At 70.3% G+C, this 56,581-nt stretch carries 50 protein-coding genes, 2 tRNA genes and 1 other RNA gene (1 of these 53 cut by a window edge); 17 read left to right on the top strand and 36 right to left on the bottom strand.

Annotation, left to right across the window (positions count from 1 at the left end):
* A protein-coding gene (locus tag AC1RTC_RS15570; protein ID WP_493157255.1) for an oxygenase MpaB family protein crosses the window boundary here: on the top strand, nt 1–247 show its end. 500 nt of this gene lie to the left of the window's left edge; 247 of the gene's 747 nt are visible here — the last part of the coding sequence; the start codon falls outside the window, past its left edge; its stop codon occupies nt 245–247.
* Here the strand turns inward: AC1RTC_RS15570 and AC1RTC_RS15565 are convergent.
* The 3 genes from AC1RTC_RS15565 to AC1RTC_RS15555 all read right to left on the bottom strand — a co-directional run bounded on the left by AC1RTC_RS15565 (nt 228) and on the right by AC1RTC_RS15555 (nt 5,192).
* The gene (locus tag AC1RTC_RS15565; protein ID WP_493157253.1) at nt 228–1,661 is read right to left on the bottom strand and encodes an RNB domain-containing ribonuclease; all 1,434 of its coding nucleotides are present in this window, start codon (nt 1,659–1,661) and stop codon (nt 228–230) included. The two genes, AC1RTC_RS15570 and AC1RTC_RS15565, sit on opposite strands and share 20 nt — an antisense overlap.
* Nucleotides 1,648–4,002, bottom strand: coding sequence for an ATP-dependent helicase (locus AC1RTC_RS15560; RefSeq protein WP_493157251.1), 2,355 nt, complete (start codon nt 4,000–4,002; stop codon nt 1,648–1,650). The genes AC1RTC_RS15565 and AC1RTC_RS15560 overlap by 14 nt, the downstream gene beginning before the upstream one ends.
* A 188-nt stretch (nt 4,003–4,190) precedes the next feature.
* A complete protein-coding gene (locus AC1RTC_RS15555; protein WP_493157249.1) occupies nt 4,191–5,192 on the bottom strand; it encodes a glycerophosphodiester phosphodiesterase family protein in 1,002 nt (333 codons plus the stop codon).
* Between the two features lie 41 nt (nt 5,193–5,233).
* Between AC1RTC_RS15555 and AC1RTC_RS15550 the strand changes: the two genes are divergently transcribed.
* From AC1RTC_RS15550 to AC1RTC_RS15540, 3 genes are read left to right on the top strand one after another with little or no spacing between them, the layout of a single operon-like run.
* On the top strand, nt 5,234–5,554 hold the full coding sequence (locus AC1RTC_RS15550) for a DUF4190 domain-containing protein (RefSeq protein ID WP_493157247.1): 321 nt from the start codon (nt 5,234–5,236) through the stop codon (nt 5,552–5,554).
* Nucleotides 5,544–6,050 (top strand): hypothetical protein, encoded by a 507-nt coding sequence (locus AC1RTC_RS15545; RefSeq protein ID WP_493157245.1) that lies wholly within the window; start codon nt 5,544–5,546, stop codon nt 6,048–6,050. The genes AC1RTC_RS15550 and AC1RTC_RS15545 overlap by 11 nt, the downstream gene beginning before the upstream one ends.
* 24 nt (nt 6,051–6,074) lie before the next feature.
* Nucleotides 6,075–6,878 (top strand): Bax inhibitor-1/YccA family protein, encoded by an 804-nt coding sequence (locus tag AC1RTC_RS15540; protein WP_493157243.1) that lies wholly within the window; start codon nt 6,075–6,077, stop codon nt 6,876–6,878.
* Nucleotides 6,879–6,972: 94 nt separating this feature from the next.
* Here the strand turns inward: AC1RTC_RS15540 and AC1RTC_RS15535 are convergent, their stop codons facing one another.
* The 7 genes from AC1RTC_RS15535 to AC1RTC_RS15505 all read right to left on the bottom strand — a co-directional run bounded on the left by AC1RTC_RS15535 (nt 6,973) and on the right by AC1RTC_RS15505 (nt 15,022).
* A complete protein-coding gene (locus tag AC1RTC_RS15535; RefSeq protein ID WP_493157241.1) occupies nt 6,973–8,553 on the bottom strand; it encodes a GTPase in 1,581 nt (526 codons plus the stop codon).
* The gene (locus AC1RTC_RS15530) at nt 8,550–10,178 is read right to left on the bottom strand and encodes a dynamin family protein (protein ID WP_493157239.1); all 1,629 of its coding nucleotides are present in this window, start codon (nt 10,176–10,178) and stop codon (nt 8,550–8,552) included. Before AC1RTC_RS15530 ends, AC1RTC_RS15535 begins: the two co-directional genes overlap by 4 nt.
* 165 nt (nt 10,179–10,343) lie before the next feature.
* The gene (gene guaA / locus AC1RTC_RS15525) at nt 10,344–11,918 is read right to left on the bottom strand and encodes a glutamine-hydrolyzing GMP synthase (RefSeq protein ID WP_493157238.1); all 1,575 of its coding nucleotides are present in this window, start codon (nt 11,916–11,918) and stop codon (nt 10,344–10,346) included.
* Entirely contained in the window at nt 11,915–12,349 is a 435-nt protein-coding gene (locus AC1RTC_RS15520; protein ID WP_493157236.1) for a DUF3817 domain-containing protein, read from the bottom strand. Before AC1RTC_RS15520 ends, guaA begins: the two co-directional genes overlap by 4 nt.
* 4 nt (nt 12,350–12,353) lie before the next feature.
* Nucleotides 12,354–13,100 carry an SURF1 family protein gene (locus AC1RTC_RS15515; RefSeq protein ID WP_493157234.1) on the bottom strand — a complete coding sequence of 249 codons (747 nt, stop codon included), beginning with the start codon at nt 13,098–13,100 and terminating at the stop codon, nt 12,354–12,356.
* Nucleotides 13,097–14,491, bottom strand: a complete 1,395-nt coding sequence (locus AC1RTC_RS15510) for a cation:proton antiporter (protein ID WP_493157232.1) — start codon at nt 14,489–14,491, stop codon at nt 13,097–13,099. Before AC1RTC_RS15510 ends, AC1RTC_RS15515 begins: the two co-directional genes overlap by 4 nt.
* A 3-nt stretch (nt 14,492–14,494) precedes the next feature.
* Nucleotides 14,495–15,022: a cation:proton antiporter regulatory subunit gene (locus AC1RTC_RS15505; protein ID WP_493157230.1), complete on the bottom strand. Its 528-nt coding sequence runs from the start codon at nt 15,020–15,022 to the stop codon at nt 14,495–14,497.
* A gap of 98 nt (nt 15,023–15,120) precedes the next feature.
* On the opposite strand from AC1RTC_RS15505, the gene AC1RTC_RS15500 reads away from it, so the two are divergent.
* Complete coding sequence (locus AC1RTC_RS15500) at nt 15,121–15,459, top strand: hypothetical protein (protein ID WP_493157228.1); 339 nt, start codon at nt 15,121–15,123, stop codon at nt 15,457–15,459.
* A gap of 42 nt (nt 15,460–15,501) precedes the next feature.
* Here the strand turns inward: AC1RTC_RS15500 and AC1RTC_RS15495 are convergent, their stop codons facing one another.
* Nucleotides 15,502–16,623 carry a GuaB3 family IMP dehydrogenase-related protein gene (locus AC1RTC_RS15495; protein WP_493157227.1) on the bottom strand — a complete coding sequence of 374 codons (1,122 nt, stop codon included), beginning with the start codon at nt 16,621–16,623 and terminating at the stop codon, nt 15,502–15,504.
* A 41-nt stretch (nt 16,624–16,664) separates the two neighbouring features.
* Between AC1RTC_RS15495 and AC1RTC_RS15490 the strand changes: the two genes are divergently transcribed.
* On the top strand, nt 16,665–17,792 hold the full coding sequence (locus AC1RTC_RS15490; RefSeq protein ID WP_493157224.1) for a MalY/PatB family protein: 1,128 nt from the start codon (nt 16,665–16,667) through the stop codon (nt 17,790–17,792).
* Here the strand turns inward: AC1RTC_RS15490 and AC1RTC_RS15485 are convergent.
* From AC1RTC_RS15485 to AC1RTC_RS15475, 3 genes are read right to left on the bottom strand one after another with little or no spacing between them, the layout of a single operon-like run.
* Nucleotides 17,789–19,471, bottom strand: coding sequence for an ABC-F family ATP-binding cassette domain-containing protein (locus AC1RTC_RS15485; protein WP_493157222.1), 1,683 nt, complete (start codon nt 19,469–19,471; stop codon nt 17,789–17,791). The two genes, AC1RTC_RS15490 and AC1RTC_RS15485, sit on opposite strands and share 4 nt — an antisense overlap.
* A 44-nt stretch (nt 19,472–19,515) precedes the next feature.
* Nucleotides 19,516–20,397, bottom strand: a complete 882-nt coding sequence (locus tag AC1RTC_RS15480; protein ID WP_493157220.1) for a type II secretion system F family protein — start codon at nt 20,395–20,397, stop codon at nt 19,516–19,518.
* Complete coding sequence (locus AC1RTC_RS15475) at nt 20,394–21,371, bottom strand: TadA family conjugal transfer-associated ATPase (protein ID WP_493157218.1); 978 nt, start codon at nt 21,369–21,371, stop codon at nt 20,394–20,396. The genes AC1RTC_RS15480 and AC1RTC_RS15475 overlap by 4 nt, the downstream gene beginning before the upstream one ends.
* 369 nt (nt 21,372–21,740) lie before the next feature.
* Here AC1RTC_RS15475 and acs point away from each other — a divergent pair, with 369 nt between their 5' ends.
* The gene (acs, locus tag AC1RTC_RS15470) at nt 21,741–23,705 is read left to right on the top strand and encodes an acetate--CoA ligase (RefSeq protein ID WP_493157216.1); all 1,965 of its coding nucleotides are present in this window, start codon (nt 21,741–21,743) and stop codon (nt 23,703–23,705) included.
* A gap of 70 nt (nt 23,706–23,775) precedes the next feature.
* Here acs and AC1RTC_RS15465 read toward each other — a convergent pair whose 3' ends face one another.
* From AC1RTC_RS15465 to sp36, 3 genes are read right to left on the bottom strand one after another with little or no spacing between them, the layout of a single operon-like run.
* On the bottom strand, nt 23,776–25,296 hold the full coding sequence (locus AC1RTC_RS15465) for a UDP-N-acetylmuramoyl-L-alanyl-D-glutamate--2,6-diaminopimelate ligase (RefSeq protein WP_493157214.1): 1,521 nt from the start codon (nt 25,294–25,296) through the stop codon (nt 23,776–23,778).
* Nucleotides 25,293–25,754 carry a RidA family protein gene (locus AC1RTC_RS15460; protein ID WP_493157212.1) on the bottom strand — a complete coding sequence of 154 codons (462 nt, stop codon included), beginning with the start codon at nt 25,752–25,754 and terminating at the stop codon, nt 25,293–25,295. Before AC1RTC_RS15460 ends, AC1RTC_RS15465 begins: the two co-directional genes overlap by 4 nt.
* Entirely contained in the window at nt 25,754–25,912 is a 159-nt protein-coding gene (gene sp36, locus AC1RTC_RS15455) for a Sp36 family protein (protein ID WP_493157211.1), read from the bottom strand. The genes AC1RTC_RS15460 and sp36 overlap by 1 nt, the downstream gene beginning before the upstream one ends.
* A gap of 52 nt (nt 25,913–25,964) precedes the next feature.
* Between sp36 and AC1RTC_RS15450 the strand changes: the two genes are divergently transcribed.
* The 3 genes from AC1RTC_RS15450 (at nt 25,965) to AC1RTC_RS15440 (ending at nt 29,620) form a co-directional block, all read left to right on the top strand.
* On the top strand, nt 25,965–28,553 hold the full coding sequence (locus tag AC1RTC_RS15450) for a transglycosylase domain-containing protein (protein WP_493157209.1): 2,589 nt from the start codon (nt 25,965–25,967) through the stop codon (nt 28,551–28,553).
* Nucleotides 28,550–29,518, top strand: coding sequence for a metallophosphoesterase (locus tag AC1RTC_RS15445; protein WP_493157207.1), 969 nt, complete (start codon nt 28,550–28,552; stop codon nt 29,516–29,518). The genes AC1RTC_RS15450 and AC1RTC_RS15445 overlap by 4 nt, the downstream gene beginning before the upstream one ends.
* 28 nt (nt 29,519–29,546) lie before the next feature.
* Nucleotides 29,547–29,620 (top strand) — tRNA-Pro (locus AC1RTC_RS15440).
* A 54-nt stretch (nt 29,621–29,674) separates the two neighbouring features.
* Here AC1RTC_RS15440 and AC1RTC_RS15435 read toward each other — a convergent pair.
* From AC1RTC_RS15435 to AC1RTC_RS15395, 9 genes are all read right to left on the bottom strand, one after another.
* Nucleotides 29,675–30,340: a thymidine kinase gene (locus tag AC1RTC_RS15435; protein WP_493157205.1), complete on the bottom strand. Its 666-nt coding sequence runs from the start codon at nt 30,338–30,340 to the stop codon at nt 29,675–29,677.
* Between the two features lie 12 nt (nt 30,341–30,352).
* Nucleotides 30,353–31,039 (bottom strand): response regulator transcription factor, encoded by a 687-nt coding sequence (locus tag AC1RTC_RS15430; protein ID WP_493157203.1) that lies wholly within the window; start codon nt 31,037–31,039, stop codon nt 30,353–30,355.
* Nucleotides 31,040–31,115: 76 nt separating this feature from the next.
* Nucleotides 31,116–33,209, bottom strand: coding sequence for an intein-containing Rv2578c family radical SAM protein (locus AC1RTC_RS15425; protein WP_493157201.1), 2,094 nt, complete (start codon nt 33,207–33,209; stop codon nt 31,116–31,118).
* A gap of 45 nt (nt 33,210–33,254) precedes the next feature.
* The gene (locus AC1RTC_RS15420; protein WP_493157199.1) at nt 33,255–34,730 is read right to left on the bottom strand and encodes a malate:quinone oxidoreductase; all 1,476 of its coding nucleotides are present in this window, start codon (nt 34,728–34,730) and stop codon (nt 33,255–33,257) included.
* Nucleotides 34,731–34,813: 83 nt separating this feature from the next.
* On the bottom strand, nt 34,814–36,232 hold the full coding sequence (locus AC1RTC_RS15415) for a hypothetical protein (protein ID WP_493157197.1): 1,419 nt from the start codon (nt 36,230–36,232) through the stop codon (nt 34,814–34,816).
* A gap of 7 nt (nt 36,233–36,239) precedes the next feature.
* The gene (locus AC1RTC_RS15410) at nt 36,240–36,764 is read right to left on the bottom strand and encodes an RNA polymerase sigma factor (RefSeq protein WP_493157195.1); all 525 of its coding nucleotides are present in this window, start codon (nt 36,762–36,764) and stop codon (nt 36,240–36,242) included.
* 60 nt (nt 36,765–36,824) lie between these two features.
* Nucleotides 36,825–37,460, bottom strand: coding sequence for an SGNH/GDSL hydrolase family protein (locus AC1RTC_RS15405; RefSeq protein ID WP_493157193.1), 636 nt, complete (start codon nt 37,458–37,460; stop codon nt 36,825–36,827).
* A 6-nt stretch (nt 37,461–37,466) separates the two neighbouring features.
* The gene (locus AC1RTC_RS15400; protein WP_493157191.1) at nt 37,467–37,862 is read right to left on the bottom strand and encodes a VanZ family protein; all 396 of its coding nucleotides are present in this window, start codon (nt 37,860–37,862) and stop codon (nt 37,467–37,469) included.
* 24 nt (nt 37,863–37,886) lie between these two features.
* Nucleotides 37,887–38,942, bottom strand: coding sequence for an aspartate-semialdehyde dehydrogenase (locus tag AC1RTC_RS15395; protein WP_493157189.1), 1,056 nt, complete (start codon nt 38,940–38,942; stop codon nt 37,887–37,889).
* A 90-nt stretch (nt 38,943–39,032) separates the two neighbouring features.
* On the opposite strand from AC1RTC_RS15395, the gene AC1RTC_RS15390 reads away from it, so the two are divergent.
* Nucleotides 39,033–40,334: an HNH endonuclease signature motif containing protein gene (locus tag AC1RTC_RS15390; RefSeq protein WP_493157187.1), complete on the top strand. Its 1,302-nt coding sequence runs from the start codon at nt 39,033–39,035 to the stop codon at nt 40,332–40,334.
* Nucleotides 40,335–40,400: 66 nt separating this feature from the next.
* On the opposite strand, the gene AC1RTC_RS15385 is transcribed toward AC1RTC_RS15390, so the two are convergent.
* The 3 genes from AC1RTC_RS15385 to AC1RTC_RS15375 form a co-directional block, all read right to left on the bottom strand.
* Complete coding sequence (locus AC1RTC_RS15385; protein WP_493157185.1) at nt 40,401–41,666, bottom strand: aspartate kinase; 1,266 nt, start codon at nt 41,664–41,666, stop codon at nt 40,401–40,403.
* Between the two features lie 69 nt (nt 41,667–41,735).
* A complete protein-coding gene (gene recR / locus AC1RTC_RS15380; protein ID WP_493157183.1) occupies nt 41,736–42,335 on the bottom strand; it encodes a recombination mediator RecR in 600 nt (199 codons plus the stop codon).
* Nucleotides 42,335–44,719 (bottom strand): DNA polymerase III subunit gamma and tau, encoded by a 2,385-nt coding sequence (locus tag AC1RTC_RS15375; protein WP_493157181.1) that lies wholly within the window; start codon nt 44,717–44,719, stop codon nt 42,335–42,337. The genes recR and AC1RTC_RS15375 overlap by 1 nt, the downstream gene beginning before the upstream one ends.
* A gap of 192 nt (nt 44,720–44,911) precedes the next feature.
* Between AC1RTC_RS15375 and AC1RTC_RS15370 the strand changes: the two genes are divergently transcribed.
* The 4 genes from AC1RTC_RS15370 to AC1RTC_RS15355 are packed head-to-tail and all read left to right on the top strand — an operon-like array spanning nt 44,912 to nt 47,874.
* The gene (locus tag AC1RTC_RS15370) at nt 44,912–45,538 is read left to right on the top strand and encodes a SipW-dependent-type signal peptide-containing protein (protein ID WP_493157180.1); all 627 of its coding nucleotides are present in this window, start codon (nt 44,912–44,914) and stop codon (nt 45,536–45,538) included.
* Between the two features lie 4 nt (nt 45,539–45,542).
* Entirely contained in the window at nt 45,543–46,190 is a 648-nt protein-coding gene (locus AC1RTC_RS15365; RefSeq protein ID WP_493157179.1) for a SipW-dependent-type signal peptide-containing protein, read from the top strand.
* Nucleotides 46,190–47,380 (top strand): signal peptidase I, encoded by a 1,191-nt coding sequence (locus tag AC1RTC_RS15360; RefSeq protein WP_493157177.1) that lies wholly within the window; start codon nt 46,190–46,192, stop codon nt 47,378–47,380. Before AC1RTC_RS15365 ends, AC1RTC_RS15360 begins: the two co-directional genes overlap by 1 nt.
* On the top strand, nt 47,377–47,874 hold the full coding sequence (locus tag AC1RTC_RS15355; protein WP_493157175.1) for a hypothetical protein: 498 nt from the start codon (nt 47,377–47,379) through the stop codon (nt 47,872–47,874). The genes AC1RTC_RS15360 and AC1RTC_RS15355 overlap by 4 nt, the downstream gene beginning before the upstream one ends.
* On the opposite strand, the gene AC1RTC_RS15350 is transcribed toward AC1RTC_RS15355, so the two are convergent.
* From AC1RTC_RS15350 to ffs, 3 genes are all read right to left on the bottom strand, one after another.
* Nucleotides 47,871–48,959 carry an acetate/propionate family kinase gene (locus tag AC1RTC_RS15350; protein ID WP_493157173.1) on the bottom strand — a complete coding sequence of 363 codons (1,089 nt, stop codon included), beginning with the start codon at nt 48,957–48,959 and terminating at the stop codon, nt 47,871–47,873. The two genes, AC1RTC_RS15355 and AC1RTC_RS15350, sit on opposite strands and share 4 nt — an antisense overlap.
* On the bottom strand, nt 48,956–51,037 hold the full coding sequence (pta, locus tag AC1RTC_RS15345) for a phosphate acetyltransferase (RefSeq protein ID WP_493157171.1): 2,082 nt from the start codon (nt 51,035–51,037) through the stop codon (nt 48,956–48,958). Before pta ends, AC1RTC_RS15350 begins: the two co-directional genes overlap by 4 nt.
* A gap of 131 nt (nt 51,038–51,168) precedes the next feature.
* Nucleotides 51,169–51,265: signal recognition particle sRNA small type (gene ffs / locus AC1RTC_RS15340), an RNA gene on the bottom strand.
* 55 nt (nt 51,266–51,320) lie between these two features.
* Between ffs and AC1RTC_RS15335 the strand changes: the two genes are divergently transcribed.
* Both AC1RTC_RS15335 and AC1RTC_RS15330 read left to right on the top strand, forming a co-directional pair.
* A tRNA-Ser gene (locus tag AC1RTC_RS15335) sits at nt 51,321–51,408 on the top strand.
* Between the two features lie 30 nt (nt 51,409–51,438).
* Nucleotides 51,439–52,059, top strand: coding sequence for a hypothetical protein (locus AC1RTC_RS15330; RefSeq protein WP_493157170.1), 621 nt, complete (start codon nt 51,439–51,441; stop codon nt 52,057–52,059).
* Between the two features lie 8 nt (nt 52,060–52,067).
* Here AC1RTC_RS15330 and AC1RTC_RS15325 read toward each other — a convergent pair whose 3' ends face one another.
* The 4 genes from AC1RTC_RS15325 to AC1RTC_RS15310 are packed head-to-tail and all read right to left on the bottom strand — an operon-like array spanning nt 52,068 to nt 56,361.
* A complete protein-coding gene (locus tag AC1RTC_RS15325; protein WP_493157167.1) occupies nt 52,068–53,825 on the bottom strand; it encodes a helicase HerA-like domain-containing protein in 1,758 nt (585 codons plus the stop codon).
* Nucleotides 53,826–53,834: 9 nt separating this feature from the next.
* The gene (locus tag AC1RTC_RS15320) at nt 53,835–54,428 is read right to left on the bottom strand and encodes a GNAT family N-acetyltransferase (protein ID WP_493157165.1); all 594 of its coding nucleotides are present in this window, start codon (nt 54,426–54,428) and stop codon (nt 53,835–53,837) included.
* Nucleotides 54,425–55,693, bottom strand: coding sequence for a saccharopine dehydrogenase family protein (locus AC1RTC_RS15315; protein ID WP_493157163.1), 1,269 nt, complete (start codon nt 55,691–55,693; stop codon nt 54,425–54,427). The genes AC1RTC_RS15320 and AC1RTC_RS15315 overlap by 4 nt, the downstream gene beginning before the upstream one ends.
* Nucleotides 55,690–56,361, bottom strand: coding sequence for a phosphatase PAP2 family protein (locus AC1RTC_RS15310; protein ID WP_493157161.1), 672 nt, complete (start codon nt 56,359–56,361; stop codon nt 55,690–55,692). Before AC1RTC_RS15310 ends, AC1RTC_RS15315 begins: the two co-directional genes overlap by 4 nt.
* Between the last annotated feature and the right edge of the window lie 220 nt (nt 56,362–56,581).

Genomic DNA, 56,581 nt, shown 5'->3' with positions numbered 1-56,581 from the left:
GGCGCGGGCGCTGCTGCATCCCGCTGCCGGTCCGCTCTGGATGCGCGCACTGATGCCGGCCGTGCGGCTCGTGACCGCGGGCCTGCTCGACGAGGAGCTGCGCGAGGCGTTCGGCCTGCCGCTCGACGCGCGCAGGTACGCGCGGCTCGTGCGGTTCGCCCGCGCCGTGTACCCGCGGCTGCCGCGGTTCATCCGGCACGCGCCGATGCGGCGCTACCTGCGCGAGTTCAGGCGCGGAAGAGGGTAGTGCCGCTCGCGATGTCCGCTGTGACGAGCGTGGCTCTGACCGCTTCGCCCGCCGTGACGGCGCCCTCGATGGTGGCCGTGACGACCGGGTCGGTGAGCTGGATGACGCCACCGCCCTCCTTCGCCGAGATCACGACGGCGTCGAACACGGAGCCCACCCGGTCGGAGAGCAGCGCAGCCTCGATCGCGTCGACGGAGGCGTGCTCCAGGCGGGAGGCGACCCCGTCGGAGCGACCCATGATCTTCGGCAGGGTCGGCAGCGCGTCGCGCACCCACTGCGGCACGGGCCGCCCGGCGACGAGCGCCTCGCAGGTCACGAGCACGAACCGGTCGACGAGCCGCCGCAGCGGCGCGGTCGCGTGCGCGTACGGCGCGGCGACGGCGGCCTGCACCGTGTTCTCGGGCAGCTCGCCGTCGAACGCCGTGTAGCCGGCGCCGCGAAACAGGGACGCGGCGGCATGGATCGCGGCGAGGCCAGAGGCGCTGCCGCGGTCGAGGGCGCGCAGGTACTCGCCGTACGGCTGGTCGGCGGGCCAGGGCTCGCCGAGGGCGGCGACCTGCATGCGGAAGTGCTCGAGCGTGTCGGCGAACGGCGCGGGCATGGTGCGCAGGATGCCCACACCCCCGTCGAGCATGATCGACGCGGCCGCCATCCCGGTCATGAGGGAGAGCTGCGCGTTCCACTCCTCCACCGGCAGCGGGCTGCGGCGCACCAGCTCGTACCGGCCGCCGCGGAACTCGACCTCCTCGTCGGGCCGGTTGAGCGACGCCCCGCCGCGCTCGCGCTCGAGGGCTGTGCGCTTGGTGCCGACCTCCCGCAGCAGCTGCAGGCTCTCGGAGGCGGTGCCGTCGTCGAGCTGCGACTGCACCTCGGTGTAGGAGAACTGGTTCCGCGACCGCACGCGCGCCCTCGACAGGGCGGTGGCGGTCACGTTCGCCGCGGCATCCAGCTCGAACGTCCAGACGAACGCGCCGCGCAGCTGCCCTTCGAGGAGGGATGCCGCGTGCTCGCTGATCACGGTCGGGTGCAGCGGGATCCGGCCGTCGGGGGCGTACAGGGTCTGCCCCCGCTCCCGCGCCTCCGCATCGACCTCGCCGCCCTCGCGGACGAAGGCCGGAACATCCGCGATCGCGTACCGCACCCGGTAGCCCTCCCCCGCGCGCTCGAGGTGCAGTGCCTGGTCGAGGTCCGTCGCGCCCTCGGGGTCGATCGTGACGAAGGGCACGGCCGTCTCGTCGGCCCCGGGGAGCTCGGCGCCGTCGACGGCCTCCTTCGCCTCGGCCTCGACCGCGGGCGGGAACGACTCCGGCAGGTTGAGGTCCTCCCGGATCAGCCGGAGAGTGTCGGCGAGGAGCTCCGTCGGGTTCGGGAACCGCGGGACGATGACCCGCTCGCGCGGATCAGAGCTTCTCAATGGGCGCGATCTTGATCAGCAGGCGCTTGCGGCCGGCAACGTCGAACTGCACTTCGGCAACCCTCTTCGTGCCCTCGCCGGTGACCGCGGTCACGCTGCCGTCGCCGAAGTCGGTGTGCCGGATGCGGTCGCCGACCTCGAGGGTGAGGTCGCCGTTGTCGCGCACGAGGCCCGTGACGGCGCTCGTCCACTCGGTCTTGACGCGCGGGGCCGGCGGCAGGGAGCCGTAGCTCTCCCGCATCGGCGCCGCCCGCACCTGGCGCGGCCCGCGGAACCCTCCGCCGCCGCCCGACTGGCGCCACTCGATGAGGTCTGCGGGGATCTCGTTGAGGTACCGGCTCGGCATCGACACGTTCACCTCGCCGAAGCTCGCGCGCGAGGCCGCGAGCGAGAGGTAGAGGCGCTTCTTCGCGCGCGTGATGCCCACGTAGAACAGCCGGCGCTCCTCGGCGAGGCCGCCGGGCTCGTTGGACGACATGCGGTGCGGCAGCAGGTCTTCCTCCACGCCGGTGAGGAACACCGAGTCGTACTCGAGCCCCTTCGCGGTGTGCAGCGTCATGATCGAGACCGTGCCGTCGCCGTCGTCGATCTCGTCGGTCGCGGCGAACAGGGCGACATTGGTGAGGAAGTCGATCAGGGTGCCCTCGGGGCTGACGGTGCGGAACTCCTTCGTCTGCGAGACGAGCTCCTCGAGGTTCTCGGCGCGGGCCTCGTCCTGCGCGTCGCCGCTGTTCTTCAGTGCAGCGAAGTACCCCGTCTTCGTGAGGACCTCGGTGAGGATGTCGTGCGGCGCGGCCGTGGCGGCGACGGCCGTGAGCTCGTTCAGCAGCTCCCCCAGCTCGATGATCGCGGCGGTCACCTTCGGGCCGAGGCCGAGCTGGCCGGCGTCGACGAGGGCCTCGCGCAGGGGCATCCCCATGCGGTCCGCGTGCGCCTGGAGGGCCGCCTCGGTGGCGGGGCCGATGCCGCGCTTGGGCACGTTCATGACGCGGCGCAGCGCCATGTCGTCGTCGGGGTTGGCGACCTGGATGAGGTACGCCATCGCGTCCTTGATCTCGGCGCGCTCGTAGAACTTGGTGCCGCCGGGGATGCGGTACGGGATCGCCGAGCGGATGAAGATCTCTTCGAGCGGCCTCGTCTGCGAGTTGGTCCGCACGAACACGGCGATGTCGTTGAGGCTCGAGCCGGCCTTGCGCAGCACGTCGATCTCGTCGGCGACGAACTGCGCCTCGTCGTGGCCGGAGTAGCCCGTGTATCCCACGATCTTGTTGCCCGCGCCGACCGTCGTGAACAGGTTCTTCGCCTTCCGGTCGAAGTTGTTCGAGATGACCGCGTTGGCCGCGTCCAGGATGTTCTGGGTCGACCGGTAGTTCTGCTCGAGCAGGATGACCTTGGAGTTCGGGAAGTCGCGCTCGAACTCGGTGATGTTGCGGATGTCCGCCCCGCGGAACGCGTAGATCGACTGGTCGCTGTCGCCGACGACGGTGAGCGATGCGGCCGGGATGCCCCCGGTCGGGTCGAGCTTCATCCGCGTGTCCTGCGGCACGTTCTCCCGCAGCACGGGCCGCACGAGCTCGCGGATGAGCGAGTACTGGGCGTGGTTCGTGTCCTGGTACTCGTCGACGAGAACGTGGCGGAACCGGCGCTGGTAGAGGGCCGCGACATCCGGGAACGCGCGGAACAGGTACACGGTCTCGGCGATGATGTCGTCGAAGTCGAGGGCGTTCGCGCGGCGCAGGGCGGCCGTGTAGCGCTTGAAGATCTCGACGAACCCGGCCTCCTTCGGGTCGTCCATGTTCACGGAGCGCGCGAAGGCGTCGATGTCGGTGAGCTCGTTCTTGAGCTTCGAGATGCGGCTCGAGACCCCGCCGGGCGTGAAGCCGACGGTGTCGGCATCCAGGTCTTTGATGATGCGCTTGAGCAGCGCGCGCTGGTCCGCGGTGTCGTAGATGGTGAAGCTCTGCTTCATGCCGAAGTGCTCGGCCTGGCGGCGCAGGATGCGCGTGCACGCGGAGTGGAACGTGGAGATCCACATGCCGTCGGTCGCGTCGTCGCCCACCAGCGAGCGCACGCGGTCGCGCATCTCGGCGGCGGCCTTGTTCGTGAACGTGATCGCGAGGATCTGGCTCGGCCAGGCCTCGCGCGTCTGCAGCAGCCCCGCGATGCGGCGCGTGAGCACGCTCGTCTTGCCGGAGCCCGCGCCCGCGACGATGAGCAGGGACTGGCCGCGGTACTCGACGGCCTCGCGCTGCTGCGGGTTCAGGTCGGCGAGCAGCGAGTCGTCGATGCGCCCGCCCTTCGCAGGGTCGGCGTGCTCGAACGGCTCCAGGACATAGGTCATCGCTGGTCGATTCTAAGCGGCGGCACCGTCAGCGGGTTGAGTAGGCCGCCCGCGGCCGTATCGAAACCCGGCGGGTTGAGTAGGCCGCCCGCGGCCGTATCGAAACCCGGCGGGTTGAGTAGGCGCCCCAGCGCCGTATCGAAACCACTCAGTCGAACAACCGGTTTCGATACGCGCGCCAGAGCGCGCTACTGGGCCAGCGACAGCACCAGGTCCGGCTGGTCGGCGAACACCCCGTCGACGCCCGTCCCCAGGATGAGCCGGAACTCACGGTCCCAGTCGCCGAAGTCGCGCTGCGGCGTGCCCCGCCGGAGGTTGCGGGCGAGGAACCTGTTCTCGGCCCGCAGCGTCCACGTGTAGGCGAGCAGCCCGGCCTCGTGGATGCGGTCGACGAGGTCGGTAGTCCCGATGACGTTGGCCGCGGCATCCGTGCGCAGCAGCAGTGCCTTGTCGACGCTCACGCCGTCGACCCGCTCGGCCAGCCGCGCGAGGCCGGCCGGGGTCAGGTGGGCCGAGTACGGCAGGGCCTTCCGGCCGAAGCGCGCGACGAGGTCGGCGGGCGAGCCGCTCTTCTCGACGAGGAAGACAGAACGGCCCGGGATGCCCCGCTGCCTGACCTGCTCGAGCACGGTCTGCTCGAAGGACTCCACGATGAGGTTGTCGGGCGTGGCCCACCGCGCGATCTCCGCCGCGAACAGCTCGTCGAGCGGCAGCCCGATGGACTCGAAGTACGTCGCGTGCTTGATCTCGGCGACCATCACCAGCTCGCGCCCGAGCCGCGCCGACTGCTCGTCGATGATCTGCAGGAGGTCGGTGAGCCGCAGGATGCCCCAGCGGCCGTCGAACGTGGCGCTCGCGGTGCGGATCGCGGGCAGCCGCTCGCGGGAGCGCAGGGTCGACAGCTGCGCCCACGTGAAGTCCTCCGTGAACCAGCCGGTGAGCTGCGCGCCGTCGACGACCTTCGAGGTGCGCAGGCCGGCGAACTCCGGCCGCTCGGCCACATCGGTGGTGCCCGAGATCTCGTTCTCGTGCCGCAGCACCAGCACGCCGTCCTTCGTAGCGACGATGTCCGGCTCGACCGCGTCGGCGCCGAGAGCGAAGGCGAGCTCGTACGCGGCCCGTGTGTGCTCCGGCCGGTACCCGCTCGCACCCCGGTGGCCGATCACGAGAGGACGGGATGGGATGCTCACGCCTCAAGGCTAGGCGGTCGCCGCGCCACTAGCATTCGAACATGGCCACCTGCGCGACCTGCTCCGGGGAGCTCCGCCCGGAGTGGCGGTTCTGCGTATTCTGCGGCACCGCGGTGAGCCCGAACGCCGTCGACGAGGCCGCGGCGGAGGCCCCCGCACCGGTCAACTCCATCGCCATCATCGCGCTCGTCCTCGCGTGCATCGGGGGAATCCCCGCGTTCGTCTTCGGCCACATCGCGCTGCGCCAGATCAAGCAGACCGGCGAGCGCGGCAGGACCATCGCCCTCGTGGCGACGATCCTCGGCTACGTCTGGCTCGCAGTGGGGATCGTCCTGCTCCTGAGGTTCGCGAATGGCCTCTGACTGGGTCGAGCCGACGCGCTCCCTGCCGCTGCGCTGGGGGCACTACAACGACAGGTACGTCGCAGGGCTGCTGCTGATCATCGGCGGGGCCGTGCAGCTGCAGGGCTCCAACACCTGGACGCTCCCGCTCCTCCTCATCGGCACAGCGGCCCACGCGACCGGCTGGTCGATCATGCCCGCGAGCGGCTGGCGGCGGCTCGTCGTCGTGATCCCGGCCACCGGTCAGATCTGGATCCTGCTCACCGGCCCGTACTCCGCGTGGACCTTCGTCGTGCCCTACGTGTGCTGGCTGCTCGTGCGCCACCGGCCGGCGCGCAGCTACATCACCGTGCTGTTCCCGCTCGCGAACGGGTTCATCCTTCCGCGGTTCTTCACCGAGTACACCGGGATGCTCCCGACCCTCGCCATCTCCCTGGCGGTGCTCATCGCCTCGGCGTGGGTCGCGAGACTGCTCGCATCCAGTGCGAATGCCCAGCGTTCCCCGGTAGTTTTGTAGTACTTCACCGAAAGGCAGAACCCCATGGCGAAATTCGCATTCAGCCGCAGCCCCGCGTTCGCGACCAATGCGGCGGGCGGCGTTGCAGCAGCCCAGAACATGTCGGCCCAGCAGCTCGACGAGCTCTACAAGAGCCCCTCCGCTCCCGAGAGCGAGGTGATGACCGTCGACGACACCATCGCCAAGACGGTCGGCGCCTTCGCGCTCCTGCTGGTCGGCGCGGCCGTCGGGTGGATCTCCGCCCCGCTCATCCCCTTCCTGTGGATCGGCGCTGCGCTCGTCGGCCTCGTGCTCGGGCTCGTCAACTCGTTCAAGCGGGAGCCCTCGGCTCCGCTCATCCTGCTGTACGCGGCTGTTGAAGGCGTCTTCGTCGGCGGCATCTCGTGGTGGTACGAGTCGTCGTTCGGCGGCGGCATCGTCATCCAGGCGGTCATCGCCTCGCTGGTCGTGGTCGGCATCACCCTCGCACTGTTCGCGAGCGGCAAGATCCGCGCCTCGAAGCGCGCGACGAAGATCTTCCTGATCGCGATGGTCGGCTACCTGGTGTTCTCGCTCATCAACGTCGTGCTCATGCTGACCGGCGCCAACACCGACCCCTGGGGCCTGCGCAGCGCGCCGGTCTTCGGCATCCCGCTCGGTCTGATCCTCGGCGTCTTCGTCGTCATCATGGCGGCGTACTCGCTCGTGCTCGACTTCGACTTCATCCAGCGCGGCGTGAACAACAAGGCACCGCGCAAGTACGGCTGGACCGGCGCCTTCGGCATCATGGCCACCGTCATCTGGCTGTACCTCGAGATCCTCCGCATGCTGGCGATCGCCCGCCGCTAGCCGTTCTCTCGCGAAGGCCGTCCCTGCGGGGGCGGCCTTCGTCGTTCCCGTTCACCCGATTCCGAAGCGGCCGAGTCAGAGCGCGGTGAGGCGACTACCGCGCGAGGGTCAGCGCCGCCGTGTAGTCACGAGCGCGGTCGAGGTCGGCCAGCACCGGCGCGACCGCGATCCGCCGCACGACCTCGCCGACCGAGGCGAGCAGCAGCCGTCGTGTGCGGCGGCGGCGGGCCGCGGCGGCACCGGCAGCGAGTGCGGCACCGAGGAGCCCGAGCAGGATGCCCAGCACCACACCCCCGGCAATGAGCAGTGTCGGCACCGCCCACCCCTCGACCTTCGGCACCTCGAAGGCGGGCAGCCCGAGGTTCGGCAGGAAGGCGGCGCCGAGCAGCCAGCCGATCCCGACGAGGGCGGCGAGCACGGAGACCCACTGCAGCACGCCGAAGACCACCCACCACCACGAGCCCTTCGCGGGCAGCGCGGTGCGGGCGATGGCGAGGTCGAGCTCGTCCGGCAACTCGGCGATGGCCCGGTCGGCCGTCGCGCGCAGGCCGGTGCGCCAGGTCTCGGCGAGGCCGGTGGCCGCGGCATCCGCGAAGCCTCTCACCCCGAGGGAGACCCTCGCCCTGGCACCCGCGTCGAGGGCGGGCATGCTGGTGCGGTGCAGCGCGGCGTCGTCGCCGCGGCGACTCGGGCCGAGACCGAGGCGCGCGAGCGGATCGGGCCGCAGGCGCAGCAGCCACGACACGATCGGCCAGCCCGTGGCCTGGCCCGCCCGCTTGCGGTACGAGCGGGCGACAGCCTGGGCGACGACCTCGGCCCCCGCAGCGGTGCCGAGCGCGGAGATGAGGGCCTCGGTGCCGCGAGGCGTTGGACGAGTGGCGGTGCCGGCATCCGGCACTGCGGCGGCGACCGTCGAGACGTCGGCGGAGAGCCGCGCCTCCCGTGCCTGCTGGGCGGCGGCGAGGTCGCCCAGGGCAGTGCGCAGGGCCGGGATGCCCTCGCCGGTCCTCGCGCTGACGGGGAGGACCCGTGCCTTGGGGATGCCGTCACGCTCGACGATGCCGCGGAGCGACTCGACTACCGCCGGCACCTCGGCGGCGGAGAGCAGGTCCACCTGGTTGAGCACGATCAGTGTCACCGCGGAGTGCTTCGCGTGCGGCGCGATGAACTGGGCGTGAAGTACCTCGTCGGCGTACTTCTGAGGGTCGACCACCCACACGAGGGCGTCCACCTGGGCGGCAAGCCGTTCCGCGATGTCACGGTTCGCGCGCTCGACCGAGTCGAAGTCCGGAAGGTCGAGCAGCAGCAGTCTTCCCGCGCGCGGGTCGAGCGGAGCATCCAGCTTCGTGCGCTCACGCACCTGCAGCCAGTCGAGGAGGTCTGTCGCCCCGTCGGCATCCCAGCTGATCGAGTGGGCCTCGCTCGTGGTGGGGCGTCGCACGTGCGTCACGACGACATCGCTGCCGACGAGGGCGTTGACGAGGCTCGACTTGCCCGACCCCGTCGCACCGAAGACGCCGATGACGGTGTGCTCGGGCGACCGCTGGCGACGCTCGGTGGCATGAGTGAGCACGGCATCGAGCTGGCGGGCCACCGCATCGGCGAGGCGCCCCTCACCGGTCTCGCGCACGACCCGCAGGGCTTCGAGCCGCGCGTCGAGCGAGGCCGCCTTCATGATGCCGCCCGCTGGACGTCGTCGAGGAGGGCCGCCGATTCGCGGCGCAGCGCCTCGGGGGACGACCCGAAGCGCGCACTCTCGAGAGCCGCGGTGACACGCGCGGCCTCGGTGGCGAAGAGGGAGCTCACGCGGCCGGTGAGGTCCTTGCGGGCCTCGCCCGCGAGGCGGCGCACGGCGTCCTCTCCGAAGATCGTCTCGAGAAGCTTCTGGCCGACCACTGCCGAACCGCCCGCGATCACTATCTCGCCGCCCGTGAGCCCGCCGGTGGAGGCGAAGACCACGACGATGAGCGCGACGGTCACGACGTTGAGCCCGGCCGAGAGCACGCGGGCCCTGATCCGCTTCGACCCGGCGTTCTCCTGGATGAGCCGCAGGAGCGCACCCTGCCACTCGCGGATCATCGCCGCCGCCCGGTCGCCGAAGTCGCTGCTCTCGGTGCCCAGTTCCGGATGGGCCTGCGCGATGGTGCGGCCGGCCTCGGTGCGCTGCAGGCTGGCCCAGGATGCCGCGGCCGCCCGCCCGGCCTGGTCGACGATCACCGCGTGGAGCCCGTGCTCGAGGCGCACCTCGACATCGATGACCGGCTGGGGCTTGCCCATGATCCAGGCGGTCGCGGCATCCCGTGTGCGCGAGAACCAGCGCTCGACGCTCCGGAAGACGTCGGACGTGCCCACGAAGTCCTGCCAGCGCGCGAGCACCTCGCCGCGGAGGAGGGCGCCGTCGCGCGTCGCGTCATCCACGGCCTCCGCGGCACTCGCGTATGCGTGCGCGACGGTCTTGGCCGTGCCGTCGACCCAGTCGAGCTGCTGCTGGCGCGCGGTGGCGATGGACGAGACCCGGATGTCGAGGTCGACTATCGCGCCGCGCAGCGTTCGGGCGGCGATGCGGGTGCGCTCGGCCCGATCGGCGGCGATCGAGCTGAGCCAGTCACGGGGTCCGGCGACGGCGGAGGCGGGGAGCATCCCGAGCTCGTCGAGCTTCTGCTCCTCGATCACGAACACCGGGGCGTCGGGGAGGCCGCGCGCGGCGAGCATCGACCGCAGGTCGGGAAGCACCTCCGCGGCCGCGCCCGGCGGCACCCGGTTGAGCACGACGGCGACGGTGATGTTGCGTCCGGCCGCGCCGTCGAGCAGCGCCCACGGCACGGCGTCGGCGTACCGGTTCGCCGTCGTGACGAACAGCCACAGGTCGGCCGCAGCGAGAAGCTGCGCAGCGAGCGCCCGGTTGTCGTCGGCCACCGAGTCGATATCGGGTGCGTCGATCAGGGCGAGGAACTGCGGCACCCGGTCGTGGCCGAGCAGCATGAGCTCGTTGATGCGGGCACCGGCGGGAGCATCCCCCGCAGACGACGCCGGGGTGCCGGGCTCCGTGATGCGCCCGCGCACGCGCGCCAGGCCCGGAAGGATGCGGTCGCTCGCGAACCACCCGGCGTCGACGGGCGCGTGCACGAGGATCGGCTGCCGGGTCGTGGGGCGGATGACCCCGGCCCGGGTCGTGGGAGTGCCGATGAGGGCGTTGACGATCGTCGACTTGCCCGACCCCGTCGATCCGCCGACGACCGCCAACAGCGGTGCATCGAGGTCGGAAAGGCGCGGCCGGATGTAGTCGTTGATCTGCCGCACCGCTGCTGCGGCCGCCTCGCGCTGCGCGGCCGCGCCGTCGAGCGGCAGGCTCAGGCCCGGGTCTGCCAGCGACGCGCGCAGGCGCTCAAGCGAGTTGAGAAAGGGGCGCGGAGTCGGTCACCTCCCCAGCATGCCGCAGTTTGGGCGGCCGGGGATGCTAGCGGGCTATTCCCACTCGATGGTTCCCGGCGGCTTCGACGTGACGTCGAGCACCACGCGATTCACCCCGGGCACCTCGTTGGTGATGCGGTTGGAGATCTTGGCGAGCACCTCGTAGGGCACGCGCGTCCAGTCGGCGGTCATCGCGTCCTCCGAGGAGACGGGGCGCAGGACGATGGGATGCCCGTACGTGCGCCCGTCGCCCTGCACGCCCACGCTGCGGACGTCGGCCAGCAGCACGACCGGGCACTGCCAGATCGCTGCATCCTGGCCCGCCGCCGTCAGCTCCGCGCGGACTATCGCGTCCGCCTTGCGGAGCAGCTCGAGACGCTCACGGGTAACCTCACCGACGATGCGGATGCCGAGGCCTGGCCCCGGAAACGGCTGGCGCGAGACGATCACCTCGGGCAGGCCCAGCTCGCGGCCGATCGCGCGCACCTCGTCCTTGAACAGGGTGCGCAGTGGCTCGACGAGCGTGAACTGCAGGTCTTCGGGCAGCCCGCCCACGTTGTGGTGGCTCTTGATGTTGGCGGTGCCGGTGCCGCCGCCCGACTCGACGACGTCGGGGTAGAGGGTGCCCTGCACGAGGAAGTCGATGGACTCCCCGCCGCCCTGGGCCTCCAGCACCAGCGCCTCCGCCGCGTTCTCGAACGAGCGGATGAACTCGCGGCCGATGATCTTGCGCTTCTGCTCCGGGTCGGTCACGCCGGCGAGTGCGTCGAGGAACTGGTCGACCGCGTCGACGGTCACGAGCCGCACGCCGGTGGAGGCGACGTAGTCCTCCTCGACCTGGCGGCGCTCGTCCTGGCGCAGCAGGCCGTGGTCCACGAAGATGCAGGTGAGCTGGTCGCCGACCGCCTTGTGCACGATGGCCGCGGCGACAGCGGAGTCGACGCCGCCCGAGAGGCCGCAGATCACACGGCCCGAGCCGACCTGGGCGCGGATGCGCGCAACCTGCTCGTCGATCACGTTCGCGCTGTTCCAATCGGCAGGGATGCCCGCAGCCCTGTGCAGGAAGTTCTCGAGCACGCGCTGGCCGAACTCCGAGTGCTTGACCTCGGGGTGCCACTGCACCCCGTAGAGCTTCCGCTCGTCGCTGGCGAAGGCCGCGACCGGGGTGGACTCGCTCGACGCCAGCACCGTGAATCCCGCGGGCGCTTTCGACACCGAGTCGCCGTGGCTCATCCACGTGGTCTGCTCGGCCGGCTGGCCGGAGAGGAGGGTGGAGTCGCCGGGGGCGAGCGTGACGTCCGTGGCGCCGTACTCGCGCGCGCCGGTCTTGGCGACTTCGCCGCCGAGCTGCTGCGCCATCACCTGGAAGCCGTAGCAGATGCCGAGCACGGGGATGCCGAGCTCGAGGATCGCGGGGTCGAGGGTGGGAGAGCCGGCCTCGTAGACGCTCGACGGCCCACCGCTCAGCACGATGCCCGCGGGATGCTTCGCCGCGACTTCGGCGGCGGTGATCGTGTGCGGCACGATCTCGCTGTAGACGCTGGCCTCGCGCACTCGGCGCGCGATCAGCTGCGCGTACTGCGCGCCGAAGTCGACGACGAGGACGGGGTTGGCTTCGGTGTCACTCATGCGGCGGCCTTTACAGAGGGCTCGGGGGTCTCGAGGTGGGCGATCGCGGCGAGCGCCTGGCGCGGGACGCGGCGCTCGAGGAAGAACGAGAGCAGCGGGATGATGCCGCCAAGGGCGATGAACAGGAACCTGCCGAACGACCAGCGGATGCTCCGCCACAGCACGAAGTCGGTGCCGAGGTAGAGCACGTACATCCAGCCGTGGACGATGAGGATGAGGGTGGAGACGTTCACCCCGGTGATGAGCTCCTTCGGCGTGAGCTGCAGGCCGTACACCGGGTTGAGCTCGATGTCGACGCCGACGATGTAGCGCAGCACCATCATGAGCACCAGGAGGAGCAGGAAGCTGCCCGTGATGATCGACGAGACCTTGTAGACCTTGACCGCCGTCCGGATCCTGGAGACGTCTTGGGGCCGGGGTCCGATGGGCATACCCCTATTCTACGGGCTCGTTTTCGAGCTCCCAGGCGTCCTTCACGAGGCGGTACCAGAGGAAGATCGCGAAGCCCGCGAAGATCACCCACTCCACCGCGTAGAAGATGTTGAGGAGGTTGAGGCTCACATCGGTGATGGGCGCCGGGGCGTCGATCAGCTCGAGGCCGGCGGGCGCCGTGTCAAGGATGAGGTAGCCGCCGTAGACGCCCTCGGGCGTGGAGGCCCACAGGTTGATCAGCTCGGGGACCGCCATCGAGCTGCGTACGCCCTTCTCGAAGTCGCTCTCCTGCGGCGACTCGGTGGGGAGGTAGCGGCCGGTGAGGGTCCCGTCGGGCGCGGAGGCGTCGAGCGTGCGGACGGCCTCTGCCGCGGCATCCTCCGTCCCGGCCCAGCCGAGCGCGACCGCGAGGCTCGCGCCCTCCGGCGTGACGGCGTGGCCGACCACCCAGAAGCCCGGGCCGGAGTGGTTGATGCGGTCAGAGAGCACGACGTAGTCGCCGGGCACGAAGTCGGCGTCGACCCGCACGAGCTGGCCGGTCGCAGAGTCGGGCACGGGATGCTGCGGCTGCGAGACCTCGCTGAGCGGCACGACCACCTCGGTCTGCTCCTCCCGGGGCGCGGCGCTCTCGAAGCTGCGCGCGATCTGCCACTGCCCGAGGGCCGCGAAGCCCCCCGCGATCGCGAGGGCGAGGATGAGGGCGGCGATCCACCGCGGCCGCCTCGCGACGGCCCAGACTGAGGTGCTCAATACTCCGGGTCCCTCTTGCGCTCGGCGCGGGCATCCGACTGCTGGGCCGCCTGCTGCTCAATGGGGTCGATCGGGCCCGTCGGGTAGGACTCGATGATGTCGTCGGGGATCGGCGCTTCGGGCACGTCCTGCCCGTTCATCGCGGCCTCGACCAGGGCGATCTCCTCGGCGCTGATCGAGCCGGCGCCGCGCAGGCGCTCCCGCTCGGCATCGCCGGGCCTGGCCCGTCTGGCTCGGAACACGACACGGCCCATCTTCTCGGAGTTGACGGCAAGGATCGGCCCGACGATCGCCATCGAGAGCACGTACAGGCCGGCGAACGGCGTCAGCCGCGAGTCGAGGCCCGCACCCACCGCGAGGGTCGCGAGGATGAGGGCGAACTCGCCGCGGTTCTGCAGCATCGCGCTCGCGTTGAGCCCCTCCGCCTGGGTGAGCTTGTTCTGCCAGGCGATGAGCTGGCCGCCGAGGGTGTTGACGACGAGCGTGAGGATGACCGCGACGACGACCGGCCACACCACGCCTCCGAACGTCGACACGTCGAGGGCGAGCCCGAAGTTGAGGAAGAAGAAGGCGCCGAACACGTCGCGCAGCGGCAGCGCGAACTGCTCGATGCGGTTCTTGTAGCGGGAGGCGCCGAGCACGAGGCCGATGAGGAAGGCGCCGATCGCGTCGGAGACGCCGAGCTTCTCGCCGATGCCGCCGAACGCCACGGCCAGGCCGAAGAACAGGATCGTGAAGAGCTCGTCGTCCTTGGTCTGGATGAGCCGCGAGACCACCCTGCCGCCCCAGCGCGCCAGTGCGAACATCGCGACCAGGAAGGCGAACGAGATCGCCAACTGCCCGACGATGCCCCAGACGTCCGTGGTGTCGGAGAGCACGACGCCCACGATCGCGAGGTAGATCGCGATGAAGACGTCCTCGAGCACCATGATCCCCAGGATCGTGGGGGTCTCGCGGTTGGCGAGGCGGCGCAGCTCGATGAGGAGCTTGGTAATGATGGCGCTGGATGACGCGGCAGTCATGCCCGCGATGATGAGGGCCTCGCGCGTGCCCCACCCGATCCACAGGCCGAGGGCGAAGCCGACGCCCAGGTTGATCACCAGGCGGGTGCCGCCCGAGATGAACAGCTTGCCGGCGTTGCCGTAGAACTCGTCCTGGTCGAACTCCAGCCCGAGGCTGAAGAGCAGCATGATGAGGCCGACCACGGCGATGAGCTCGACGTCCGCAGCCTCGAAGCTGATCGGGATCAGCGTCGAGTGCGGGCTCGCTGCGAGGCCGACGAGCATGTAGATCGGGATGGCGGGCAGGCCGATGAGCTTGCCGAGCCTGCCGAGCGCATACGCGATGACGAGGAGGACGCCCAGAATCAGGAGGTCATCGGCGACGTGCACTGCCTAGCCGCCTGGGGGTGCGTCGACGGGCGCCTTGTGCATCTCTCCCGTGCGGTAGAAGGTGAAGGCCTTCGCGACCTTCTCCGGCGAGCCGGCCACCACGAGCGTGTCGCCGGGGAAGACGGTGAAGTCGTCGGCGGGCGCGGGATTCGCGGACTCGCCGCGCACGACGGCGACGACGGTCAGCCCGACGATGCCGCGGCCGGCGAGCTCGCCGAGCTTCTTGCCGGCGATGTGGTCCTCGTAGCCGACCGGGAACCAGTCGATCGAGAGGCCGGGGATGGTCTCGAGGGCCGACAGCGACTCGGTGATGCGCGTACCGCCGAGCAGCTCCGCGAGAGTGTGGGCCTCGTCCTCGTCGAGTCGCAGCGAGACCTTGCTCTTCTCGGAGGCGCCCTCGGCGTCGGCGAAGGTGATGAGGTCGCTGTGGCCCGAGCGGTGGGTGATGACGCCGACTTTGCCGCCGTCGTCCGTCACGAAGGTGTGCAGCACACCGACTCCGGGGAGCTTGACACGCCTCACATCGACCATGGGACAAGTGTAAGCGCGGCTCTCGCAGACTTCTGGCCGTGCGCCGCAGGCGAACGGGCACTGGTGCGCCCCGAACGGGGGTCCCTAGTATGGGGGCCATGACTCTCGCTAACCCGACGAGCGTCGCATCTACCCGCAGCCTTCGTTATGGCGCGTTCGTGATCGTCGCGAACACGCTCCTGGCCACCGCGTCGATCGCCGTGCTCCTCTTCCTGTCCGATGCGTCGCAGACCGCCCTGCTGCTCGACGCCTCCAAGTTCCTCGTCGTCGGGGGCCTCGCGGCCGCCGCGATCCGCTCCGGCGTCATCGGGCTGCGCGAGACCGCCGGCGGCAGCCAGCGCCGCCGCGGCTGGGCGATCGCGGGCATCGTGATCGGCAGCGTGTTCGGCTTCCTCACCGCGGCATCGCTCGTCGCGACCGCCGCGCTGACGCTCTAGCCGGCGCCGCGCTGACGCTCTAGCCGGCGCCGCGCTGACGCTCTAGCCGGCGTTGTAGGGCGCGACGACGACCTCGACGCGCTGGAACTCCTTGAGGTCGGAGTAGCCCGTGGTCGCCATCGACCGGCGCAGTGCGCCGATGAGGTTCACGCGGCCGTCGGCCACCGTCGAGGGGCCGTAGAGGATCTCCTTGAGCGGCGCGAGCGATCCCACCTCGACGCGGTTGCCCCGCGGCAGCTCGGAGTGGTGGGCCTCGGCCCCCCAGTGCCAGCCGCCGCCCGGGGCATCCGTCGCCCGCGCCAGCGTGCTGCCGAGCATCACGGCGTCCGCGCCGACCGAGATGGCCTTGACGATGTCGCCGGAGGTGCCGAGGCCGCCATCCGCGATGACGTGCACGTAGCGGCCGCCCGACTCGTCCATGTAGTCCCGGCGCGCGCCCGCGACGTCGGCGACAGCGGTCGCCATCGGGGCGTGGATGCCGAGCGTCGCGCGCGTGGTGGAGGCCGCGCCGCCGCCGAAGCCGACGAGCACGCCCGCCGCCCCGGTGCGCATGAGGTGCAGCGCCGACGTGTAGGTAGCGGCGCCGCCGACGATCACGGGGACGTCGAGCTCGTAGATGAACTTCTTGAGGTTGAGGGGCTCCACGCTCTTGGAGACGTGCTCCGCGCTCACCGTGGTGCCGCGGATCACGAACAGGTCGACACCGGCGTCGACCACCGTCTTGTACAGCTCCTGCGTGCGCTGCGGGCTGAGGGCGCCCGCGACGGGCACGCCCGCTGCGCGGATCTCAGCGAGGCGGGATGCCACGAGCTCGGGCTTGATCGGCTCCGAGTAGATCTCCTGCATGCGGCGGGTGGCGCCGCCGACCGGCAGCGAGCGGACCTCCTCGAGCAGCGGCTCCGGGTCCTCGTAGCGCGTCCAGACGCCCTCGAGGTCGAGCACGCCGAGGCCGCCGAGCTGGCCCATCGCGATGGCCGTCGTCGGGCTCACCACGGAGTCCATCGGCGCGGCGAGCACCGGGATGTCGAACGTGTACGCGTCGATAGTCCAGCTGACGGAGACGTCCTGCGGGTCGCGCGTGCGCCTGCTCGGAACAATCGCGATGTCGTCGAAGGCGTACACGCGGCGGGCGCGCTTGGCACGGCCGATCTCGATGTCACTCACGCGTCAAGTCTAGGTGGCGCGGGATGCGGCAGGCTGGGGTCATGGAACGAGTGACCGCCGACTCCCTGCCACTGCTGCGCGCCCGCACGAGCGAGAAGTGGACGGCGTTCCCGCCCGAGGTCCTGCCGCTCTTCGTCGCCGAGATGGACTACCCGCTCGCCCCGGTGGTCGCGCAGGCCATCGTCGACCGGGTGCGCGCCTCCGACACCGGCTACGTGGGCTCGCCCGGCCCGCTGGCGCCGGCCTTTGCCGCGTTCGCCGAGCGCACCTGGGGCTGGGCCGTCGACCCGGCCGCCGTGCGGACCGCCACCGACGTGAGCGTCGCCATCGCGGAGGCACTGCGCGTCGTGCTCTCCCCCGGGGACACCGTGGTCGTCACCCCTCCGGTGTACCCGCCGTTCTTCGACCTCGTGCCGGAGGCGGGCGGGGTGGTCGCCGAGGTCCCGCTCGTCGGCTACCGCCTCGACCTCGAGGGGCTTGAGCGCGCGTTCGCCGCCGGCGCCAGGGCGTTCCTGCTGTGCAACCCGCACAACCCGCTCGGGCTCGTGCACACCGCCGAGGAGCTGCGGGCCCTCGCATCCCTCGCCGACCGCTACGGCGTGATCGTGGTGAGCGACGAGATCCACGGGCCGCTCACACACGCCGGCGCCACGTTCACGCCGTACCTCACCGTCTCCGACGCGGCCCGGGACCACGGCCTCACCGTCACCTCCGCCAGCAAGGCGTGGAACCTCGCGGGCGTGAAGTGCGCGATCCTCGTGACGGGCGGCGACCGGATGCAGCGGCTCCTGTCGTCCCTTCCCGAGGAGGTCGGCTTCCGCACGAGCCTGCTCGGGCTGCACGCGAGCGCCGCCGCCTTCGAGCACGGAGCGGAGTGGCTCGCGGGCGCGGTCGCCGCCATCGAGGAGTCGTCGGCGCTGCTGGCCAGGTTGCTCGCCGAGCATCTGCCGCTCGTGGAGTACACCCCGCCGCGCGCCAGCTACCTCGCCTGGCTCGACTTCCGGGCCACGGACTGGGGCGACGACCCGAGCGCGCGCGCCCTTGCCGCCGGCGTCGCACTGAACCCGGGCCTCACCTTCGGCGTGCAGGGCGCCGGCTTCGCGCGCCTCAACCTCGCGTGCGGCCCTGAGGTGCTCACCGAGGCCGTTGAACGGATGGCGCGGGGCTAGCGTGAGCGCACCACCCGCGCTTCGTTCCACACCGGCTCGTCGGACTCGTAGACCTCCCCGTCACTGCCGAACACCAGGAACCTGTCGAACGAGCGGGCGAACCAGCGGTCGTGGGTTACCGCGAGAACGGTGCCCTCGAACTGCCCGAGGGCCACCTCGAGCGCCTCGGCCGAGACCAGGTCGAGGTTGTCCGTCGGCTCGTCCAACAGCAGCAGCGTGACCCCGCTCAGCTCCAGCAGCAGGATCTGCAACCGGGCCTGCTGCCCTCCGCTCAGCGACTCGAACACCTGCTCAGCGCCCTCCACCAGGCCGTAGCGGTCGAGCGCCCGACTCGCGGCCTCGCGGGCGAGGCCCGGCCGGTTGTCGTCACCGCGATGCAGGATGTCGAGCAGAGTTCGCCCCAGGAGGTCCGGATGCTGGTGCGCCTGGGCGAACCAGCCCGGAACCACTCTCGCGCCGAGCTTCGCCCTGCCCGTGTGCGCCACGGGGTCGAGCGCGGCGCCGACGCTCGTGAGGTGCTCCTTCTCCGGCGTCGTGCCGCCCAGGGCGAGAAGCCGCAGGAAGTGCGACTTGCCCGACCCGTTCGACCCGAGCACGGCAACGCGCTCGCCGAACCACACCTCGAGATCGAAGGGCGCCATGAGGCCGGTGAGCCCGAGCTGCTCGCACACGACGGCGCGGTTGCCCGTGCGGGCGCCCTTGAGCCGCATCTTCAGGTCCTGGTCGAGCGGGCGCTCCTGCGGCGGGCCGATCTCCTCGAACTTCCGGAGGCGGGTGAGGGCGGCCTGGTACCGCGACGCGAACGTGTCCATCGCGGTCGCGCGCACCTTGAGGTTGGCGACAAGAGTCTTGAGCTTGGCGTGCTGCTCGTCCCACCGCCGCCGCAGCTCGTCGAGCCTCGCGAGCCGGTCGTTGCGCGCCTCGTGGTAGCTGCCGAAGCCGCCGCCGTGCGTCCACGTCGTGTTGCCCGCGGCCCCGACCTCGACAGTGATGATCCGGTCGGCGGCGCGGGCCAGCAGCTCGCGGTCGTGGCTCACCAGCAGCACAGTCTTGGGAGTCGCCCGCAGCGCCTCCTCGAGCCAGCGCTTGCCGGGAACGTCGAGGTAGTTGTCCGGCTCGTCGAGGAGCAGCACCTGCTCGGGTCCGCGCAGCAGCGCCTCCAGGACGAGCCGCTTCTGCTCGCCGCCCGAGAGGGTGTTGATCTCGCGGTACTTGGCGCGCTCGAACGGCACGCCGAGGGCCTTGACCGTGCAGGTGTCCCACAGGGTCTCCTGGTCGTACCCGCCCGCATCCGAGTAGTCCGCGATGGCTGTTGCGTAGGCCAGCTGATTGGGGGTCGTATCGTCGTCGATGAGCGCGAGCTCCGCGGCATCCAGCGCGAGGGTCGCGGCGCGCACGTCCTTCGGGGCCACCGAGATCAGCAGGTCGCGCACAGTCGAGTCGTCACGGACGTGGCCGACGAACTGGTCCATGACACCGAGCCCGCCGTCAATGCTGATGGCGCCCGAGTCCGCTTTCACCTCGCCCCGGATGATCCGCAGGAGCGTCGACTTGCCTGCGCCATTGGCGCCGATGAGGGCAGCGGTGACACCCTCGCCGACGCGGAACGACACGTCGTCGAGCAGCAGCCTGCCGTCGGCGAGCGAGTAGCTCACCCCGTTGACATCGATGAATCCCATGATCTGCCCCTTACGCTGCCAGGGCAGCCGATCAGCTTATGGCATCAGAAGCTCCCCATCGTCGACGTGATGACCGTCACGAGCAGCGGCAGGACCCCCAGGGCGAGAAAGGCCGGCAGCACGCACAGGCCCAGGGGCAGCATGAGCCGCACTGCGAGCGCTGCCGCTTGTTCCTGCGCCGTGGACCGCGCGGCCGCACGCCGCTCGCGGGCCTCGCTGCGCAGCAGTTCGGCCGCGGGCACGCCGGCGGCCCGGGAGAGCCCCAGCACCCCTTCCACGTCCTCCGCCTCGATCCCGAACCTGCCGACCGCGGCGCCCACCACCGACCGCGCCCGGTCGAGGGAGGCTCCGCCGGAAACGGCGATCGCCATCAGCTCGCAGGAGAGACCCGGAGTCGCCGACACCGGCCGTGCCGCGCGAACCAGGCGGCGGTTCCAGTGCACGGCGAGCGCGAGCAGTCCGCCGCCCGTCGCGAGGCAGGCCCAGCCCAGCGGCGTGCCGAACAGGGTCGCGAGCGTGTTGAAGCCCAGGAGCATCCCGAACAGCACCCCGACCGCGGGCAGGGCGAGCACGATCCGCGCCGTGGCGATCGGCCCGGCGAGCGCCACCCGCGCGTCCCGCTGGGCCTCCCCCAGCTCCCGCAGCGAGAGGGCGTAGTCCCGCAGGGCCGGGGCGAGCGGTGAGCCCGCCTCCGCCGCGACCGCCCAGGCGGCCGCGAGACCGCGCCACGCGTCGTGCTGCAGGCCCGTGGTCCCGCTCGCCGCGTCGAGGAGCTCCGCGCCCGCCGCCACCCGGCGCGCGACGACCGAGTCGAGGGATGCCGCGACATGCCCCCACGCGGAGGCCGGCGCCACCCCCGCCGCGAGCAGCACGGCGAGGCGCTGGGCCACGGCGGCGACCTCGCCGAGCGCGGGAGCGGCGGTCATGCCGCAGCTCGCACCACGAGCCGGTCCCGGGAGTCGAGCTCGAGGGAGCCGAGCTGCGCGAGCCGCCGCATCCCGCCCCGCCGTTCGAGGTGCAGCACGGCGCCGATCGCGCTCACCGCCTGCCGCGCGACCGCTGACGGGCCGAGCCCCGCGAGCGCGCCGAGCGCCTCCAGCCGCGCGGGCACGTCGGCCAGCGAGTTGGCGTGCAGCGTGCCCGCGCCGCCGTCGTGGCCGGTGTTGAGCGCGGCGAGCAGGTCGCGCACCTCCTCGCCGCGGCACTCGCCCAGCACGAGCCGGTCCGGCCGCATGCGCAGGGCCTCCCGCAGCAGGCGGGTGAGGCCGACGCCGCCCGCGCCCTCGAGGTTCGGCTGGCGGGCCTGCAGCGACACGAAGTGGGGATGCTCGACCCGCAGCTCGGCGACATCCTCGATCGCGACGATCCGCTCCGCGGGCCCCGCCTCCGACAGCAGGGCGGAGAGGAGCGTGGTCTTGCCGCTGCCCCCGGCGCCCGTCACCAGCAGGTTCGCACGCGACGCCACCAGCGCGACGACGGGCGCTACCGGCACCTCGTCGAAGAAGCCGGCGGCCGCGAGCCCGGCCACCGTGAGCGGGGTGGTGCGCGGCACCCGTATAGAGAGGAGCGTGCCGCGCGGCGAGATCGGCGGGAGCACCGCGTGCACCCGGATGCCGTCGCGCAGCCGCACATCCACGCATGGGGTCGCCTCGTCGACGTGGCGCCCGCCCAGCGCCACCAGCCGCACGGCGAGCTCGCGCACCCCCGCCTCGTCGAGCTGGGCGGCCGGCTGGCGCTCCAGCCCGCCGCCCCGGTCGACCCACACCGCGTGGGCCCCGTTGACGAACACGTCGGTCACCGCCGGGTCGGCGAGGTACTCGGCGAGGGGGCCGAACTCGGGATGCGGCTGCCGCTGTGACGACGCACCGGGCCGCCGTGCGACGAAGGGCGCAACATCCACCCCGTCACCCTAGGAATGACCTCGCACGTGACCAATCTCCCCACCGGCGTCGGTGCACTGCCCCCGGCTGCTCGACCTGTGCAGGACCTGACTACCGTCCGCTGCCAGCGCCACCACCCACGACTAGCCGATGGCGAAGCCATCTGCGCCTTAAACAGAGAGGGGCGGCGCCTATTGGGGGGAACAGGCGCCGCCACAGCCGCGCGGGATTGGGGGGAATCACGAGCGCGGCCAGCCAAATTTGCATTTGACGAGAGTTAGTGTATCGCACGGTGCCCCGCGGTCAATGGGAGGTTCTAGGATCGAAAGGTTCACCTGTTCATACAGTTCGCGGATCCTGGCAGTCCCGCGAGATCGACGAGGATCCTGATGTCCACTAATTCGATTGACAGCCTGCTGCACGAGAGCCGTCGCTTCCCTCCCACCGGCGAGTTCACGGCCAGCGCGATAGCGAAGCCAGAGCTCTACGACGAGGCGAAGGCCGACCGGGTCGGCTTCTGGGCCGACCAGGCCAGGGAGCTGCTGCACTGGCACAAGCCCTTCACCGAGACCCTCGACTGGTCGAACGCGCCGTTCGCGAAGTGGTTCGCCGACGGCGAGATCAACGTCGCGTACAACTGCCTCGACCGGCATGTGGAGGCCGGCAACGGCGACCGGGTGGCGATCCACTGGGAGGGCGAGCCGGGCGACAGCCGCAGCATCACCTACGCCGAGCTCACGGCGGAGGTGAAGCGGGCGGCCAATGTGCTCGCGAGCCTGGGAATCCAGCAGGGCGATCGTGTCGCCGTCTACATGCCGGTCGTTCCCGAGGCCGTCGTCGCCATGCTCGCCATCGCGCGCCTCGGGGCCGTGCACTCCGTCGTGTTCGGCGGGTTCAGCTCGGAGAGCCTGCGCAGCCGCATCGACGACGCGAGCGCGAAGCTCGTCATCACGGCCGACGGCGGCTGGCGCAAGGGCAAGGTGTTCCCGCTCAAGGCGGCGGTCGACGGGGCGCTCGTCGCCGAGGGCTCGACTGTCGAGCACGTGCTCGTCGTGAAGCGCGGCGACAACGAGGTCGAGTGGGTCGAGGGCCGCGACCTCTGGTGGCACGACGAGCTCGCGAAGGCCGAGCCCGAGCACGTGGCGGAGGGCTTCGAGGCCGAGAACCCGCTGTTCATCCTCTACACGTCGGGCACCACCGGCAAGCCGAAGGGCATCCTGCACACGAGCGGCGGCTACCTGACGCAGGTGGCATCGACGCACCGCAACGTCTTCGACCTGCACCCGGAGACCGACGTCTACTGGTGCACGGCCGACGTCGGCTGGATCACCGGCCACAGCTACGTCGTCTACGGCCCGCTCGCGAACGGCGCCACGCAGGTGATGTACGAGGGAACGCCCGACACTCCCCACCCCGGGCGCTGGTGGGAGATCATCCAGAAGTACGGGGTCAGCACCTTCTACACGGCCCCGACGGCCATCCGGTCGTTCATGAAGCTGGGCCGCGAGATCCCGGATGCCTTCGACCTGTCGTCGATCCGGGTGCTGGGGTCGGTCGGCGAGCCCATCAACCCGGAGGCCTGGATCTGGTACCGGGACGTGATCGGCGCGGGCGCGGCCCCCATCGTGGACACCTGGTGGCAGACCGAGACCGGCGCGATCATGATCTCCGCGCTTCCCGGCATCACCACCCTGAAGCCCGGCTCGGCCCAGGTGCCGATCCCGGGCGTGAAGATCGACATCCTCGGCGAGGACGGCACCCGCGTCGACCCGCCGCAGGGCGGGCTGCTGGTGGTCAGCGAGCCGTGGCCGTCGATGCTGCGCGGCATCTGGGGCGACCCGGAGCGCTTCACGGAGACCTACTGGAGCCGCTTCTCGAAGGACGGCGTGTGGAAGTACTTCGCGGGCGACGGCGCCCACGTGGACTCCGACGGCGACATCGTGCTCCTCGGCCGCGTCGACGACGTGATGAACGTCTCGGGCCACCGGCTCTCCACGCAGGAGATCGAGTCCGCGCTCGTGTCTCACCCGATCGTGGCCGAGGCCGCGGTCGTGGGGGCGGCCGACGAGGCCACCGGCCAGGCGGTCGTGGCGTTCGTCATCCTGCGCTCCGACCAGGAGGGCGCCCAGACCGTCGAGGAGGCCTCAACCCTGCTGCGGGCGCACGTCGCACAGCAGATCGGCGCTATCGCGCGACCCCGGCAGGTGTTCGTGGTCGCGGAGCTGCCGAAGACGCGCTCGGGCAAGATCATGCGGCGGTTGCTGCAGGATGTCGCGGAGGGCCGCGAGCTCGGAGACACGACGACGCTCACCGACACGTCGGTCATGCAGATCATCACCGACAAGCTGAAGTAGGGATCAGGCGGGTTGAGTAGGCCGCCCGCGGCCGTATCGAAACCGGTTTCGATACGCGCGCCTGAGCGCCCTACTCGACCAGCCGCTCGGCGAGCAGCCGCTCGGCGGTGTCGATGTCGCTGAACGGCACCCGCTCGCCATGGGCGACGATCTGGTACGGCTCGTGGCCCTTGCCCTGCAGGAGAACGACGTCGTCGGGGCCTGCGGCATCGATCGCGTAGGCGATGGCGGTAGTACGGTCGCGGATCTCGACCACGGCGGCCGGGTTGGCGAACCCCGCGCGGATGTCGTCGAGGATCGCGTCGCCGTCCTCGTCGTGCACGTCGTCGTCCGTGACGACAACCAGGTCGGAGCCGGCCTCGATGATGCGCGCCATCTCGGGACGCTTCCCGGGGTCGCGGCTGCCGGTCGCGCCGAACACGGTGACGATGCGCGCGTGCCCGGACTCGCGCAGCGCGGTCACGGCCTGCTGCATGGCGTCGGGCGTGTGCCCGGCGTCGACCACGACGAGCGGGAGGGACGGTGAGGGCTGGATGCGGGTCATCCGGCCGAACACGGGCTTGAGCGGGCCCAGCAACTCGGCGACTGTCGCGACCGGCACGCCCTGCGACCACAGCACCGCGGCGCACGCCAGCAGGTTGTCGATGTTGAACCTGCCGATGAGCGAGCTTGCGACGGGATGCCGCTCCCCCTCGATCACGAGGTCGAACTCGATCCCCTGGGTGGTGAGGCGCACGTTCTCGCCCTGGACCACCGCGGCGGAGTGCCCGCGGGAGCTGACCCCGACCCTCCGGATCGAGCCCGGAAGCCGCTCGAAGTGGTCCAGCCCGAAGTCGTCGTCGACGTTGACGACGGCGGCGGTGACCCCCGGCAGGCCGAAGATCTTCGCCTTCTGCCGCGCGTACTCCTCCATCGTGCCGTGGTAGTCGAGGTGGTCGCGCGTGAGGTTGGTGAAGACCACGGTGTCGAATCGCACCCCGGCGACGCGCTCCTGCTCGAGGGCGTGGGAGCTGACCTCCATCGCCACACGCTCGACACCGCGGGCCACGAAGTCGGCGAGGTACTGGTGCACAGTCGTCACCTGCGGAGTTGTCATCCCCATGTTGATGCGGGGCTCGCCGGTGATGCCGGCCCCGAGCGTGCCGATGGTCGCCGACGGCACCCCGAGCGCCTCCCAGGACTGGGTCAGCAAGAAGGACGTCGAGGTCTTCCCGTTGGTGCCGGTGATGCCGACCATCGTGAGCGACTGCGAGGGATGCCCGGTGAACTCGTCGGCCATGGCTCCGAGCACCGACTTCAGGTCGGCCACGCGGTACACGTCGAGGGGCATGTGCTGCCCCTCGACTGCCGCGGCGTCGACGAGCACTGCCGCCGCACCGCGCGCGAACGCGTCCTCCACGAACGGCAGCGCGGGCGCCCCCGGCCTGCCGAGCGCGACGAAGATGTCGCCCTTCTCCAACTCGCGCGTGTCCTGGACAAGGCGTCGCCCTCGAATCGAGATGCCCGCGAGCGCCGGGTCGAACGCACCGAGATCGAGGTCGTGGACTACCGCGCTCGCACCGGATTTGCCGTCTGACCAGACTTCCGTCACGCGAACTCGAACACGAACTCGATCTCGACAGGGGCGTCGAGCGGTAGCACGGCCACGCCCACCGCGCTGCGGGCGTGGGCGCCCGCCTCGCCGAAGATCTCGCCGAGCAGCTCGGACGCGCCGTTGATCACGCCGGGCTGGCCCGTGAACGACGGGTCGGAGGCGACGAAGCCCACGACCTTCACCACGCGCGTGATGCGCTCGAGGGAGCCGATCACGCTGTGCGCGGCGGCCAGGCCGTTGAGCACGCAGGTGCGGGCCATCTCCTTCGCGGCCTCGGCGTCGATCTCCGCACCGACCTTGCCGGTCGCGGGCAGCGCGCCCTCCACGAACGGCAGCTGGCCCGCGGTGAACACCAGGTTGCCGGAGACCACCGCCGGCACGTACGCCGCGACGGGCTTGGCCACCGCGGGGATCGCGATCCCCAGCTCCGCCAGGCGATCATCGAGTTTCGACATCAGGACTCCCTCTTCTCACGCTTCAGGTAGGCGACGAGTCCGCCCTCGGGGCCGGTCACGATCTGGACGAGCTCCCACCCCTCCGAACCCCAGTTGTTGAGGATCGCGGCGGTGTTGTGGATCATGAGCGGGGTCGTAAGGTACTCCCACTGGGTCATTTGTCGGCGTCCGTTCAGCTTGGGTCACGGGTTCATCCCGTACCCTGATTGTATGTCTGCCCAAAAAACCCCGCGTCGAGGTGTGCTCTCCGCGGTTGCCGGAATTGTCGGCTTCAGCGCTCTCTCCGGTCTTCTCGTGACCGTCATGGTCGCTCCCGCGCTCGCCGTCACGGGCATCACCGCGTCGAGCACCATCGGCATCTTCGACAGCCTCCCCGAGTACATCGAGATCGGGCAGCAGCCCGAGCGCAACGAGCTCTACGCGACCTTCACGGGCCGCGGCTCCGAGAATGGGCAGTTCAAGTTCGCGACCATCTACGACCAGAACCGCCAGGAGGTGCCGTACGACAAGATCTCCAAGTTCGTCCTCGACGCCACGGTGGACGGTGAGGACTCGAGGTTCTTCGAGCACGGCGGCGTCGACGTGGCGTCGGTCATCCGCGCTGCGGTGGGCAACGTCGTGGGCGGCGACATCGCCTCCGGCGCGTCGACGCTCTCCATGCAGCTCGTCAAGAACCTCTTCGTGCAGCAGGCGCTGGACAAGCCCACTCAGGAAGACCGCGACAAGGCGTACAGAGAGGCAACAGCAACGACCTTCGACCGCAAGCTCAGCGAGATGAAGCTTGCCATCAGCCTCGAGAAGAAGTACACGAAGAAGGAAATCCTCGTCGCGTACCTCAACATCGCGAACTTCGGCAACGCCACCTACGGCATTCAGGCCGCCGCTCAGCGCTACTACAGCGTCGATGCCGACAAGCTCACGCTCGACCAGGCCGCGAGCCTGATCGCCATCGTGCAGTACCCCAACCAGCGAAACCTCGGCGACCCCGAGAACTTCGAGGCGAACACGATCCGCCGCGACTTCATCCTCGGCCGGATGCTTGCTGCCGGTGACATCACCCAGGCCGAGCACGACGAGGCCGTCGCGGTCCCGGTCGACGAGACAACCATCAAGCCGTCCGAGTCGTCGAACGGATGTATCGCGGCCAACCAGTACGCGCGCTGGTTCTGCGACTACGTCGTCAAGAGCGTCAAGGACTTCGAGTTCCTGGGCCCGGACGAGGCGACCCGCGAGGCGAACTGGAAGCGCGGCGGCTACAAGCTGTACACGACCCTGGACCTCGACATCCAGATTCCCGTGCAGCAGGCGGTATGGACGTACGCCCCCAACACGGAGACAGCCTTCTCGCTCGGCAGCGCCGTCGACACCGTGCAGCCCGGCACTGGCCGCGTGCTCGTCATGGCCGAGAACATGATCTTCAACGACACCCTCGACGGTGGCGGGCCCGGCACCTCCGCGGTCAACTACAACACCAGCTATGACTACGGCGGCTCGAGCGGCATCCAGCCCGGATCCACGTACAAGCTGTTCACGCTCCTGGACTGGCTCATCAAGGGCAAGGGGACGGAGGAGCGGGTCAACGCGACCGCGAACCAGAAGGAGCCCTTCTCCGCCTATAAGGCGTGCGGCGAGGTTTCCGGCAGCGGCACGTTCTCCTTCAAGAACAACGCAGGCGAGACGGGCATCTACACAGTCCGAGACGGCACGGTGAACTCGGTCAACGGTGTGTTCTTCTCCATGGCGAAGCAGCTCGACCTCTGCGATATCCGGGATGTCGCGGCCAGCCTGGGCGTCGAGCGCGCCGACGGTGCCCCGCTCGAGGTCAACCCGACCTCGATCATCGGAACGAACACGGTGACCCCGTTGAGCATGGCCTCGGCCTACGCGGGTGTCGCGGCGCTCGGCAAGTGGTGCAAGCCCATCATCGTCGACTCGTTCGTCGACCCGGACGGCGTCACCAAGCCCGCTCAGACTCCGCAGTGCAAGCAGGCGATCGCACCCAACATCGCCGCGACCGCGATCGACGTGATGAAGGGCGTCATGACCTCGGGCAACCAGGTCTACGGCAACCCCGAAGACGGCGTCCCGCTGTTCGGCAAGACCGGAACTACCGACTCGGGCAACCAGACGTGGGTAGCCTCGGGGACCACCAAGGGCGCGTCGGTGGTGTGGGTCGGCAACAGCATCGGCGACTACAACATCCTCGACACCGGCTACGAGGGCGTGTCTGGCATCCTGCTGAGGCACTACATATCTCTTGCAGTGGTCACCGCCCTCGACAACAAGTTCGGTGGCGACGACTGGCCCGCACCCGACCCGGCCCTTGTCACCGGTGGCGGCCTGGCCGTGCCGGACGGGCTGATCGGCCTGAGTCCGGAATCCGCGAAGGCTCTTCTCGAGGGCCTCGGCTTCATGTACGCGGACGGCGGACCGATTGACTCGGAGGTACCGGCCGGGAAGGTCGCTGCGACCGACCCGCCTGCCGGCTCGAGCTCGGCCAAGGGCGCCACCATCACGGTGTACACGAGCAAGGGCAACAAGGTCGCGTTCCCCGACGTGGTCGGGAATGGGATCTCCAGCGACTACGGATCTGCTCAGGCCTCTCTCTCAGGGGCCGGGTACACGAATATCGCACCTCAGGCGTGCACCGTGCTCAAGCCGACCGCTGCCTACCCGGCAGACCCGGTCGACCCGGGAGACCCGCGCATCAACCACATCCAGGCGTCGACACCCGCCCCGGGTGCCTACACGGTGAAGAGCGCGCTAGTCACCCTGTACGTCGGCCAGATCAGCTGTTGAGCCACTCGCCTGCACGGACGGCTGCCACCGCACTGGGTGTGGCGGCAGCCGCCGGTGCGGCGGCATTCGCCTGGGGGGCGCTCGTCGAGCGCAACCGGTTCACGATCCGGCACGAGACGGTGCCGGTGCTCGACGCGGGTGCGCGCCCGCTGACGGTGCTGCACCTCTCCGACCTGCACATGGCTCCCTGGCAGGAGCGCAAGCAGGAGTGGGTGAAGTCGCTCGCGCTGCTCGAGCCCGATCTCATCGTGAACACCGGGGACAACCTCGGCCACCCCGATGGGATCGAGGGGCTTGAGCGCGCGCTGCAGGTGTTCGCGGGCATCCCGGGAGTTTTCGTCCACGGCTCGAACGACTACTTCGGGCCGCAGTTCAAGAACCCGTTCACGTACTTCTCCGGTCCGTCGGGGCGGGCGAAGCGTCCCGGCACGCTCGACACCGCCCGGATGGAGCGGTACTTCGAGGACACGCTCGGGTGGCTCTCCCTCAACAACGCGGCGCGCGCGATCGAGATCCGGGGGTCGCGCCTGGAGTTCTTCGGCACCAACGACGCCCACCGCGACTGGGACCGCCTCGACGTGCTCCCCGGCGTCATCGAGGAGATGCGGGAGAACGTCGGCTGGCAGGATGTGCGGTCCGGGCCCGACCCGGTAGCCATCGGCGTGACCCACGCCCCGTACCGGCGGGTGCTCGACTCGTTCGTGACCAACGGCGCCGAGCTGATCTTCGCCGGGCACACCCACGGCGGTCAGGTCCGCGTCCCCGGGCTGCCCGCTCTCGTGACCAACTGCGACATCCCCCGGGAGCAGGCGCAGGGGCTCAGCGTGTGGCACCACGCCCGCCACGCGGCCTACCTGGAGGTGAGCGCGGGCATCGGAACCTCCATCTACGCGCCCGTCAGGTTCGCCTGCCCGCCCGAAGCCGTCGTAGTGACGCTCACCCCCGGAGATATCGGCTATTCTTGATGAGTTCGCGCCGCAGGGTGCGAGTGATCGGGGTGTGGCGCAGCTTGGTAGCGCGCTTCGTTCGGGACGAAGAGGTCGTGGGTTCGAATCCCGCTACCCCGACAGTGAGAAGGGCCGCCAGACTTCTGGCGGCCCTTTCGCGTATGTTCGGCAGTTCTAGGCGAAGTCCGCGTCGGGCGCGCTCACGTAGCTCGCCTCGACGCGCGGCCGGTACCCGTTGTTGAGCACGCCGCCGCTCTCCTCGAGGTAGCACGATCCGCACAGCGACTCGTACGTGACATCCACCCCGTCGATGGCGACCTGGTCGCCGTCGAAGATGTAGCGGTCGCCGACTTTCCGGGCGTTGAACACCGCTTTGCGGCCGCAGCGGCAGATCGTCTTGAGCTCTTCGAGGGAGTGCGAGATCTCGAGCAGCCGCCGGCTGCCGGGGAAGGCGACAGTCTGGAAGTCGGTGCGGATGCCGTAGGCCAGCACGGGCGTGCCCTCGAGGATCGCGATGCGCAGCAGGTCGTCGACCTGGCTCTCGGTGAAGAACTGGGCCTCATCGACCAGGAGGCAGCTCACGGGGGATCCGGTGCGCTCGAAGACCGCCGCCCGCATGCGCAAGAACTTCTCGTAGATATCCTCGTCGGGTGCGACGGTGAAGTCGACGGAACGGGTCATGCCCAGCCGCGAGACGATCGTGGACTCGCCCTTGGTGTCGATCTCGGGCTTGGCGAGCAGTACCTGCTGCCCGCGCTCCTCGTAGTTGAACGCGGCCTGGAGCAACGCCGTGCTCTTGCCGCTGTTCATCGCACCGTAGCGGAAGTACAGCTTGCTCATCAGGCGAGATTATCAGGCGAGGTAGCCATCCTCGGCTGCCCGGCGGATGAGCTCGGCCTTCTTGCTGGCGGGCCGGTTGGCTTTCGCGTACTTCTCGCGGACGCGGCGGAGGTAGGTCTTGGCGGTCTCGTACTGCACGTTCATCCGCTCTGCCACTTCCGGCGTACTGAGCCCGGAGACGTACAGGGTGAACGCCTGCACCTCGCCCGCGCTGAGCTTCGGGCGGGCCTGTGCGGTGACACCGACGGGCGGCGGGCGCCAGTCGCGCTGGTAGCTGGGCCCGAGCTCGAGCCCCATGACGGTGCGCGCGGCGTCCATCACCTCGCGCATCGGCAGCGACTTGGAGAGGAATGCGGCGGCACCGGCGGCCAGGGCGCGCTCTCGCGACTCGCGGGTGTCCAGGCTGGAGAGGACGATGACCTTCGCGCCGGCGGCACGGCAAGTGCGCACGCGCGCCTCGATGGAGACGGGCTCGCGCAGTTGGAAGTCGATGAACACGAGGTCTGTCGGGAAGTTGTCGCTGTGCACGAGCTGGAGCCACGTGCTCGCGCTCAGCACCAGGTCGAAGTCGGGCGCGTTGGAGGAGATCCAGCTGCTGAGGCTGTCGAGGAGCACCTCGTGGTCGTCGAGGATCGCGAGGCGGATGCGGTCGATCGGCGCCGGGTCAGGTGCGGGAGCCTGCAGCACGGTTTCGCTCATAAGAGAACTATGTCACCCGGTCTACCCCCGTTTGTACCCCACAACCGGGGTACGTCTCCACAGCGCTGTCCGGTTCTCAGAACAGCGTGGGCTGGGCGGCGCCCGGCGGAAGCTCCTCGGCGATCAGCGAGCCGAACCGCGGCGTTCGCAGCGACCGCGTCGACGGGTTCATCGTTCCGCGCTCGAGCCCGTACTGCCGGACAAGCGGCCCGATCTTCGCGGCCAGCCACTGCCGGTACGCCTTGGGCGCATAGGCCCCGCCGCCGTACATGGCGCGGTAGCGAGGCAGGAGCTCGGGATGCTCGCGCTCGAGCCAGGCCATGAACCACTCTTTGGCGCCCGGCCGCAGGTGCAGGGCCGAGTACATCACGGCGCTCCCGCCCGCGTCCCTGATGCTCCTGAGCGCCTCGTCGAGGTGCGCCCGGGTGTCCGTGAGATACGGGAGGATCGGCATCATGAAGACCGTGCAGTCGAGCCCGGCATCCCGGATCGCCCTCACGGTCTCGAGCCGCCCCTTGGTCGCCGGCGCGCCGGGCTCCGCGGTCATGCGCAGGGCGTCGTCGTGGATGGCGATCGTCATCGCCAGGTCGACGGGCACGTGCTCACCGGCCTCGGCGAGCAGCGGCAGGTCGCGCCGCAGCAGGGTGCCCTTCGTGAGGATGCTGAACGGGGTGCCGCTGTGGGCGAGCGCGGCGATGATCCCGGGCATCAGCCGGTAGCGGCCCTCCGCCCGCTGGTACGGGTCGGTGTTGGTGCCGAGGGCGACAGCCTCGTGCTTCCAGGACGGCTTGGCCAGCTCTCGGGCGAGCACCTCGGCGACGTTCACCTTGACGACGATCTCGCCGTCGAAGTCCTTGCCGGCATCGAGGTCGAGGTAGGTGTGGGTGTTCCTCGCAAAGCAGTTGTGGCTGACAACCCCGTTGGCGATGAAGTCGCCCGTGCCCGTCGTGATGTCATACATGTCCTCGTCGTACCCGAGCGCTTCAACTGAACGCACGCGCAGGTCGGCGCTCGATTTGATCGCCATCCCCTCGATCGAGAGCTTGCGAGTGATCGCGGGCCCAACGAGCTGGAAGAACCGCTCGCGCATCTGAAGGCCCCCGATCACGCGCACCATGGAGACACCGATCGCATTCGGTCCGTCCGTCGCGTGAGTCACACCAAGCTCACCCATGGACTCGCGGATCTGATCCAGAATCTCGTCGTCGCCGTTGGAGATACGCAGGATTCCGCGCGAGTGGCTGCCCTCGGCATCGAAGATCCCCGCAAGAAACCCCCTATGCCAGAACAGGGACTCCTCGGTGCGCCAGCTCACGAGCTCGGTGATCCGGTCGAAAGCCGCCCTGTTGGCAATGCGAATTCCGGTCATCGGTCTGTGCCGCTCGTTGCCCGGAGTGAAGGCGAATCGAGCGGTCTCGACTCCTTCGATCTCGAGATATGTCTTCGCTCGCTCCAGGGCCTCGGTGTCGGCAAGCGCAAGCCGGAACTGATGGAGCCTGCCCCGTGTGCCGCTGGCCCGCGTGTACTCGTGCATTGCCAGATGACCGTCCCCGCGGATCATCCCGCTCAGATAGCCGCGGCGGTAGTCAGGATGATGCAACGGGGCCCGGTCGAGCTCGTCGAGCCCCGTGGTCCCGAACCCCACGAGAGAGTTGTTCGTCGTGAGATGCGGGCGCGCACCGACCCCGCGGTCTTCTCCCGTCACGTGTTTCCAGCCCCGGTCGGTCAGGAACCTGTGCTCGCCGCTCGCCGTTAGCTGTGTGCCATCGGCGAGTGTGACGCGGTGCGCAGGCTTGCGGGTCTGCCAGTGCGCGAGCACCGTCGTGGCGACGTAGCGCCGATACCCACCGCGCGACTCGGTGCCAAGGACGCTATCGCCCACCCGGACATCCCACAGCGGCTTCTGCGTGCCATCGGCCATGAGCACAAGGGTGTCTGCACCCAGGCAGAAGACACACGCGTGGCTGCAGCCGCGGTACGGGTTGATCGTCCAGTTGAAGGGCATCGCGCTGTCGCCAGGAACGTGGTTGAGGGCGGACTTGGCGGCGACCTCGTGGAAGCGCATGCCGGCGAACTCGGGAGTGGTGACCGAGCGCATGAGGTTGCCCAGCTTCAGGCCGGGCAGCGTGCTCGTCTCGTCGCTCGCCAGTTCCTGCCCGCTCCACCGCATGGACCGATTCGAACATATGTTCGAATGTCTGTCAATCCCGAGGGATCAAGCGCTGATGTTGAGGGCCTTCGCCGTGCGCGCGATCGTCTTCTCCGCGAGGGCGGGGTCGTCGGAGAGCTGGGTGCCGTAGCTCGGGATCATCTCCTTCAGGCGCGGGCGCCAGGCGTCCATCCGGTCGGGGAAGCACTTCTCGACGAGGCCGAGCATGATCGGCACGGCCGTCGACGCGCCGGGAGACGCCCCCAGCAGGCCGGCGATCGAGCCGTCGGATGCCGCGACCACCTCGGTGCCGAACTGGAGCACGCCGATCTTCTTGCGGTCCTTCTTGATGACCTGCACCCGCTGGCCCGCGGTGATCTGGTACCAGTCCTCCGGCTTGGCGTCGGGGAAGAACTGCTGCAGCTCCGCGAACTTGGTCTTCTTGGATGCCACGAGCTGGCCGATCAGGTACTTCACCAGGCCGAGATTGCCGAGGCCGGCAGCGACCATCGGGAACAGGTTGTGCCAGCGGATCGAGGTGAACAGGTCGACGAGCGACCCGGTCTTGAGGAACTTGGGGCTGAAGCCCGCGTACGGCCCGAACATGAGGCTGCCCGTGCCGTCGACGACGCGCAGGTCGAGGTGCGGCACCGACATGGGCGGCGAGCCGACAGCCGCCTTTCCGTAGACCTTCGCCCTGTGCCGCGCGACGAGCTCGGGGTTGTCCGTGCGCAGGAACTCCCCGCTCACGGGGAAGCCGCCGAAGCCGCGGATCTCCTTGATGCCCGACTTCTGCAGGAGGCCGAGGGCGTAGCCGCCGGCACCCACGAAGACGAAGCGAGCGGTGACCGGCTCAACGGGCGTGCCCCCGATGTCGCGGCGCAGGGACAGCTTCCACAGACCGTCGCGGGTGCGCGACAGGTTCTTGACCACGACCTCGGTGTTGAGGCCCGCGCCGCCCTCGACAAGGTTCTTCGTGAGGAGGTGCGAGAGCGCTCCGAAGTCGACATCCGTGCCGGCCGCGATGCGCGTGGCGGCAATGGGCTCGCTCTTGCGGCGGCCGGGGATCATGAGGGGCGCCCACTGGCGGATGGTGCGTGCATCCGTGGAGAATTCCATGCCCTGGAACAGCGGGTGGTCCTTGAGGGCCTCGTAGCGCTTGCGGAGGTACTCGACGTTCGCCTCGCCCCACACGAAGCTCATGTGGGGTGTCGCGTTGATGAAGGCCTGCGGCTCGGGCAGGGCGCCGGAGCCGACGAGGAAAGACCAGAACTGGCGCGAGACCTGGAACTGCTCGTTGACCTTGACCGCGCTCGCGATGTCGATGCTGCCGTCGGCGCGCTCGGGCGTGTAGTTCAGCTCGCACAGGGCCGAGTGGCCGGTGCCGGCGTTGTTCCAGGGGTTCGAGCTCTCGAGGGCGAGATCGCCCAGCCGCTCGAAGATCTGGATGTCCCAGTCGGGCTGGAGCTGGCGAAGTAGTGCTCCGAGGGTCGCGCTCATGATGCCGCCGCCGATGAGGGCGACATCCACGGGTTTACTCACTACTTCATTCTAGGCTCGGCGGGCGGTGGGGACCCGCCCCGGGGCCCGTCAAGAAGTGCGGTTCTTGACGGGCCCGGAACGGATCAGTCGACGAGCACCCCGGTCTCGACGGGCTCGGGGAGCGCGATGACGCCGTCCACGAGGCTCACCACGGAGCTCCACCACCCGTCGTTGACCTTCATGGCGTAGCCGGGGACGAGCCAGGCGTTGCCGTCGGCATCCCACATCAGCAGCAGGGTCGACTCCGCGGTCTCGACGGTGACGTTGACGACCTCGGGAGTGGGGGTGTCGGTCGGGATCGGGTCGACCGGGATCGGGTCGGTGGGCACGGGCTCGGCCGTGGCCTCCGGGTCGGCGGTCGGGTCTGAGGTCGGGTCTGCGGAGGGGTCGGTCGCCGGGTCAGTCGGCTCGACTGTCGGGTCGGTCGCCGGGTCGGTGGCGGGCTCTGCCGGCTCGGTGGCGGGCTCGTCCGTCGCTGCACCTGCCTTGCTGTCCGCGGCGTAGAGGACTGCACCGCCCTGGTAGTCGGGGCCGGCGGAGCCCCACCAGCGGCCGTCGTCGAGGCGGTCGACGGCGTCGACCGCGGAGACCGTGCCGTAGCTGCCTCGGGACTCGACCGAGACCGAGTGGCCGTAGGCCCACGAGATGTCGCCGGTGTTCGACCAGGTGATGCTCCAGTCGAGCGCGGTCTTCGCGCCGTCGACCACGAGGTTGGCGGTCGCTGTCGTGCTCCAGTCGTCGGCGTAGGTGGTGATGTCTGCCGCGTCCACCTTGAAGCCGCTCTGGGCCAGGAGTGCCTGCGCCTGAGCGCGGGCGTCGTCCTCGCTGGGAGCCTGGTTCGCCGGCGCGTCGGCCGGCAGCGTGCATCCGTAGTCCACCGCCTGCTCGGCCGTGACGCTGGGGTCGCAGATGTAGAACGAGCTGGCCGCGGGGTCGGAGTACCACCAGTCCCCGGTGCCCGACCAGGTGACGCTCACGGTGGGTGCCGAGCCGTCCTCCGGGCCGACGATCCACGTCGGGTTGCTCGCGTCGGAGTAGCTGGCCTTCGCGGGCGAGCCGCCGACGCCGAAGATACCGGCGATCTCGGAGGCGCGCTGCTCGGGGTCGCCGTCGAGTACGAGCTGGTAGACGTTCCCGCTGCCGGTGGCGGTCGAGAGGCCCTCGCCCGCCGAGTAGTTGTAGTCCACCCACCAGCCGACCTTCATCGACTCGGCTGCGGGCGACACCGCGTCCTGCGCGCCGGCAGAGGCTCCGGATGCCGCGGCCGCCGTGAAGAGGGGCGCGCGGTTGAACGTGGGAGCCACGACCAGCGCGCCGATGGCGACCACCGCGACCGCGAGGCCGGCGCCGCCCGCGATGCGGAGGGTGCGCGCCGGGTTCGCCAGGCGCGGTGCGGGGTGGGCGGCCGCGCCGCTCACGATGTCGGTGGAGAGCTCGGGGGCCGACGAGCCGTTGAGGCTGCGCTTCAGGCGGGCCGAGATGTCGTTGTCGAAGTTGCTCATACCGGGGTTATGTCGCGACCGCTTCGGTTCTTTCAGCCGAGGTCGGACTTTCTTCCCCCGGCAGCAGCTCGCGCAGCCGCTTCTTCGCGCGGTGCACCCGGATCGTCGCCGCGTTCACGCTCACGCCGAGAGCGACGGCGAGCTCGGCCGGGGCAAGCTCCTCCACGAGTGCGAGCGCGAGCACCTCGCGCTCGGCGGGCCGCAGCTGCCGCCAGGCCGCCGCGAGCGACGCGTCGGCCACGACGATCTCCTCCGCCGAGGGCGACGAGTCCGCGGGGCGCAGCGACGCGATCAGGGCGAAGCCCGAGGCCTCCCTGCGGCGGTGGTTGGACACCACGTTCGCGGCGATGCGGTAGAGCCAGGGCAGCTCCTCCCCCGGAGCGACCGAGGCGCGCTTGCGCCATGCGATCGCGAACACGTCGGCGGCGAGGTCCTCCACCGCCTGGCGCGGCACGCGGCGGAACAGGTAGCCGCTCACGGCGGGAAGGTACTGCACGTAGGCGCGCTCGAACTGCGCGTCGGGGGTCTCCATGGGGCAAGCATGAACATCGCGCCGGGCAATCACAACCCAACGTTTCGCGCCGCGCGCACGTCAGAGTCCGAGCTTCTCCAGCGCAGCATCCATCTCGACCGCCATGTGCGCGTAGCCGTCGTCGTTGGGGTGCAGCCCGTCGGACGCCATCCACTCCGGGTGCCCCTCGATCCAGTGCGAGGCGCCGGGGATGTAGTCAGCGCCGACCGCGGCGGCGGCATCCTTGACCCAGCCGATGATGATCTCGACCGAGTCCGGCCGGGCGTCCGTGTACCAGAAGGGCTCGACGACGATGAGCCGGGCATCCGGCAGCGCTGTCTTCAGGCGGGTGAGGTCGTCAGCGATCTGCGACTTGATCTGATCGGCCGCGCGGTCGTAGCTGAAGTTGTCGTTGAGGCCCATGGTGATGAACAGGATGTCGGGGTCGTTGGCGATCACCTGGCTGGGCTCGTCGCCCTCGCCCACGGTTCGGCGGTTGTTGACGAAGCCGAGTCCGTTCACGCTCGGGTTGAACTCCTCCCAGCCGCGCTCCTCGCAGATGATCGTCGACCAGCGCTTGCTCGGATCAGAGGCGCCCGTTCCGAGCGTGTACGAGTCGCCGTAGAAGGCGACGCGGGTGCCGCTCGTGTCCTTCGGTGCCGCTGCACAACCGGTCATGGCCACCCCTACGATCAGCGCCAGCGCGAGCAGTCTCATGCCCGGTTATTCGGCGCGGCGGGCCCGGCGGGTTGCCCAGGCGATGCCCCGGATGACCCCGGCGATGATCACGCCGATGGCGCCGCCCGTGCTGTTCGCCAGCACGTCGTCGATCGACGGCACCCGCCCGGGCAGGAACAGCGCCTGGCCCAGCTCGATGCCGCCCGCGACGGCGACGAGCCCGACGACCACGACCCACCACCAGCGGGTCGGCACCAGGAGGGCGATCAGCAGGCCGAACGGGACGAACAGCACCACGTTCGCGAAGGACTCGAGCTGCGTGTACGTGACCCAGCCCATGCCCGCGGCGTCGAGCTCCTGGCTGAGGTCCAGGCCGCGGATCGGGCTCACCGGCGAGAGCGCGATCACGGCGAGCGCGATCACATAGACGCCCAGGAGCACGCCCGTGACGATACGACCGGCGATCTAGGCCACCTGCGCCAGCTCGGCCGCCACCAGCTCGGCGATCTGCACGGCGTTCAGCGCGGCGCCCTTGCGGAGGTTGTCGTTGCTGATGAACAGGGCGAGGCCGCGGTTGTTCGGCACGCCCTCGTCCTGGCGGATGCGGCCCACGTAGCTGGGGTCCGTTCCGGCCGCCTCGAGGGGGGTCGGGACATCCGTGAGGACGACACCCGGAGCGTCCTTCAGCAGCTCCTTGGCGCGCTCAACGGTGAGGGAGTCGGCGAACTCCGCGTTGATCGACAGCGAGTGGCCGGTGAAGACGGGCACGCGCACGCACGTGCCGCTCACGAGCAGCTCGGGCAGCTCGAGGATCTTGCGGCTCTCGTTGCGCAGCTTCTTCTCCTCGTCCGTCTCGTAGAGGCCGTCGTCGACGAGGTTGCCCGCGAACGGGATGACGTCGAACGCGATGGTCTTGGGGAAGGTCTTGGCGGCCGGGAAGTCGACAGCGCGGCCGTCGTGGACGAGGCCGCGGGCATCCCCCGCCGCATCGATCTGGGACTGGAGCTCGTCGCCGCCCGCGAGGCCCGCGCCCGAGACCGCCTGGTACGTGCTCACGATGAGGCGCTGCAGGCCCGCCTCCGTGTCGAGCACCTTGAGGATCGGCATCGCGGCCATGGTCGTGCAGTTGGGGTTCGCGATGATGCCCTTCTTCGCCTCCTTGATGGCGTGCGGGTTCACCTCGCTCACGACCAGGGGCACCTCCGGGTCCATGCGGAAGCCGGACGAGTTGTCGATGACGAGCACGCCCGCCGCCGCGAAGCGCGGTGCCTGGGCCTTGGACGTCGTGGCGCCGGCGGAGAAGATGGCGATGTCGAGACCGGTGGGATCCGCCTTCTCGGCGTCCTCCACGACGATCTGCTCGCCCTTGAACTCGAGGGTCGAGCCCGCGCTCCTCGCGCTCGCGAAGAAGCGGATCTCGGCGATCGGGAAGTCGCGCTCCACGAGGAGGCGGCGAACCACTGCGCCGACCTGGCCGGTGGCGCCGACGACGCCGATACGTACTCCGCTGCTGCTGGTCATTCAGAGATTCTATTTCAGACCGGACTGCCACTTGTCCACAGATTGCTGCCACTCTCGAACATAGTTTCGACTGTGGTGCATAATCCATGTATGAGATTTCTTGCTCCGGATGCCGCGGCTGTTGCCCCGGCGACCCTGAGCGACGACGAGCTCATGGAGGCGCAGCGGTCGCTGTCGATCGCGCAGCGCTCGCTCGAGTCGGCGGCGGCACTCGTGGCGGCCGAGATCGCGAAGCGCTCCCATCGCGACCTCGGGTACGACGGGCTCGCCCAGCGGGTGGGCGCGCGGACTCCGGAGAGGCTGGTGCAGGTGCTCTCCGGTGCCTCTCTTCCGGAGGCTCGACGGCTCGTGCGGGTCGGTGCGATCGTCGACAGCGCGGCGGCGGCGGAGCCGTGGCTCGCACCGGCGCTGGGGCTCGACGTGGGGGCGATAGACGCGATTCGCACCGGGCTCGGTTCGCCCACTCCAGCGCTGACGCCCGATGTGCTCGCGGCTGCTGCCGAGCAGCTCGTCGGGGAGGGCGCCAGCCTGCCCGTCGACGCCCTCGCACGGCGGGCGCGAGAGCTGAGAGACGAGCTCGATCTGGACTCTGTGGCTCTCCACGAAGAGGAGATGCGGGCTCAGGAGTACCTCCGCTTCACGCCGACGGCGACCGGGATGACCCGCATCAACGGGCTGCTCGGGCCTGAGTCGGCGGCTGTCGTTGTCGGCGCGGTGGATGCGATCACGTCTCCGCGCCGCGGCGGCCCGCGGTTCGTCGAGGAGCCGGGGATTGAGACGCCGGCGGCGGCACCGGTGGACGACCGCACCATCGACCAGGTCATGCTCGATGCGCTCGTTGACCTGGTATCGGTCGCGACCCGGGCTCCCTCCGGCAAGCTCTTCGGCCAACGCAAGCCCTCGGTCAAGGTTCTGGTCTCGGCGCGCGACCTCGCGGCGGGCAGCGGTGCAGCGTTCATCGAGGGGCAGAGCGAGGCGGTCTCCGTCGCCACGGCCGAGCGCCACGCGTGCGCTTCCGGCTTCACCCCGCTGCTGTTCGATAGTGATGGGCAGGGGATCGACGAGGGGCGGGACGAGCGGTTCCACACACCGCGGCAGAGAAACTTGATCAGCACTCGAGACGGCGGGTGCATCGCGATCGGCTGCGATCGACCGCCCAGTTGGTGCGAGGTGCACCACATCGTCCCGTGGAGCGAGGGCGGCACGACCAGCGTGGAGGACGGGGTCCTGCTCTGCAGGTTCCATCATCTGCTCGTGCACAACAAGGGATGGCGGGTCACGCGAACCGGCGCGGAGTACTTCTTCGTCCCGCCGGCATCGCTGGACCCGCTGCGGACGCCGAGGCCGGCGCAACGGCGAGGGAGGGCTGTGCGGCGGCTACTGGTGGGCTGAGGTGTCTGGTGTGTCCGGCTACCGGGCGGGCACCAGCTCCCGGGCGGGCACCAGCTCCCAGCGCACCTACCTCCCGGTGCCTCCGTGGACGACAGCCTCGGTCTCGCCGTCGAGGCCGAACGCCGTGTGCACAACGCGGACCGCGTCGTTCACCGTGTCGGCGCGAGTAACCACGGAGATGCGGATCTCGCTCGTCGAGATCATCTCGATGTTGATGCCCGCCTCGTAGAGCGCCGTGAAGAGCTTGGCCGAGACACCGGCGCTCGTGCGCATACCCGCGCCCACGACCGCGAGCTTCGCGATCTGGTCGTCGTGCTGCAGCGACGCGAAGCCGATGTCGTCCTTCTCCGCGTTGAGGGCGGCCATCGCCTTCTGCGCATCCTGCTTGGGGAGGGTGAACGAGATGTCCGTGAGCCCCGTCGCCGCGGACGACACGTTCTGGACGATCATGTCGATGTTGACGTTGGTGCGCGCGATGAGGGTGAAGATCTGGGCGGCCTTGCCGGGGGTGTCCGGGACGCCGACGACCGTGATCTTGGCCTCGCTGAGGTCTGCGGCGACACCGGTGACGATCGGCTCTTCCACGTTTTCTCCTTCGCTGGGGTTCACGACGAGCGTGCCCTCGTTGTTGTTGAACGACGACCGCACATGGATCGTGACGCCGTGACGGCGCGCGTACTCGACTGCCCGGATGTAAAGCACCTTGGCCCCGGTGGCGGCGAGCTCGAGCATCTCCTCGCTCGTGATGCGGTCGAGCTTGCGGGCGGTCGGGACCACCCGCGGGTCGGCGGTGAAGACGCCGTCGACGTCCGTGTAGATCTCGCAGACCTCGGCTCCGAGCGCGGCCGCGAGTGCGACGGCGGTCGTGTCGGAGCCGCCGCGACCGAGGGTGGTGATGTCGCCGGTTCCGCGGTTGAAGCCCTGGAAACCGGCGACGATGGCGACGGCGCCGTCATCGAGGGCCTCGCGCACCCGCTTCGGAGAGACCTCGACGATACGGGCGGAGCCGTGCTGGGCATCCGTGACCATGCCGGCCTGGCTGCCCGTGTAGCTGCGGGCCTCGATGCCGAGACTGCGGATGGCCATGGCGAGGAGAGCCATGGAGATGCGCTCCCCCGCCGTAAGGAGCATGTCGAGCTCGCGGCCGGACGGCAGCGGGACCACCTGCTCGGCCAGATCGAGGAGCTCGTCGGTGGTGTCTCCCATCGCGGACACCACGACGACGACCTCGTTGCCGGCCTTGCGGGTCTCGACGATTCGCTTGGCGACCCGCTTGATGCTCTCGGCATCGGCGACAGACGAGCCTCCGAACTTCTGGACGATGAGGCTCACGTGGTTCTCCTGGGAAAGATCTCCGGCCCGATTCGGCCCAAGGAGTAACTTTAGCGGCTGTTCAGGCGGCTAATTCTCAACCTGCCTGCGGCCCTCGAATGCACGGCCGAGGGTCACCTCGTCGGCGTACTCGAGGTCGCCGCCGACGGGCAGGCCCGAGGCGAGGCGAGTCACGCGGAGGTTCGGGTAGACGAGCAGTCGCGTGAGGTAGGTGGCAGTCGCCTCGCCCTCGAGGTTCGGGTCGGTCGCGATGATCACCTCCGTCACGGTGCCGTCGGAGAGCCGGGCGACGAGCTGCTTCATCCGCAGGTCGTCGGGGCCGATCCCGTCGATCGGGCTGATCGCGCCGCCCAGGACGTGGTACAGCCCCTTGAACTCACGGGTGCGCTCGATCGCGACGACATCCTTAGCCTCCTCGACCACGCAGATCGTGGCGTGGGAGCGGCGCGGGTCACGGCAGATCGAACAGGTCTCCTGTTCGGTCACGTTGCCGCAGATGGAGCAGAAGCGGACTTTGTCGCGCACATCGCGGAGCACCTCGGAGAGGCGCGTCACGTCGAAGCTCTGGGTCTGGAGGATGTGGAACGCGATGCGCTGCGCCGACTTCGGACCGATACCGGGAAGCCGGCCGAGCTCGTCGATCAGTTCTTGGACTATGCCGTCGTACATCAGCCCTCCGGCCGCGGGACGACCCGGGGAGTGACGGGCTGCTCTTCGATGAAGCTCGCGCCGAGCAGTTCGCGCACCACGGATTCGCCGTAGCGGGCGCTGTCCGTGGCCGCCGCGGCTGCCGTGCGGGAGTTGCCGGAGGCCTGGGTGCTCGTGGCGGGCTGCGCGCTCCCGGCGGGCTGGGTGCTCCCGGCGGGCTGCGCGCTCCCGGCGGGCTGGGTGCTCCCGGCGGGCTGCGCGCTCGTGGCGGGCTGCGTGCCGCCGATCGACCGGGTGCTGGGGGCGGCCGCGGTGGCGGCCGCGGGCTGTGCGGGCGCGGAGTCGGCGGAGGGGCCGTCAGCGGGGGCAGCGGCCCGGACCGTCGGGCGCGCAGCCGGCGTGTTGAGGGCGGGCTTGGTGCGGCCCTGCTCGAGTGCCGCATCCGGAGCTTCGGGCTCGGTGTAGGGAATCGCCGTGACCGCCCAGCCCTGGCTGTCGGTGGGCGGGAAGTCGTCCGGGGGCGGGACATCGTCGATGGGCGGCTCGTCCACTGTGGCGGGGGGAGCGGGCGGTGCCGCGCTGGCGTCGACGCGAGCAATAAGGGCAGGCTCGAGACCGAGCACCTCCACGAACGCCTTCTTGAGCAGGTCGCCCACGCCCTGGCCCGGCGTGGCGGGCTTCTTGAGCTCTTCGACGTCCTTCTGGCTCGGGAACGACAGCACGAGGGTCTTGCCGTCGCGCAGCTCAAGGGGCTGTGCTGTGTAGACCACGAGCCACGCGTTGAGCTTCGCGTTCTTGACGACCTCGAGGATCTCGGGCCAGGAGTCCTTCACCTGCTGGAGTGTGACGGGGCCGACGGGCTGCTCGCTTGCGGCGACCGGAGCTGGTGCGGAAGCGGCGGCGGGCGGGGCGGGCGCGACCGGCCCGGAGGCCGCGGCAGGCACAGCAGGCTCGGAGGCCGCCGCGGGCACAGCAGGCCCGGAAGCCGCGGCAGGCCCGGAGGTGGGGGGCGTCCCTGCAGTGACGGGCGCAGCAGCCTCGGTCGCCGGGGCGGCGGGGGCGGCAGCGGCCGCCGCGGTTGCAGTGGTGGGCTCGGCCACTGAAGCGGCCGGCGAAGCAGCAGCAGCCGCCGCAGGCGGTGCAGCCGCAGCGGGAGCCGCAGCAGATGGAGCCGCAGCGCGCGGGGCCGCGGGCGCGCCAGACCGGGCAGACGAGGCAGCGGCAGCGGACGACTCAGCACCCTCTACCCCGACACGGCGCTCGAGGCGCTCCACGCGGGCGAGAGCACCCCGCTCGGTGTCGTCGCTGGCGGGAACCAGGATGCGCGCAACCATGAGCTCCAGGTGCAGCCTCGGCGAGGTCGCCCCCGTCATCTCCGTGAGCGCGGCATTCACGACATCCGCCGAACGGGAGAGCTCAGCAGTACCGAACGCGGAGGCCTGCTTGGCCATGCGGTCGAGCTGGTCCTGCGGCACACCGCGCAGCACGGCGGCCGCGTTGCCCGACGTGGCGGCGACGATGATGAGGTCGCGGAGACGTTCCAGCAGGTCTTCGACGAACCTGCGCGGGTCTTGGCCGGTCTGGATGACCCGGTCGACCGAGCCGAAAGCGGCACCCGCATCCCGAGCACCGAGTGCTTCGACCACCTCGTCGAGCAGCGCGCCATGCGTGTAGCCGAGGAGGGCCACCGCTCGCTCGTAGTCGATCGTGGTCGTCTCGGAACCGGCGATGAGCTGGTCGAGCAGCGAGAGCGTGTCGCGCACCGACCCGCCACCGGCGCGCACGACGAGCGGGAGGACCCCGGGCTCGACCTCCACACCCTCGGCAGTGCACAGCTGCTGCACGTAGTCGAGCATCTGCGCTGGCGGCACAAGCCGGAACGGGTAATGGTGGGTGCGCGACCGGATAGTGCCGATGACCTTCTCGGGCTCGGTGGTCGCGAAGATGAACTTGACGTGCTCCGGCGGCTCTTCGACGATCTTGAGGAGCGCGTTGAACCCCTGGGGCGTCACCATGTGCGCCTCGTCGAGTATGAAGATCTTGAACCTGTCGCGAGCCGGGGCGAACACGGCACGCTCGCGGAGGTCGCGCGCGTCGTCAACACCGTTGTGCGATGCGGCATCGATCTCGACGACGTCGAGGGAGCCGCTGCCGTCCCGTGACAGCTCGACGCACGAGGGGCACACCCCGCACGGGGTGTCGGTGGGGCCCTCAGCGCAGTTGAGGCAGCGGGCGAGGATGCGCGCCGACGTCGTCTTGCCACACCCGCGCGGGCCGCTGAACAGGTAGGCGTGGTTGACCCGGTCGGTGCGCAGCGCCGTGCGCAGCGGATCAGTCACCTGTGACTGCCCGATGAGTTCCGCGAACGTCTCGGGCCGATAACGGCGATACAGGGCAGCGACCACCTACCCAGAGTAGTCGTCGGCACCGACGGCGCACCCCGGACGGGGGCGCACCCCGCCCTGCCCCCAGTACGGGTCAAATACCTTGTACCCCGCTCGACCCCGGCGTAGCCTGCTGCTGTTCTCGAGTCGACGTCGATCCGGGGGCAGAATTCGACCTGGGGGGGCCGGGTCCCGATCAGGGGGCTCTTTCCGATGAACGCATTCTCGCCTGCTCTTGCGGGCTCAACCAGCAGCACTCGAATCAGGGCGGTTCTCGCCGGCGGCCTCGTACTCGGCCTCGGCGCGGCGATGACTCTCGCCGCCTGGACAGACCAGGAGTTCGCCACCGGCAGCTTCACCGCCGGCCACTTCAACCTCGTGGGCAGCACCGACGGCACCACCTTCGGCGAGCACGCCACTGACGACCCGGGGGTTCCCGCGGCGCTCACGTTCTCCACGGGGTTCGACAACCTGAGCAAGAGCTCGACAGTCGCGGCGGCCTTCGCGCTGCACCTGGATGCCGCGACCACCGTCGCGGGCACCGGCACCGTGCTCTCCTCGGCCGGCAGCGGCGCCGCGGCATCCCACCTCACGTACGGCGTGATCGAGGTGCCCTCGGTGGCGGCCTGCACCCCGGTCGCCACCGGCACCGCCCGCGTGCCCGCGGGAACCGCACTCGGCTCTGCCACCGGCGCGACACCGTTCGCCCTCGGTGCCGGCAACGGCACCCTCCCCGGCGCGGACGTCGTGCTGTGCATCCAGGTGACCTCGGACGCGACTCTCGCCCAGGGCACCACCGCCACTGCCACCTGGCAGTTCAGCGCCACCTCGAACTCGTAGCACCATGGGCCGCCACTCGGCGGCGGGGCGGTCGCGCACTTCCACCAGAGTGCGGGCCGTGCTCGCCGGAGCACTGGTACTCGGCGTCGGCGCCACCATGACCCTCGCGTCGTGGACCGACACCGAGTTCGCGACGGGCGCGTTCGCGACGAGCAAGTTCGACACGCAGTCGAGCATCGACGGCGCGGGCTGGAGCGACAACACCTCGGCGCCGGGCGCGAGCATCACCTTCGCGGGCACGGGCATGTCGCCCGACACCCACCGCTACGGCTACGTGCTGGTCCGCACCAAGCCCAACTCCGTCGCGGGCACTCTCACCTTCGTGGCGCCCACGGTGACCAACGGCGGCAGCGACACGTCCCCGTTCCTCGGCGCGGCGCTGCAGTACAAGGCGGTGGCGATAACGGCGGCGGGATGCTCCGCCACGACATTCTCGACGGGCACGCCCACCTACATCGTGGGGACCTCCGGCGCCTACGCCTCGCTCTCCGCGGCGGGACCCACGGGGGTGTCGCTCCCGGCGGCCACCGCCTCGGCGGGCTCGCCCGTCGGCTACTGCTTCGACGTCTACCTGCCGTCGGGTGCCGACCCGCTCCTGCAGGGCAAGTCGGTGACGGTCACCTGGAACGTGACGGCGACCTCGGTGCCCTGATGAGCGCCACGACGACCGCGACTGCACGCGCCACCGCGAGGGCGGGGAGCGCACTGCTCACCGTCGCCGCGTTCGGCGGGGTGGTGTGCATCCTGTTCGTCGTGCTCGCCGTCGTATTCCACATCACGCTCATCATGTTCAAGACGGGGTCGATGAGCCCCACCATCCCGACCGGGTCGCTCGCGGTGGTCGAGGAGGTCACGGGCGCGGAGATCCGCGTCGGCGACGTCATCACGGTCGACCGCCAGGACGCCCTGCCCATCACCCACCGGGTGACCTCCGTGTCGCCGCTGCCGGGCGGAGCGGTGTCGATCACGATGCGCGGGGATGCGAACCCGACCGAGGACCCGGCGCCGTACGTCGTGACGACGGCGCGCAAAGTGCTGTTCTCCGTGCCCGGCCTCGCCTACGCGGTGGCGGCAGCCTCCAACCCGATCGCGCTCGGCGCACTCACGGTCGGGGCTGCGGCGATCGTCACCTGGGCGTTCTGGCCGCGCGGGGAGCGGCCCCTCCGCCGCCGAGCGGCCGCACACACCTCGGCCCGAGTGCGGCACGCGGCCACGGCACTCGTAATCGTCGCGGCGGCAGCGGCGGCCGTCATCCCGGCTCCCGCCGCGCACGCCGCGGTGACAGAGGAGACCATCTCGGGCACGGCGATCACCCTCGTGTCGATCGCCGACAAGGACGCGATGGCCGACCTCCAGCCGGGCGTTCCCTTGCGGTGGCAGATCGGGATCAGCGCGCACCCGGCCCAGCCCGGCGTCGTGGACCTCGCGATCGCGGGGTCGGGCGGGCTCGTGTCCGACCCACGAGGCCTCTGGCTGTCGGTCTCGGCCTGCGGGGTGCGCTGGGTGGGAACGGCGTGCGCTACCGGCGGGACCTCCGTGATGGGGCTCGCGGCGGCATCCGGAGTGCTGGGCAGTGCCTCCCGGATCGCGAGCATGCCGACCGACCACCAGCTGTGGCTGCTCGTCGAGGCGATGGTCCCGAACGCGCCGACCATGCGCGCGGGCACGGCGAGCCTGTCGGTCATCGCGTCGGGCTCGGGCAGCACCGTCGTGGCCGGTACCACTCCGGCCGCGGTCGCCTACACCGGGGCCGACGTCAGGGCGCCCCTCGCGTCGGCGCTCGGCGCGCTCGCGGTGGGGCTGGCGCTCGCCTTCGCCGCGCGGCTGCGGAGGCGGTCGTGAAGCGCGCGCTCGTCGGGATCGGCGTGCTGGCGGTCGCGGCCGCGCTCCTCGTCTCACCACCGCGGCCCACCCTCGCGTCCTGGGCCGACAGCGAGAACGCCACCGGCGCGTTCGGCGCGCTCACTGTGCCGCCGCCCGTGCTCGGCGCGACCTGCACCCTCGCGCCCGGCGCGCTCGGGCTCAACCCGGTGATCACGGTCGCCTGGAGCCTGCCCGCCGGGTACGCCCTCGCGGATGTGCGGTACGGCTACTACAACGTCACCGGCCTCGAAGTCGTGACGGGCGCGCTCCTCAGCTCGATCACCACCACGGGCGGGCCGACCTACACGACCAAGTTCGGCTCCGGCCTTCTGGCGGGGCTGCTCGGCGGGAGCAAGTCCGTGGGAATGCTCATCGTCCACAGCAGCGGCTGGACCTCGAAGTGGGCGACCGTCACGGCCACCATGGGGCTGGCCGGGGCGAACCCCACGTGCACGGTCAACCCGGTCGTCTAGAGCAGCGCCACCGACTGCCGCGCGATCTCGAGCTCCTCGTTGGTGGGCACCACGAGCACGGAGACGCGCGAGGCTCCGGATGACACGACGCGCGCGTCCTTCGACGGCGCCGAGTTGAGCGACTCGTCGAGCTCGATGCCCAGCCACTCCATCCCGCGCACGACCGCGGCCCGGGTCGCGGAGCTGTTCTCACCGACCCCCGCGGTGAACACGATCGCGTCCGCGCCGCCGAGCAGCGCGACGTACGCGCCGAGGTAGTGGCGCAGGCGGTGGTGGTACACGTCGAGGGCGAGCTGCGCCTCGGCGTCGCCGTCGGCGGCCTTGCCCTGCACGTCGCGCATGTCGCCCGAGCCGGCCAGGCCGAGCAGCCCGCTGCGTCGGTTGAGGAGCGTGTCCAGCTCGTCGAGCGTCGAGCCGGCGCGGCCCAGGTGGAACAGGATGCCCGCGTCGAGGTCGCCCGAGCGGGTGCCCATCACGAGGCCCTCGAGGGGCGTCATCCCCATCGACGTCTCGACTGACCGACCGGCGTCGATCGCCGCGACGGAGGCGCCGTTGCCGAGGTGGAACACGACGAGCTTCGCGTCGGCCCTGCCGAGCAGCTCGGCCGACGCCGTCGCCACGTACTGGTAGGACGTGCCGTGGAAGCCGTAGCGGCGCACACCGTTCTCGCGCGCGACGCCGGCGTCGATCGCGTACGTGTACGCCTCCGGCGCCAGTGTCTGGTGGAATGCCGTGTCGAACACGGCGACGTTCGGCACGCCCGGGAACGCCGCTCGCGCCGCCCGGATGCCCGCGAGGTTGGCAGGGTTGTGGAGCGGCGCGAGCGCGGAGAGCTCGTCGATCGCCGCCTCCACCTCGTCGGTCACGAGGGTCGCGGCCGTGAACACGGAGCCGCCGTGCACCACCCGGTGCCCGATGACCGCGGGATGCACGTCGCCGAGCTCCTCGAGCACGCCGAGCATCGCGGACTCGTGGTCGGTGACGCGCTCGACGAGCCCGCCCTTGAGCTTCTCCGCGCTCTCGACGTCCACGAGCTCCCACTTGATGGAGGAGGAGCCGGAGTTGACGACGAAGGCGAGGGTCACTGGGCGACCGCCTGTGCCTGGATCGCCGTGATGGCGACGGTGTTCACGATGTCGCGCACGAGCGCGCCGCGGGAGAGGTCGTTGACCGGCTTGCGCAGGCCCTGCAGCACCGGGCCGATCGCGACAGCTCCGGAGCTGCGCTGCACGGCCTTGTACGTGTTGTTGCCCGTGTTGAGGTCGGGGAAGATGAAGACGGTGGCGCGGCCGGCCACCGCCGACTCCGGCATCTTCGCCTTCGCGACTGCCGCATCGGCAGCGGCGTCGTACTGGATGGGCCCCTCCACGGGCAGGTCGGGCCGGCGCTCGCGGACCAGGGCGGTCGCCGCGCGGACCTTGTCCACGTCGGCTCCCGAGCCGGACTCCCCGGTCGAATAGGAGAGCATCGCGACCCGGGGGTCGATGCCGAACTGCTCGCTCGTGGCGGCGGCCGAGATCGCGATGTCCGCGAGCTGCTCTGCGGTCGGATCCGGGACTATCGCGCAGTCGCCGTAGACGAGCACCCGGTCGTCGAGGGCCATGAAGAACACCGACGACACGATGCCCACACCCTCGACGGTCTTGATGAACTGCAGCGCGGGCGTGATGGTGTGCGCCGTGGTGTGGGCGGCGCCGGAGACCATTCCGTCGGCCAGGCCGAAGTGCACCATCATCGTGCCGAAGTAGGAGACATCCGTCACGGTGTCGCGGGCAACCTCGACGGTGACGCCCTTGTGGGCGCGGAGGCGGGCGTACTCGACCGCGAACTTCTCGCGCAGCTCCGGGTCGGTGGGGCTGACGACCTGGGCGGCGGCGAGGTCGACGCCGAGCCCCGCGGAGCGCGAGCGGATCTCGCCCTCGTCCCCGAGGATGGTGAGGTCGACGACCCCTCGGCTCAGCAGCGTCCCGGCCGCCTGCAGTATGCGGTCGTCGCCGCCCTCGGGCAGCACGATGCGCTTCTTGTCGGAGCGCGCCCGCTCGAGCAGGGCGTACTCGAACATGAGCGGGGTCACGGCCGTGGACTCCCCCGCGCCGAGCTCGGTCAGGAGCAAGTCCGAGTCGACGTGCTTCTCGAACAGGGCGAGGGCAGTGTCGATCTTGCGCTGCGCGGTGGCGGTGAGCTTGCCGCGGGTCTGGGCGACGCGCTGCGCGGTTGCGTAGGTGCCGAGCTCCGTCGTCACGATGGGCAGGCTCTGGTCGAGGCCCTCGATCAGCCGGTCGATCACGGGCGGGAGCTCGAAGCCGCCGTTGAGGACGATGCCCGCGAGCGAGGGGAACGTGGCGGACGCGTGGGCGGTGAGGGCCGCGAGCAGCACCTCGCTGCGGTCGCCCGGGATCACGACGAGGCCGCCCTCCATCAGGCGCGGCAGGACGTTCTCCATGGACATCGCGGCGACGACGACACCGGTGGCCTCCCGCGCCAGCAGCGCCGGGTCGCCCTTGAGGAGTGTCCCGTCGACGGCGCGCATGACCTCCGCCACTGTCGGCGCGACGAGGTAGGGCTCCTCGGGGATCGCCCACACGGGCACTCCGGCGTTGACGGCGGCGATGATGCCGTCGAGCTGCCCGGGGTCGGCGCGGTTGACGATCACGGCGAGCAGGCTCGCGTGGGCGACGGCCAGCTCGGGCAGGCTGAGCTCGGCGACCTGCCGCAGCTCGTCGGGCATCCGCGCCCGGGACTCGTCCGGCTCGCGCCCGGTCAGCACGAGCAGCACCGGTGCGCCGAGGTTGGCGGCGATGCGGGCGTTGTAGGCGAGCTCCGTGGGGGTGGCGATGTCGGTGTAGTCCGAGCCGACAATCACGACGGCGTCGCACTTGCGCTCGACAGCCTTGAAGCGGTCGACGATGCGCGAGAGCGCGGCATCCGGGTCGTCGTGCACCTCCTCGTAGCTGACGCCGACGCACTCGTCGTAGTCGAGGTTCACGCCGTCGTGGGCGAGCAGCAGCTCCAGCACGAAGTCGGGCTCGTCCGTCGAGCGCGCTACGGGCCGGAAGACCCCCACGCGCTCGACGCCCCGCAGCAGGGTGTCGAGGACTCCGAGCGCGACGGTCGACTTGCCCGAGTGCCCTTCGGCAGAAGTGATGTATATCGAGCGGGCCATGCTGCCCACACTAAACGGTTGAGAGCCAGCCGTTCATGGGCGTCTCTTGCAAGGTCGAGCGCTAGCGAGACGTCGGCCGACCGACGCTCGGCGACCGGCGTCATTCGACGAACCCGGTCTTGGCCGAAAATACAAGAGACTCCTCGCGCACCCGCCAGAGCCCGGTTACCCTTGCTGCGTTTCCGCCCTGGGGGAGTTGGCCTGGATGGCGCCACGCGAGGAGCCGCGACCAGTTTACGTTAGTATCGCTGGAGGTTGTTCCCGGTGTCCGGGGATGCCGCCAGGAGAATTCGCCTAGTGGCCTATGGCGCACGCTTGGAAAGCGTGTTGGGTGAAAGCCCTCGGGGGTTCGAATCCCCCATTCTCCGCCAAAGCAGAGTTGCCAGACCCGTGGGGGGACAGTGGTCGCAGCAGGCAGTGCCGAGCGCGTCAAGCTGCGCCCGATCCCGACCGTCTTCAGCCAGGGGCTCATCGCCGTGGTGGCGTTCATGACTCCGGTGTTCGTGGTGCTGTACTTCCTGACGATCCCGAACGGTCCGTGGCGGGCGGTGCTCGTGACGCAGATCATCGCCACGGTCGCGGTCGTGGGCGCGTCGGCCTCGTACTTCCGCCTCGCGATCTGGGTGGACCGCACGAGCATCACCGAGATCGGGTTCTTCGGCCGAACCCGGCGGGTGGAGTCCAGCGAGATCGGGTCGGTGTTCGTGGCCGATGTGTTCGAGGCATCCGGCACGAAGACACTTCCGCAGCTGTTCGTGCGCGACCGCACGGGCAAGCAGGTCATCCGGATGCGCGGGCAGTTCTGGTCGCGGGAGAGCATGGACCGCGTGCTCGCCGTACTGGAGGTGCCCAAGCTCGCGCGGGACGACTCGGTCTCGACGCGCGAGCTGCGGGACGAGTATCCCGGACTGCTGTACTGGTTCGAGCGACGGCCCGTGATCGCCGCGCTCGCGTTCACCGCGGGCACGGCCGTGGTGGGCGCGCTCGTCTACGCCCTGTTCGTGGTCTCGGGCTGGAACTGAACTAGCCGCTACTTTCGCTTGAGGGTGGAGAAGATGCCCCTCAGCACTTCGCGCACGATGGTCTGGCCGGTGCGCGAGCCGAGGATGTCGCCGATCGGGTTGTCCGGGGCGCGGGTCGAGGTGCGCGTCGTCGTGCGGGGCGCTGCCCTGGGGCGGCGCGACTGCTCGGCCTTGCGCGCGTCGCGGACCATGCGCTCGTAGTCGGCCTGGTTCTTCGCGGCGTCCTTCGCGGCCGCCGTCGCGGCCTTCGCCGCCTCCGCCCGCGCGTCCGCCTCGGCCGCGGCGTTCATCTTCACGGAAAGCAGCTCGTACGCGGACTCCCGGTCGACGGGCGTGCCGTACACCGGCAGCAGCGGGCTCGCGGCCACCGCCGCCTCGACCGCGGGCGCCGGTGTCGGCGACATGGAGCCCTGCGGTGCGCGCACGCGGGTCCAGGCCACGGGCGAGGGCGCGCCCTTCTCGTTCATGACCGTGATGACGGCCTCGCCGATCGCGAGCTCCTGCAGCACCTCACCGAGCTGGTACCCGGAGGTCGGGTAGGTCGAGACGGTGGCGCGGAGGGCGCGCGCGTCATCGGGCGTGTGCGCGCGGAGCTGGTGCTGCACGCGCGAGCCCAGCTGGGCGAGCACGTCGGAGGGGACATCCTTCGGAGTCTGGGTCACGAAGAAGATGCCGACACCCTTCGAGCGGATGAGGCGCACGGTCTGGGTGATCGAGTCGATGAAGTCCTTCGACGCGTCCTTGAAGAGGAGGTGCGCCTCGTCGAAGAAGAACACGAGCTTCGGCTTGTCGATGTCGCCGACCTCGGGCAGGTCGTTGAACAGGTCGGCCAGCAGCCACATGAGGAACGTGGAGAACACCGCGGGCCGGTCCTGCACGCCGGGGATCTCGAGCAGGCTCACGATGCCCTTCCCGTCCGGCGTCGTGCGCAGGAACAGGGAGGTGTCGATCTCGGGCTCCCCGAAGAACACGTCGGCGCCCTGGTCGGAGAAGCCCATGAGCTCGCGCAGGATCACGCCCGTTGTGGCCCCGCTCAGCCCGCCCATGCTCTTCAGCTCGGGCTTGCCCTCGTCGCTCACCAGCCACTGCAGCACGGCGCGCAGGTCGTCGAGGCCGACGAGCGGCAGCCCCGCCTGGTCGGCGTAGTGGAACACGAGGCCGAGGCTCGACTCCTGGGTGTTGTTGAGGCCGAGCACCTTGGAGAGCAGCAGCGGGCCGAAGCTGCTCACCGTGGCGCGGATCGGGATGCCCGTGCCGACGCCCCCGAGCGTGAAGTACTCCGTAGGGCTGGCGGCGCCCGACCAGTGCTGGCCGATGCCCGCCGCGCGCTCGAGCAGCTTCTCACTGGACTCCCCCGCGGTCGCGATGCCCGACAGGTCGCCCTTGATGTCCGCGGCGAAGACCGGCACACCGTGGGCGGAGAGCTGCTCGGCGAGGACCTGCAGCGTCTTCGTCTTGCCGGTTCCGGTCGCACCGGCCACGAGGCCGTGCCGGTTGACCATGGCGAGCGGGATCCGCACCGGCACGTCGGCGAGCGGCTCGCCGTTCACGAGGGCGCCCATCTCCAGCGCCGGGGCGTCGAACGTGTAACCGGCTTTGACGGCGGCGACCTGGTCGGCGGTCAGCGGCGCGCTTCCTGAGGCACTCGAGGGGCTCGTGGCGGGCGCTTCGAGAGCCGCCGCGCGCGCCTGCTCCGCGGCGAGGGCCGCCTCCGCCTCGGCGAGCGCCCGCTTCGCGGCTTCGACCTGTGCTGCAGCGTCACTCATGGAGCAAGGCTAGACGAGGCGGGCCGGTGCGATGCCCAGCACGACCGAGTCACGGCCGACGCCGAGGTGCTCGAAGCCGAGGCGGTCGTAGAAGGCGCGGGCGGGCGAGTTGGTGGGCGACATGGAGAGGTGGATGCCCGGCACGCGCGCCGCGACGGCTGCGAGCCCGAGCTGCCGCAGCAGGGCTCGACCGGTGCCCCGCCCCTGCGCCTCGGGCAGCAGGTCGATGTGGAAGTGCGCCGGATAGCGCTGGGCTACGGCCGCCCCGTAGCGCGGCTCCTCCCCGTCGCCGACGTCGTACAGCCACTCCGGCCCGCTCTCGCGGTGCGGGTGCCGCGCGCGGAACACGGGGGTCCACTCATCCCGCCACCGATCGAGGAATGCCGCGGTGCCGAGCGCGGCGACGAGGTAGCCGGCCGGGCGGCCCTCGAGCTCGGCCACCCAGCACGTCTCCGGCACGAGGGTGGCGTAGGGCTCGAGGAAGGCGTCGGGCAGGAGCCCGTCGTCGGGGTACCGGCCCGTGGCATCCGTGCCGTCGTCACCGGTGAGCAGGCAGATGCGGCGCAGCGCCGGGAGGTCGTCCGGACGGTACGCGCGGATCACGCCAGTCGGTCTTCGAGGCCCCAGGCCTGGCCGTAGCCGCCCTCGTCGAGCGGCTGCGCCATGAGGTCGAGGAACGGCTTGGCATCGAACGCCTCCGGGCCGAGCACGCCGGTGCCCTTCCACGTGCCGTTCGAGAGCAGCTCGAGCGCGATCACGGGGTTGAGCGCGGTCTGCCACACGACGCACTGGGCCTCGTACTCGGCCATCGTCCACTCGTTGTCACTCACGTGGTACAGGTACACCTCGCGCGGCTTCCCGTCGACACCCGTGCCCGTGACCCACAGGCCCGCGCAGGTCTTGCCGGTCATCCGGGGCCCGATCGTGGCCGGGTCGGGCAGTCCCGCCGCCACGACATCGCGGGGGGCGACCATCACGGGGCCGTCGGCGGAGCGCACGCGCAGCGGCTCGGTCTTGTCGAGGCCGAGCTGGTGCAGGGTCTTGAGGATGCCGATGAACTCGTCGCCGAGCCCGTACTTGAACGTGACGCGCTTGGCGTCCACCCAGCGCGGCATGAGGAGCACCTCCTCGTGCTCGACGTTGACGCACTCCACCGGGCCGATGCCCTCGGGGAAGACGAACACCTCGGGCTCGCTGAACGGCGCTGTGGTGTACCAGCCGCGGTCCTTCTCCCACACGACGGGCGGGTTGAGGCACTCCTCGATGGTCGTCCAGATGCTGAAGGAGGGGGCGAAGATCTCGTTGCCGGCCTCGTCGCGCACGACCAGGTTCGCGCCGTCGCGGGTGCCGAGCTCGTCGATGTCGCTGAACAGGTGGTCGGCGGCGTAGCGGGCGAAGACGTCGGAGAGGCCGGGCTCGACGCCCATGCCCACGAGGGCGAGGCGGCCGGCTGTCTCCCAGTCGGGCGCCTGCGCGAACTGGTCGTCGCCGAGCTTGACGCCGGTCTCCTCGTGCGGGTTCGTGGGATGCGGCTCCGACAGGCTCATCGCCATGTCGAGGTAGTCGGCGCCCGCGGCGAGCGCCCCCGCGAAGATGGTGGGCACGAACTTGGGCTCGACCGCGTTCATGACGTGGGTGGCGCCGTGCTCCTTCGCGACGGCCGCCACGTTGTCCGGGTCGGACGCGTCGATCTTCGCGGCGACGAACCGGCCGCGGGCCTGGCCCTTGGACTCGATCCAGGCGATGGTCCGCTCGGCGCGGGTGACGTCGTAGTCGCTCACGATCATGGTCTCGAAGAAGTCGCGCCGTGCGGCGATCTTGGCGATCGCGTCGCCGACACCGCCGGCACCGACCAGGAGGATTCTCATGGTGAGACGCTATCGGGCTGGGCGCGCGGTGACCACTCTTTCTGCAGCTTGAGGGCGAACGGCGCCCATACCAGCGCGGCGACGGCAGCCCCGAGCAGCAGCCCGCCGATGGTGTCGCTCAACCAGTGGGCTCCGAGGTAGGTGCGGCTGAAGATCATGAGGATCGTCCAGGCGGAGCCCGCGAACCACACCCAGCGCCGCTGCAGGATGATCGCGAGGGCCACCGAGATCGTGGCGGCGTTCGCGACGTGGCCGGAGGGGAACGAGCCGAAGTCGGCGGCCACCAGGATCTCCTGCGGGCGCGCGCGGGCGAACAGGCTCTTGAGCACCTGCACCACTCCCGCGCTGAGGGCGGAGGCGAGCACGAAGTACAGCGCCGACCACGGCTTCCGCGCCGCGAGCAGCGCGACGGCCACGCCGATCGGCACCAGAAGCACCCCGAACCACCCGCCGCCCAAGAAGCTCATGACGAAAGCGGGCACGTCCCACAGCGGGCTGCGGTGCTCGACAAGCTCCTCGAGCCACTCGGCGTCGAAGCCGTAGGGGTTGGCGCGCAGGCCCACGATCGCTCCGAGCACGAAGACGAGGGCGATCGCGATTCCGCCGCTGATGAGGGGCCAGCGGCGGGCGACGACGCGGGCGCGGGGTTCCGAGATCGGCTGGGACATCAGTCCACGCTAGGGCAGATTCCTGAATGGATGCGCGTACGCTCGCGGCACGCTGGCCGCCCGGGCCGCTGCCCGGGCTCGCTGCCCGCCGCCCGCGCGGCCGCCCTGCCCGCCCGCCGCCCTTGAGAGTGCAGTTTGACGGGGTGCACTCCGCCCGCGACCCCGTCAAACTGCACTCTCGCCGAGTGGGGTGGGGCGCGGCGGGGCGCGGGGCGCGCGG

It is taken from the genome of Rhodoglobus sp. GW821-FHT12B09 (assembly GCF_058809925.1).
Note: the sequence above shows the minus strand (reverse complement) of the source record. Positions and strands in the feature narration are given on the sequence as shown.

Coding starts and splice junctions, on each gene's coding strand:
- AC1RTC_RS15435 (WP_493157205.1), bottom strand. CDS start 30,340: ATGAGCAAGCTGTACTTCCGCTACGGTGCGATGAACAGCGGCAAGAGC.
- recR (WP_493157183.1), bottom strand. CDS start 42,335: ATGTACGACGGCATAGTCCAAGAACTGATCGACGAGCTCGGCCGGCTT.
- sp36 (WP_493157211.1), bottom strand. CDS start 25,912: ATGACCCAGTGGGAGTACCTTACGACCCCGCTCATGATCCACAACACC.
- AC1RTC_RS15410 (WP_493157195.1), bottom strand. CDS start 36,764: ATGGAGACCCCCGACGCGCAGTTCGAGCGCGCCTACGTGCAGTACCTT.
- AC1RTC_RS15405 (WP_493157193.1), bottom strand. CDS start 37,460: ATGAGACTGCTCGCGCTGGCGCTGATCGTAGGGGTGGCCATGACCGGT.
- guaA (WP_493157238.1), bottom strand. CDS start 11,918: ATGAGTGACACCGAAGCCAACCCCGTCCTCGTCGTCGACTTCGGCGCG.
- AC1RTC_RS15460 (WP_493157212.1), bottom strand. CDS start 25,754: ATGTCGAAACTCGATGATCGCCTGGCGGAGCTGGGGATCGCGATCCCC.
- AC1RTC_RS15490 (WP_493157224.1), top strand. CDS start 16,665: ATGGAACGAGTGACCGCCGACTCCCTGCCACTGCTGCGCGCCCGCACG.
- AC1RTC_RS15485 (WP_493157222.1), bottom strand. CDS start 19,471: ATGGGATTCATCGATGTCAACGGGGTGAGCTACTCGCTCGCCGACGGC.
- acs (WP_493157216.1), top strand. CDS start 21,741: ATGTCCACTAATTCGATTGACAGCCTGCTGCACGAGAGCCGTCGCTTC.
- AC1RTC_RS15500 (WP_493157228.1), top strand. CDS start 15,121: ATGACTCTCGCTAACCCGACGAGCGTCGCATCTACCCGCAGCCTTCGT.
- AC1RTC_RS15540 (WP_493157243.1), top strand. CDS start 6,075: ATGGCGAAATTCGCATTCAGCCGCAGCCCCGCGTTCGCGACCAATGCG.
- AC1RTC_RS15545 (WP_493157245.1), top strand. CDS start 5,544: ATGGCCTCTGACTGGGTCGAGCCGACGCGCTCCCTGCCGCTGCGCTGG.
- AC1RTC_RS15390 (WP_493157187.1), top strand. CDS start 39,033: ATGAGATTTCTTGCTCCGGATGCCGCGGCTGTTGCCCCGGCGACCCTG.
- AC1RTC_RS15425 (WP_493157201.1), bottom strand. CDS start 33,209: ATGCGGTGGAGCGGGCAGGAACTGGCGAGCGACGAGACGAGCACGCTG.
- AC1RTC_RS15310 (WP_493157161.1), bottom strand. CDS start 56,361: ATGTCCCAGCCGATCTCGGAACCCCGCGCCCGCGTCGTCGCCCGCCGC.
- AC1RTC_RS15560 (WP_493157251.1), bottom strand. CDS start 4,002: ATGACCTATGTCCTGGAGCCGTTCGAGCACGCCGACCCTGCGAAGGGC.
- AC1RTC_RS15365 (WP_493157179.1), top strand. CDS start 45,543: ATGGGCCGCCACTCGGCGGCGGGGCGGTCGCGCACTTCCACCAGAGTG.
- AC1RTC_RS15520 (WP_493157236.1), bottom strand. CDS start 12,349: ATGCCCATCGGACCCCGGCCCCAAGACGTCTCCAGGATCCGGACGGCG.
- AC1RTC_RS15505 (WP_493157230.1), bottom strand. CDS start 15,022: ATGGTCGATGTGAGGCGTGTCAAGCTCCCCGGAGTCGGTGTGCTGCAC.
- AC1RTC_RS15415 (WP_493157197.1), bottom strand. CDS start 36,232: ATGAGCAACTTCGACAACGACATCTCGGCCCGCCTGAAGCGCAGCCTC.
- AC1RTC_RS15370 (WP_493157180.1), top strand. CDS start 44,912: ATGAACGCATTCTCGCCTGCTCTTGCGGGCTCAACCAGCAGCACTCGA.
- AC1RTC_RS15395 (WP_493157189.1), bottom strand. CDS start 38,942: ATGACCAGCAGCAGCGGAGTACGTATCGGCGTCGTCGGCGCCACCGGC.
- AC1RTC_RS15450 (WP_493157209.1), top strand. CDS start 25,965: ATGTCTGCCCAAAAAACCCCGCGTCGAGGTGTGCTCTCCGCGGTTGCC.
- AC1RTC_RS15550 (WP_493157247.1), top strand. CDS start 5,234: ATGGCCACCTGCGCGACCTGCTCCGGGGAGCTCCGCCCGGAGTGGCGG.
- AC1RTC_RS15315 (WP_493157163.1), bottom strand. CDS start 55,693: ATGAGAATCCTCCTGGTCGGTGCCGGCGGTGTCGGCGACGCGATCGCC.
- AC1RTC_RS15480 (WP_493157220.1), bottom strand. CDS start 20,397: ATGACCGCCGCTCCCGCGCTCGGCGAGGTCGCCGCCGTGGCCCAGCGC.
- AC1RTC_RS15430 (WP_493157203.1), bottom strand. CDS start 31,039: ATGAGCGAAACCGTGCTGCAGGCTCCCGCACCTGACCCGGCGCCGATC.
- AC1RTC_RS15325 (WP_493157167.1), bottom strand. CDS start 53,825: ATGAGTGACGCTGCAGCACAGGTCGAAGCCGCGAAGCGGGCGCTCGCC.
- AC1RTC_RS15535 (WP_493157241.1), bottom strand. CDS start 8,553: ATGAAGGCGGCCTCGCTCGACGCGCGGCTCGAAGCCCTGCGGGTCGTG.
- pta (WP_493157171.1), bottom strand. CDS start 51,037: ATGGCCCGCTCGATATACATCACTTCTGCCGAAGGGCACTCGGGCAAG.
- AC1RTC_RS15360 (WP_493157177.1), top strand. CDS start 46,190: ATGAGCGCCACGACGACCGCGACTGCACGCGCCACCGCGAGGGCGGGG.